Source organism: Micromonospora cremea (assembly GCF_900143515.1).
In the GTDB taxonomy this organism is placed as follows: domain Bacteria; phylum Actinomycetota; class Actinomycetes; order Mycobacteriales; family Micromonosporaceae; genus Micromonospora; species Micromonospora cremea.
The window spans coordinates 2844108-2901371 of record NZ_FSQT01000002.1; the positions used below are offsets into that span (position 1 = coordinate 2844108).

At 71.8% G+C, this 57264-nt stretch carries 53 protein-coding genes, 1 tRNA gene and 1 pseudogene (2 of these 55 running past the window's edge); 42 read left to right on the forward strand and 13 right to left on the reverse strand.

Annotated features, from left to right (window positions below; all coding sequences use genetic code 11):
• A protein-coding gene (gene metG, locus BUS84_RS26810; RefSeq protein WP_074319140.1) for a methionine--tRNA ligase crosses the window boundary here: on the forward strand, positions 1-1059 show its 3' portion. The gene continues 744 nt to the left of window position 1, outside the view; 1059 of the gene's 1803 nt are visible here — the last part of the coding sequence; the start codon falls outside the window, past its left edge; its stop codon occupies positions 1057-1059.
• Between the two features lie 79 nt (positions 1060-1138).
• Here the strand turns inward: metG and BUS84_RS26815 are convergent, their stop codons facing one another.
• Positions 1139-2386, reverse strand: coding sequence for a hypothetical protein (locus BUS84_RS26815; protein WP_074316618.1), 1248 nt, complete (start codon positions 2384-2386; stop codon positions 1139-1141).
• 75 nt (positions 2387-2461) lie between these two features.
• On the opposite strand from BUS84_RS26815, the gene BUS84_RS26820 reads away from it, so the two are divergent.
• From BUS84_RS26820 to BUS84_RS26845, 6 genes are all read left to right on the forward strand, one after another.
• The gene (locus BUS84_RS26820) at positions 2462-3361 is read left to right on the forward strand and encodes a TatD family hydrolase (RefSeq protein ID WP_074316620.1); all 900 of its coding nucleotides are present in this window, start codon (positions 2462-2464) and stop codon (positions 3359-3361) included.
• Positions 3362-3471: 110 nt separating this feature from the next.
• Positions 3472-4341, forward strand: coding sequence for a 16S rRNA (adenine(1518)-N(6)/adenine(1519)-N(6))-dimethyltransferase RsmA (gene rsmA / locus BUS84_RS26825; protein WP_074316622.1), 870 nt, complete (start codon positions 3472-3474; stop codon positions 4339-4341).
• Between the two features lie 110 nt (positions 4342-4451).
• A complete protein-coding gene (locus BUS84_RS26830) occupies positions 4452-5402 on the forward strand; it encodes a 4-(cytidine 5'-diphospho)-2-C-methyl-D-erythritol kinase (protein WP_074316624.1) in 951 nt (316 codons plus the stop codon).
• Positions 5403-5537: 135 nt separating this feature from the next.
• A complete protein-coding gene (locus BUS84_RS26835) occupies positions 5538-7343 on the forward strand; it encodes an ABC-F family ATP-binding cassette domain-containing protein (protein ID WP_074316626.1) in 1806 nt (601 codons plus the stop codon).
• Between the two features lie 102 nt (positions 7344-7445).
• Positions 7446-7901 (forward strand): DUF4383 domain-containing protein, encoded by a 456-nt coding sequence (locus BUS84_RS26840; RefSeq protein ID WP_074316627.1) that lies wholly within the window; start codon positions 7446-7448, stop codon positions 7899-7901.
• Between the two features lie 195 nt (positions 7902-8096).
• Entirely contained in the window at positions 8097-8573 is a 477-nt protein-coding gene (locus tag BUS84_RS26845; RefSeq protein ID WP_074316629.1) for a DUF4383 domain-containing protein, read from the forward strand.
• 6 nt (positions 8574-8579) lie between these two features.
• Here BUS84_RS26845 and BUS84_RS26850 read toward each other — a convergent pair whose 3' ends face one another.
• The 3 genes from BUS84_RS26850 to BUS84_RS26860 form a co-directional block, all read right to left on the reverse strand.
• Positions 8580-9260, reverse strand: a complete 681-nt coding sequence (locus tag BUS84_RS26850; protein ID WP_074319142.1) for a TetR/AcrR family transcriptional regulator — start codon at positions 9258-9260, stop codon at positions 8580-8582.
• A gap of 224 nt (positions 9261-9484) precedes the next feature.
• Entirely contained in the window at positions 9485-10450 is a 966-nt protein-coding gene (locus tag BUS84_RS26855; protein ID WP_074316630.1) for an acyl-CoA desaturase, read from the reverse strand.
• Between the two features lie 166 nt (positions 10451-10616).
• On the reverse strand, positions 10617-11516 hold the full coding sequence (locus BUS84_RS26860; protein WP_074316632.1) for an AraC family transcriptional regulator: 900 nt from the start codon (positions 11514-11516) through the stop codon (positions 10617-10619).
• Positions 11517-11676: 160 nt separating this feature from the next.
• On the opposite strand from BUS84_RS26860, the gene BUS84_RS26865 reads away from it, so the two are divergent.
• The 9 genes from BUS84_RS26865 to BUS84_RS26905 all read left to right on the forward strand — a co-directional run bounded on the left by BUS84_RS26865 (position 11677) and on the right by BUS84_RS26905 (position 20288).
• Entirely contained in the window at positions 11677-12435 is a 759-nt protein-coding gene (locus BUS84_RS26865; protein WP_074316634.1) for an SDR family NAD(P)-dependent oxidoreductase, read from the forward strand.
• 148 nt (positions 12436-12583) lie between these two features.
• Positions 12584-12655: transfer RNA gene (locus tag BUS84_RS26870), tRNA-Gln, on the forward strand.
• Positions 12656-12760: 105 nt separating this feature from the next.
• The gene (glmU, locus tag BUS84_RS26875) at positions 12761-14299 is read left to right on the forward strand and encodes a bifunctional UDP-N-acetylglucosamine diphosphorylase/glucosamine-1-phosphate N-acetyltransferase GlmU (RefSeq protein ID WP_143728524.1); all 1539 of its coding nucleotides are present in this window, start codon (positions 12761-12763) and stop codon (positions 14297-14299) included.
• Between the two features lie 57 nt (positions 14300-14356).
• Positions 14357-15337 (forward strand): ribose-phosphate diphosphokinase, encoded by a 981-nt coding sequence (locus tag BUS84_RS26880; RefSeq protein ID WP_074316637.1) that lies wholly within the window; start codon positions 14357-14359, stop codon positions 15335-15337.
• A gap of 319 nt (positions 15338-15656) precedes the next feature.
• Positions 15657-16355 (forward strand): 50S ribosomal protein L25/general stress protein Ctc, encoded by a 699-nt coding sequence (locus BUS84_RS26885; RefSeq protein ID WP_074316639.1) that lies wholly within the window; start codon positions 15657-15659, stop codon positions 16353-16355.
• A 94-nt stretch (positions 16356-16449) separates the two neighbouring features.
• Positions 16450-17040, forward strand: coding sequence for an aminoacyl-tRNA hydrolase (pth, locus tag BUS84_RS26890; protein ID WP_074316641.1), 591 nt, complete (start codon positions 16450-16452; stop codon positions 17038-17040).
• Positions 17041-17177: 137 nt separating this feature from the next.
• Positions 17178-18008: an inositol monophosphatase family protein gene (locus BUS84_RS26895; RefSeq protein WP_074316642.1), complete on the forward strand. Its 831-nt coding sequence runs from the start codon at positions 17178-17180 to the stop codon at positions 18006-18008.
• A 73-nt stretch (positions 18009-18081) separates the two neighbouring features.
• Positions 18082-18993, forward strand: a complete 912-nt coding sequence (gene cysD / locus BUS84_RS26900; protein WP_074316644.1) for a sulfate adenylyltransferase subunit CysD — start codon at positions 18082-18084, stop codon at positions 18991-18993.
• Entirely contained in the window at positions 18993-20288 is a 1296-nt protein-coding gene (locus BUS84_RS26905) for a sulfate adenylyltransferase subunit 1 (RefSeq protein ID WP_074316646.1), read from the forward strand. The genes cysD and BUS84_RS26905 overlap by 1 nt, the downstream gene beginning before the upstream one ends.
• Positions 20289-20409: 121 nt before the next feature.
• On the opposite strand, the gene galK is transcribed toward BUS84_RS26905, so the two are convergent.
• Positions 20410-21579: a galactokinase gene (gene galK / locus BUS84_RS26910; RefSeq protein ID WP_074316648.1), complete on the reverse strand. Its 1170-nt coding sequence runs from the start codon at positions 21577-21579 to the stop codon at positions 20410-20412.
• Entirely contained in the window at positions 21576-22505 is a 930-nt protein-coding gene (gene galE / locus BUS84_RS26915; protein WP_244298904.1) for a UDP-glucose 4-epimerase GalE, read from the reverse strand. Before galE ends, galK begins: the two co-directional genes overlap by 4 nt.
• 248 nt (positions 22506-22753) lie before the next feature.
• On the opposite strand from galE, the pseudogene BUS84_RS26920 reads away from it, so the two are divergent.
• From BUS84_RS26920 to BUS84_RS26945, 6 genes and pseudogenes are all read left to right on the forward strand, one after another.
• Positions 22754-23758 (forward strand): annotated as a pseudogene (locus BUS84_RS26920) (hemolysin family protein); the annotation flags it as partial.
• A gap of 175 nt (positions 23759-23933) precedes the next feature.
• Complete coding sequence (gene trpS / locus BUS84_RS26925; protein ID WP_074316652.1) at positions 23934-24959, forward strand: tryptophan--tRNA ligase; 1026 nt, start codon at positions 23934-23936, stop codon at positions 24957-24959.
• Positions 24960-24984: 25 nt separating this feature from the next.
• Complete coding sequence (locus tag BUS84_RS26930) at positions 24985-25554, forward strand: 2'-5' RNA ligase family protein (protein ID WP_244298745.1); 570 nt, start codon at positions 24985-24987, stop codon at positions 25552-25554.
• Positions 25555-25633: 79 nt separating this feature from the next.
• The gene (locus tag BUS84_RS26935) at positions 25634-26557 is read left to right on the forward strand and encodes a YhjD/YihY/BrkB family envelope integrity protein (RefSeq protein ID WP_074316656.1); all 924 of its coding nucleotides are present in this window, start codon (positions 25634-25636) and stop codon (positions 26555-26557) included.
• 17 nt (positions 26558-26574) lie between these two features.
• Positions 26575-26943 carry a GntR family transcriptional regulator gene (locus BUS84_RS26940; protein ID WP_074319144.1) on the forward strand — a complete coding sequence of 123 codons (369 nt, stop codon included), beginning with the start codon at positions 26575-26577 and terminating at the stop codon, positions 26941-26943.
• 81 nt (positions 26944-27024) lie between these two features.
• The gene (locus BUS84_RS26945) at positions 27025-27462 is read left to right on the forward strand and encodes a hypothetical protein (RefSeq protein WP_074316658.1); all 438 of its coding nucleotides are present in this window, start codon (positions 27025-27027) and stop codon (positions 27460-27462) included.
• Between the two features lie 46 nt (positions 27463-27508).
• Here the strand turns inward: BUS84_RS26945 and BUS84_RS26950 are convergent, their stop codons facing one another.
• The 3 genes from BUS84_RS26950 to BUS84_RS26960 form a co-directional block, all read right to left on the reverse strand.
• Positions 27509-27880 (reverse strand): VOC family protein, encoded by a 372-nt coding sequence (locus BUS84_RS26950; protein ID WP_074319145.1) that lies wholly within the window; start codon positions 27878-27880, stop codon positions 27509-27511.
• A gap of 206 nt (positions 27881-28086) precedes the next feature.
• Entirely contained in the window at positions 28087-29724 is a 1638-nt protein-coding gene (locus BUS84_RS26955) for a glycoside hydrolase family 13 protein (RefSeq protein WP_074316660.1), read from the reverse strand.
• A 182-nt stretch (positions 29725-29906) separates the two neighbouring features.
• The gene (locus tag BUS84_RS26960) at positions 29907-30986 is read right to left on the reverse strand and encodes a LacI family DNA-binding transcriptional regulator (protein WP_074316662.1); all 1080 of its coding nucleotides are present in this window, start codon (positions 30984-30986) and stop codon (positions 29907-29909) included.
• Positions 30987-31184: 198 nt separating this feature from the next.
• On the opposite strand from BUS84_RS26960, the gene BUS84_RS26965 reads away from it, so the two are divergent.
• The 14 genes from BUS84_RS26965 to BUS84_RS27030 all read left to right on the forward strand — a co-directional run bounded on the left by BUS84_RS26965 (position 31185) and on the right by BUS84_RS27030 (position 46906).
• Complete coding sequence (locus tag BUS84_RS26965; RefSeq protein WP_074316664.1) at positions 31185-32432, forward strand: sugar ABC transporter substrate-binding protein; 1248 nt, start codon at positions 31185-31187, stop codon at positions 32430-32432.
• Positions 32432-34069, forward strand: a complete 1638-nt coding sequence (locus BUS84_RS26970) for an ABC transporter permease subunit (protein ID WP_074316665.1) — start codon at positions 32432-32434, stop codon at positions 34067-34069. The genes BUS84_RS26965 and BUS84_RS26970 overlap by 1 nt, the downstream gene beginning before the upstream one ends.
• Before the next feature lie 116 nt (positions 34070-34185).
• Positions 34186-35001 carry a sugar ABC transporter permease gene (locus tag BUS84_RS26975; RefSeq protein ID WP_074319146.1) on the forward strand — a complete coding sequence of 272 codons (816 nt, stop codon included), beginning with the start codon at positions 34186-34188 and terminating at the stop codon, positions 34999-35001.
• A 183-nt stretch (positions 35002-35184) separates the two neighbouring features.
• Positions 35185-35892, forward strand: a complete 708-nt coding sequence (locus BUS84_RS26980; protein WP_074319147.1) for a glycosyltransferase family 2 protein — start codon at positions 35185-35187, stop codon at positions 35890-35892.
• Between the two features lie 177 nt (positions 35893-36069).
• Positions 36070-36312 (forward strand): hypothetical protein, encoded by a 243-nt coding sequence (locus BUS84_RS26985; protein ID WP_074316667.1) that lies wholly within the window; start codon positions 36070-36072, stop codon positions 36310-36312.
• Between the two features lie 713 nt (positions 36313-37025).
• A complete protein-coding gene (locus BUS84_RS26990) occupies positions 37026-37694 on the forward strand; it encodes a hypothetical protein (RefSeq protein ID WP_143728525.1) in 669 nt (222 codons plus the stop codon).
• Positions 37695-37749: 55 nt separating this feature from the next.
• On the forward strand, positions 37750-38091 hold the full coding sequence (locus BUS84_RS26995) for a hypothetical protein (RefSeq protein WP_074316671.1): 342 nt from the start codon (positions 37750-37752) through the stop codon (positions 38089-38091).
• Between the two features lie 277 nt (positions 38092-38368).
• The gene (locus BUS84_RS27000; RefSeq protein ID WP_074316673.1) at positions 38369-39436 is read left to right on the forward strand and encodes a BMP family lipoprotein; all 1068 of its coding nucleotides are present in this window, start codon (positions 38369-38371) and stop codon (positions 39434-39436) included.
• Between the two features lie 253 nt (positions 39437-39689).
• Positions 39690-41237, forward strand: a complete 1548-nt coding sequence (locus BUS84_RS27005; protein ID WP_342199589.1) for an ABC transporter ATP-binding protein — start codon at positions 39690-39692, stop codon at positions 41235-41237.
• Positions 41234-42592, forward strand: coding sequence for an ABC transporter permease (locus BUS84_RS27010; RefSeq protein WP_074316676.1), 1359 nt, complete (start codon positions 41234-41236; stop codon positions 42590-42592). Before BUS84_RS27005 ends, BUS84_RS27010 begins: the two co-directional genes overlap by 4 nt.
• A gap of 3 nt (positions 42593-42595) precedes the next feature.
• Complete coding sequence (locus BUS84_RS27015; RefSeq protein ID WP_074316677.1) at positions 42596-43876, forward strand: ABC transporter permease; 1281 nt, start codon at positions 42596-42598, stop codon at positions 43874-43876.
• A 73-nt stretch (positions 43877-43949) separates the two neighbouring features.
• The gene (locus tag BUS84_RS27020; protein ID WP_074319148.1) at positions 43950-44660 is read left to right on the forward strand and encodes a cytidine deaminase; all 711 of its coding nucleotides are present in this window, start codon (positions 43950-43952) and stop codon (positions 44658-44660) included.
• A 169-nt stretch (positions 44661-44829) separates the two neighbouring features.
• Positions 44830-46113 (forward strand): thymidine phosphorylase, encoded by a 1284-nt coding sequence (locus BUS84_RS27025; protein WP_074316679.1) that lies wholly within the window; start codon positions 44830-44832, stop codon positions 46111-46113.
• 112 nt (positions 46114-46225) lie between these two features.
• A complete protein-coding gene (locus BUS84_RS27030) occupies positions 46226-46906 on the forward strand; it encodes a DUF4272 domain-containing protein (protein ID WP_074316681.1) in 681 nt (226 codons plus the stop codon).
• A gap of 2 nt (positions 46907-46908) precedes the next feature.
• Here the strand turns inward: BUS84_RS27030 and BUS84_RS27035 are convergent, their stop codons facing one another.
• Together BUS84_RS27035 and BUS84_RS27040 are read right to left on the reverse strand one after the other, a co-directional pair.
• Positions 46909-47781 (reverse strand): putative RNA methyltransferase, encoded by an 873-nt coding sequence (locus BUS84_RS27035; RefSeq protein WP_074316682.1) that lies wholly within the window; start codon positions 47779-47781, stop codon positions 46909-46911.
• 1 nt (position 47782) lies between these two features.
• Positions 47783-48280, reverse strand: coding sequence for a MarR family winged helix-turn-helix transcriptional regulator (locus tag BUS84_RS27040; RefSeq protein ID WP_074316684.1), 498 nt, complete (start codon positions 48278-48280; stop codon positions 47783-47785).
• Between the two features lie 143 nt (positions 48281-48423).
• Between BUS84_RS27040 and BUS84_RS27045 the strand changes: the two genes are divergently transcribed.
• On the forward strand, positions 48424-48837 hold the full coding sequence (locus BUS84_RS27045; protein ID WP_074316686.1) for a PPOX class F420-dependent oxidoreductase: 414 nt from the start codon (positions 48424-48426) through the stop codon (positions 48835-48837).
• Positions 48838-48889: 52 nt separating this feature from the next.
• On the forward strand, positions 48890-49969 hold the full coding sequence (locus BUS84_RS27050; protein ID WP_074316688.1) for an adenosine deaminase: 1080 nt from the start codon (positions 48890-48892) through the stop codon (positions 49967-49969).
• Positions 49970-49974: 5 nt separating this feature from the next.
• Here BUS84_RS27050 and BUS84_RS40260 read toward each other — a convergent pair whose 3' ends face one another.
• Positions 49975-50268 carry a hypothetical protein gene (locus tag BUS84_RS40260; protein WP_244298746.1) on the reverse strand — a complete coding sequence of 98 codons (294 nt, stop codon included), beginning with the start codon at positions 50266-50268 and terminating at the stop codon, positions 49975-49977.
• Positions 50269-50770: 502 nt separating this feature from the next.
• Here BUS84_RS40260 and BUS84_RS27060 point away from each other — a divergent pair.
• The 4 genes from BUS84_RS27060 to BUS84_RS27075 all read left to right on the forward strand — a co-directional run bounded on the left by BUS84_RS27060 (position 50771) and on the right by BUS84_RS27075 (position 55884).
• Positions 50771-54418: a sensor histidine kinase gene (locus BUS84_RS27060; protein ID WP_074316692.1), complete on the forward strand. Its 3648-nt coding sequence runs from the start codon at positions 50771-50773 to the stop codon at positions 54416-54418.
• Entirely contained in the window at positions 54415-54819 is a 405-nt protein-coding gene (locus BUS84_RS27065) for a roadblock/LC7 domain-containing protein (protein WP_007455462.1), read from the forward strand. The genes BUS84_RS27060 and BUS84_RS27065 overlap by 4 nt, the downstream gene beginning before the upstream one ends.
• Before the next feature lie 98 nt (positions 54820-54917).
• The gene (locus tag BUS84_RS27070) at positions 54918-55289 is read left to right on the forward strand and encodes a DUF742 domain-containing protein (RefSeq protein ID WP_074319149.1); all 372 of its coding nucleotides are present in this window, start codon (positions 54918-54920) and stop codon (positions 55287-55289) included.
• A 1-nt stretch (position 55290) separates the two neighbouring features.
• Complete coding sequence (locus tag BUS84_RS27075) at positions 55291-55884, forward strand: GTP-binding protein (RefSeq protein WP_007455465.1); 594 nt, start codon at positions 55291-55293, stop codon at positions 55882-55884.
• Positions 55885-56293: 409 nt separating this feature from the next.
• Here the strand turns inward: BUS84_RS27075 and BUS84_RS27080 are convergent, their stop codons facing one another.
• A protein-coding gene (locus BUS84_RS27080; protein WP_074316694.1) for a transposase crosses the window boundary here: on the reverse strand, positions 56294-57264 show its end. It continues 1450 nt past the right edge of the window; the window shows 971 of its 2421 coding nt (coding positions 1451-2421); the start codon falls outside the window, past its right edge; its stop codon occupies positions 56294-56296.

Below are 57264 nucleotides of genomic sequence, written 5' to 3' on the forward strand. Positions count from 1 at the left end.
GACAAGCGGATCTACGTCTGGTTCGACGCGGTGATCGGCTACCTGTCCGCCTCGATCGAGTGGGCCCGCCGCACCGGCGACCCCGAGGCGTGGCGGAAGTGGTGGTCCGCCGACGGGGAGGGCAAGGACGCCCGGTCCTACTACTTCATGGGCAAGGACAACATCGTCTTCCACTCGGTGATCTGGCCGGCGCTGCTCTCCGGATACTCCGGCGAAGGCTCCCGCGACGGTGAGCCGGGCGAGCTGGGCCAGCTCAACCTGCCCACCGAGGTGGTCTCCAGCGAGTACCTGACCATGGAGGGGCGCAAGTTCTCCTCGTCCCGCAAGGTGGTCATCTACGTCCGGGACTTCCTGGAGCGCTACGACGCCGACGCGCTGCGCTACTTCATCGCCGCCGCCGGCCCGGAGAGCAACGACACCGACTTCACCTGGGCGGAGTTCCTCCGCCGCAACAACGACGAGCTGGTCGCCGGCTGGGGAAACCTGGTCAACCGGTCCGTCTCGATGGCGGCGAAGAACTTCGGCGCCATCCCGCCGGTCGACCCGGCCGGGCTCACCGAGGCCGACGAGGCACTGCTCGCGGTGGCCCGTGCCGGCTTCACCACGGTCGGCGACCTCATCGGCCGGCACCGGCAGAAGCAGGCGATCGGCGAGGCCATGAAGGTGGTCGCCGAGGCCAACCGGTACCTCTCCGAGCAGGCGCCGTGGAAGCTCAAGGACGAGGCCGACAAGCCCCGTCAGGGCACCATCCTGCACGTCGCCCTCCAGGTGGTCAGCGACGCCAACACGCTGCTCACCCCGTTCCTGCCGCACTCCGCGCAGCAGGTGCACGAGCTGCTCGGCGGCACCGGCGTGCACGCGCCGATGCCGGTCATCGAGCAGGTCGACGACCTGGACGGCGGGCCGGCCTACCCGGTGCTGACCGGGGACTACACGGTCGGCGCGCGCTGGGAGTCGGTGCCGCTGGAGGCCGGCCGGCCACTGGCCGCGCCGAAGCCGGTGTTCCGCAAGCTCGACCCGTCGATCGTCGACGAGGAGCTGGCCCGGCTGGCCGGCTGACCACGACACCGTCGCACGGCTGAGCGCGGCCCCGGGGAAATCCCCGGGGCCGCGCCTCATGTCCGCACCGCGGCCGGTGTCACATCGCGTACCGGGTGTCCATCACCTGATCGTCGGTCACCTCGGCACCCGGCGCCCAGGTCTCGTAGACGCCGCGATCGTGGCACTGCGCCCCGGTCTCGAGCACCGCTTCCGGATCCGGGTGGCGCAGCCGCAACCGCAGCCAACCGGCCTCCTCCCGCAGCACCAGGCAGGGCACGCCCCGCCACCGCACGAACCTGAGCCGGCGGGCCACCGCCTCCACCGGGTAGCGGGCCGCCCGGGTCATCGCCAGCACCCGGAACCCGCCGGGCAGGTCCGCCACCGCCTCGTACTCGCCGTCGCCATGCACGCCGACCAGCTGGGTGGAGCGCGGGGCGTCCCCGGTCGGCACGTACTCCTGGTCCGGGGAGAGACCCGGCACCGCGGCCAGCAGATGCCGCCACTGCGGGCCCACCATCCGCAGCCACCCGCGCTGCTCGGCCTGGTAGGTGTAGAGCACCACCTCCACCCCCTCCGCCGGGTAGGCGAGCAGGGCGGCGTTCGCGGGCATCGGCAGGTCGGCGAAGTCCCGGGTGATGAACTCCGGGATGAGCTGGGCGTTGCTCGGCACGAAACCCGTACCCAGCACCGGCGGACCGAGCCGGTCCCGGGGAGCCAGCGCGGTCAGGCCGCGGTGCGCCTCGCCGACCGGCACGTCGTAGTCGCCGGGGTCGGCGGCCCGCCAGCGCAGCGCGTACGCCACGTCCAGGCCGTCCCGGTCGACCTCGCCGTCGGTGCGCAGCACCGTGGTCGCCGCCGGCGTACGCAGGTGTGCCACGTCGTGCTCGCGGTAGCAGAAGCCGTGCGGCAACCAGCCCCGCACGTACCCGGCGAGCTGTCGGGGGGAGAGCACCTTCACCATCCGGGTGCCCCGTCGGACCACCGCCGACGCGCGCGCCGCCGCCAGCATCGGGTCACCCGCCGCGGCCGGCTGCTGGCTGAGCTGGTGCAACTGCGCCCACCCCCGCTCCCGGTGCGCCGGCAGCATCAGCGGCGTGTCCGGCTCCTCGGCCGGCTCCGCCGCCCCGTGCACCGCCGTCACCTCGGTGACGTGCACGAACCGGCGCCACGGCAGGGCGCTGCCCGATCGGGGAGCCCACTCGAAGCCGGGCACCTCGTCGGCGCTGAACAGCTCGTACGCGGCGCCACGGGCGATCTCCTCGGCCGGGTAGACGCCGCCGCCGAACGCCACCCGCAGCCCGGTACGTTCGCTGGCGGCGCCGCCGGCCTGGGGGGTTACGTTCACTCGGCGACGGTAGAGTCGCGCGGCGTAGTCGAGGTGAACGTCGGGTGGCGGGCGGATGGACAGCCCCGGTGTGTGATGCTGTCGCTGATGAGCGAGCCCACTGAAACCCGCCGAGAGCGTGCCGCACGGCGGGCCGGAGAGTTCCCGCCCGCCCCCGAGCCGCTGCCCCGGCCGGTCCTGGACAGCCACACTCACCTGGACATCACCGTCAGCGAGGCCGGTGTACCCGGCGGCGGGCCGGCCGACGACCCGGTCGCCGTGGCGATCTCGCTGGCCACGAAGGTCGGCGTGGACCGGCTGGTCCAGGTGGGGGTGGACGTGGCGTCCTCCCGGTGGGGTGCGGAGACCGCCGACCGGCATCCCGCGGTGCTGGCCACGGTGGCGCTGCACCCCAACGAGGCCCCCCGCCTCGCCGACCTCGACGAAGCGCTGCGGGAGATCGAGTCACTCGCCGCCCGCGACCGGGTCCGGGGGATCGGCGAGACCGGGATGGACTTCTTCCGCACCGGCGACGAGGGGCGCGCCGCGCAGGAGGAGAGCTTCCGGGCGCACATCGCCATTGCCAAGCGGTACGGCAAGGCGCTGGTGATCCACGACCGGGACGCGCACGCCGACGTGCTGCGGATCCTCGACGACGAGGGTGCGCCGGACACCGTGGTGCTGCACTGCTTCTCCGGTGACGCCGACTTCGCCCGCGAGTGCGTCCGCCGCGGCTACCTGCTCAGCTTCGCCGGCACCGTCACCTTCGCCAGTGCCACCGCGCTGCGCGAGGCCGCCGCGCTCACCCCGGTGGACCAGATCCTGGTGGAGACCGACGCCCCCTACCTCACCCCGACGCCCCACCGCGGCCGGCCGAACGCCTCGTACCTGATCCCGCTCACCGTCCGCTCGCTCGCCGCGACCACCGGCACCGACCTGGACGAGCTGTGTGTGGCCATCTCCGCCACCGGCGACCGCGTCTTCGGCCCCTGGTGACGCCCCGTCCCACGGCCCGCCGGGACGTCAGGAGGGGCAGCTCGCAATCGTCTGGTGTTGTACAAGGGGCCCTTCCTGACGGTGGGGTGGAGGCGCATACGCTGCCAACCATGACCGGTCTCCTCGGCCCGGCGGAGATCCGGGAACTCGCCGCCCGGTTGGGCGTCGCGCCCACCAAGAAGCTGGGCCAGAACTTCGTGCACGACCCCAACACCGTGCGCCGGATCGTCACCGCCGCCGGCCTGACCCCTGACGACGTGGCCCTGGAGGTCGGCCCGGGGCTCGGCTCGCTCACTCTCGGGCTGCTGCCGGTCGCCGGGCACGTGCACGCCGTGGAGATCGACCCGGTGCTCGCCGGCGCTCTGCCGGAGACCGCCGCCCGGCACGCCCCCACGGACGCCGGCCGGCTCACCGTGCACCGCGCCGACGCGCTGCGCATCGACGCCGCCGAGCTTGCCGACCCGCCGCCGACCGCGCTGGTGGCGAACCTGCCCTACAACGTGGCCGTGCCCGTGGTGCTGCACCTGCTCGCCGAGCTGCCCAGTCTGCGGAAGGGCCTGGTGATGGTGCAGAAGGAGGTCGCCGACCGGCTGGTCGCCGGTCCCGGCTCCAAGGTGTACGGCATCCCGTCGGTCAAGCTCGCCTGGTACGCCGAGGCCCGGGGCGCCGGCCGGGTGCCGCCGAACGTCTTCTGGCCGGTGCCCAACGTCGACTCCGGCCTGGTCGCCTTCACCCGCCGCGAACCACCCCGAGCCGACGTACCCCGGAAACGGGTTTTCGCCGTGGTGGACGCGGCGTTCGCGCAGCGCCGAAAGACCCTGCGCGCCGCGCTGGCGGGCTGGGCCGGCGGCGCGGACCGGGCGGCCGCCGCGCTCACCGCGGCCGGCGTCGACCCCGGCGCCCGGGGGGAGTCGCTCACCGTCGAGCAGTTCGCCGCCATCGCCGCGTCGGCTCCGACCCCGGCGCCGGCCGCCCAGTAGGCTGGCGCGGTGCCCGCTGAGGAGGCTGTACGGGCGAGTGCCGACCACGCCGAGGAGCTGATCGTGACCAAGCCGTTCGACATCCGTCTGCGCGTGCGGGACATCGCCCCGTGACCGAGGCCTGGCGACCGGACGGCGAGGACGAGCGGCGCGGGGCCAGCGGGCCGGTGAAGGTCCGCGTGCCCGCCAAGGTCAACCTTCACCTCGGGGTGGGCCCGCTGCGCCGCGACGGCTATCACGAGCTGAACACCGTCTATCACGCGATCTCCATCTACGACGAGCTGACCGCCCGCCGGGGCGACACGCTCGCCCTGACCATGGAGGGCGAGGGCACCGGCGAGCTGGCGTTGGACGAGACCAACCTGGTGATCCGCGCCGCGCACGCCCTGGCGGGGTACGCCGGGGTGCTGCCGCACGCCCGGCTGCACCTGCGCAAGCAGATCCCGCTCGCCGGTGGGCTGGCCGGCGGCAGCGCCGACGCGGCCGCCACGCTGGTGGCCTGCGACGCGCTGTGGGGCACCGGGCTGTCCCGCGACGAGCTGGCCGGGATCGCCGCCGACCTTGGCTCCGACGTGCCGTTCCTGATCTACGGTGGCACCGCGCTGGGCACCGGCCGGGGTGAGGCGGTCAGCCCCGTGCTGGCCCGCCCCACCTCCTGGCACTGGGTCGTGGCCATCGCCGACGGGGGCCTGTCCACGCCGGCCGCCTACCGGGAGTTGGACCGGCTCCGCGCCGCCGGCACCGCCGGCGCGCCGCTGGGCAGCACCGACGCGCTGCTGGGCGCGCTGCGCCAGCGCGACCCACGGGTGCTCGCCCGCACGCTCGGCAATGATCTCCAGGACGCCGCGCTGGCGATGCGCCCGGCGCTGGCCGACACCCTCAAGGCCGGCGAGGCGGCCGGGGCGCTCGCCGGCATCGTCTCCGGCTCCGGCCCGACCTGTGTCTTCCTCGCCACCGACGCGGCCCACGCCGGGCGGATCGCCGCCGAGCTGACCACCGGGGGTGTGTGCCGGGAGGCCCGGGTCGCGCACGGCCCGGTCGCCGGCGCCCGCGTCGGCTGACCCTGGCGTACCGGCGGGCCGCCGCAGGGACCCTGCGGGCGCGCGGCACGGGTGACCGTGGGGTCCGCGTACCCTTGGGTCAGGCGTCCAGGTGCCCGCCGGCACCGGGACGCCTTGATCATGAAGGGTGGGAGCGTGGCCAACATCGTCAACCTGGACCGGGTGTCCAAGGGGTACGGGGCCGCCGGGCCGCTGCTCACGGACGTCTCGCTCGGCTTGGACGACGCCGACCGGATCGGCGTGGTCGGCCTCAACGGCGCCGGCAAGTCCACCCTGCTGCGGCTGCTCACCAAGCAGGAGGATCCCGACGACGGCAGGGTCACCCACCGCCGCGACCTGCGGGTGCTCTGGTTGCCGCAGCAGCTCACCCTCGCCCCCGAGGCCACCGTGCGGGACGTCGTGCTCGGCACCGCCTGGCTCGGTCAGAGCATGGGCGCCGAGCACGAGTGGGCCGGCGACGCCGGGGTGCGGGCCATCCTCGACGGCCTCGGCATGCCGCACCTGGGCCTCGACCAGCCGGTCGGCCCGATGTCCGGTGGCGAACGCCGCCGGGTGGCGCTCGCCGCGCTGCTCGTGCGCGACTCCGACCTGCTCATCCTCGACGAGCCCACGAACCACCTCGACGTGGGCGGTGTCGACTGGCTGGCCCGGCACCTGGTGGGTCGCAAGGGCGCCCTGGTCGTGGTCACCCACGACCGGTGGTTCCTGGACGCGGTCTGCACCACCACCTGGGAGGTCGCCGACCAGACCGTCCGCGCCTACGAGGGTGGCTTCGCCGCCTGGACGCTGGCCCGCGCCGAGCGCGAGCGCGTCGCCGCCGCCACCGAGGCCCGCCGGCAGAACCTGCTCCGTAAGGAGATCGCCTGGCTGCGCCGCGGCCCGCCGGCGCGTACCTCCAAGCCCCAGTTCCGCATCGACGCCGCGAACGCCCTGATCGCCGACGTGCCGCCGGCGCGCGACACCATGTCGCTGCAACGGATGGCCACCTCCCGGCTCGGCAAGCAGGTGTACGACCTGGAGAACGTCGAGCTGCACGCCGGCCCCAAGGAGATCCTGCGGGGCGTCACCTGGCTGGTCGGGCCCGGCGACCGGATCGCCATCCTCGGCGCCAACGGCGCCGGCAAGACCACGCTGCTGCGGCTGCTCGCCGGCATCACCCGCCCCGACGGTGGCCGCCTCGGCACCGGTTCCACCGTGCGGCCGGCGTTCCTCTCCCAGGAGCTCGCCGAGCTGCCGGGGCACCTGCGCGTGCTCGAGGCCGTCGAGGAGGTCGCCCGCCGGGTCCAGCTCGGCGATCGGGAGGTTTCCGCCGCCCAGCTCGCCGAGGTCTTCGGCTTCGACGACCGACGGCTCTGGACCCCGGTCAGTGACCTCTCCGGCGGGGAACGCCGTCGGCTGCAGATGCTGCGGCTGCTCGCGGGCGAGCCCAATGTGCTGCTCTTCGACGAGCCCACGAACGACCTGGACACCGACACGCTGGCGGCGCTGGAGGACCTGCTCGACTCCTGGCCCGGCACGATCATCGTGGCCAGCCACGACCGCTACCTGATCGAACGGGTCACCGACACGGCGTACGCGCTGTTCGGTGACGGCCGGCTGGTGCACCTGCCCGGCGGTGTCGACGAGTACCTCGCCCGGACCGCCGAGCGGGCCGGCCCCTCCCGGGCTGGCGTCACCCCGTCCGCCGCGCCGAGCGGCACCAGCGCGACCGGCATGTCCGCCGCCGAGGTCCGACAGGCCCGCAAGGAGCTGACCCGGCTGGAACGCCAGCTCGGCAAGCTCGACCAGCGCGAGGTCACGCTGCTCGACCAGCTGGCGGCCGACGCCACCGACTACGCCCGGGTCGCCGAGTTGGACACCCAGCTCAAGGATCTGCGCGCCGAGCGGGAGCGGATCGAGGAGACCTGGATGACGCTCGCCGAGGACCTGCCCGAGAGCTGACCGGGCCGGGCGCGCCGGCCCGGGGGCCGTGTGCGGCGTCACACCGCCGCGTGCGGGACAATCGTCGGCGACACCTCACCCCACGGCGTTGGAGACTCAGACATGGCCCACACCCCCGTCAACCACCCCGCGCGGCCGATCTACCGGGCGATCGGCGGGCTGACCGGTCTGTACCTGGTGGTCTTCGGTGTGCTCGGCATCATCGCGAGCGCCGGCAACGAGGTCCTCGCGCAGGACGACACCAAGGTCCTCGGTCAGGGCACCAACCTCGGCTTCTCGCTGCTCTGCGTGCTGCTCGGGCTCCTGGTGCTGGCTGGCACCGCGCTCGGCCGCAACATCGACGTGGCGATCAACCAGTGGCTGGCGTACGCGCTGATGGTGATCAGCCTGGGCGGTCTCGCGTTCATCCGGACCGACGCCAACTTCTTCAACTTCAGCATCATCACCGTGATCGTGGTGATGAGCGCGGCCCTGGTGCTACTCATGGTCGGCATGTACGGCAAGGTCGGCACGGAAGAGGAGTCGGAGGCCTGGAAGAAGGCCCGCCTGGTCCTCTGATTCGCTTCTCGCTCTGGTGGGCTTTCGCCAGAGCCCGAGCTGCTCCGGGCGGTCAGGCTTGATCCCTGGGCAGCTCGGGCACCGGCGAAAACCTCTGCTGGTCCGGACCTGCCGAGCTTCGGGGTTCACCAGACATGTCCCGTTCGTCCGGGTGACAATCACCGCGAGGGTGACAGTCGGACGGGGGATCAGGGCATGGTGCATTTTCCGGTGAACCATCCGGCGCGGCCGCTCTACCGGGTCCTCGCCGGCCTGATCGGCGTCTACATCCTGGTCTTCGGCGTGTGGGGCGTCGCCCAGACGATCGGCGATCCGCTCTTCGGCCGGGACGGCAACTGGGTGCTCGGGCTGCGCACCAACCTGGCCTTCTCGCTCGCCTCGGTGGTCTTCGGAGTGGTGCTGATCATCGGGGCGTCCCGGCGCAGCAACCTCGGCCACTACATGAACCTCACCGCCGGCGTGGTGTTCCTGGTGACCAGCATCCTGATGATGTCCGTGCTGCAGACCGGAGCGAACTTCCTCAACTTCTCGATGTCGACCGTGATCGTGTCGATGCTGTTCGGCCTGATCCTGCTCGGCACCGGTCTGTACGACAAGGTCGGCCCCGAGGAGCACGCCGAGGCGGAACGGCAGAAACGCAGCCACCCGGTGGCCGAGGTGCACCGCCGCTGACCGTGGTCAGCGGCGGCGGGCGGTGATCAGTGTCGGCTTCGCCTCCAGATGGGACAACCCGTTCCACGCCAGGTTGACCAGGTGGGCCGCCACCGTCTCCTTGCGCGGCTTGCGCACCTCCAGCCACCAGCGGCCGGTCAGCGCCACCATGCCCACCAACGACTGCGAGTACAGCTCGGCCAGTTTCGGGTCGTACCCGCGGCTCTTGAACTCCGCGCCCAGGATGTGCTCGACCTGGTGCGCCACGTCGTTCATCACGCTGACGAAGTTGCCCGTCGCGGACATCACCGGCGACTCGCGGACCAGCACCCGGAACCCGCTGGTCTCCTCCTCGATGTAGCCCAGCAGGGCCAACGCCGCCTGCTCGAGCAACTCCCGCGGGTGCCCGGCGGTCAACGCCGTGGTGATCCGGTCCAGCAGCGCCCGGACCTCCCGGTCCACCACCACCGCGTAGAGCCCCTCCTTGCCGCCGAAGTGCTCGTACACCACCGGCTTGGAGACCTTGGCGCGGGCCGCCACCTCCTCGATGGAGGTGGCGTCGAAACCGCGCTCGGCGAAGAGCTGTCGGCCGATCGCGATCAACTGCTCCCGCCGCTGGGCCGCCGACATGCGGACCCGGGAGGTGGGTTTGGGCGGTGGAGCCGGCGCCGCACGCCGACCTCCCGCTCCATCGGTGAGCTCAGGCATGTCGCCGCCTCGCTGGCGCTCGGTGACGCCCTGCCGTGGGATGGTGCCTCCGCTGTGCCCGTTCACGTCGTCGCCTCACTGGCGGGCGGTCCGACCGCCCAGCCGCGCCGTCCGACCGTACCCGGATCGGGCCCGGCCCCCCGTCCGCCGAGCCGTCCGGTCCTCCCGCGTCGCTCGGTCACCCGGCCATCCTGCCAGGCGGCCTCCCGGGACACCGCCCGCTTTTAGCGGGGTGCGACCGGCTTCACGAGCTTGGCCGCGAGGCGCTCGGGCTTTGGCCAGCGCACCTGCGACGCCGCGCCGACCTTTTCGAACAGCCAGATCACCCGGGCGGAGATGTCCACCTGACCACGCAGCACGCCGTGTCGGGCGCTGGTCGGGTCGGCGTGGTGCAGGTTGTGCCAGCTCTCGCCGAACGACAGGATCGCCAGCGGCCAGAAGTTCGACGCCCGGTCGCCCTGGCGCATGGCGAACGGACGCTCGCCGTAGACGTGGCAGACCGAGTTGATCGCCCAGGTGACGTGGTGCAGCAGGCCGATCCGGACCAGCCCGGCCCAGAAGAACGCGGTCAGCGCGCCCTGCCAGGACCAGGTCACCAGGCCGCCGATCAGCGCCGGGCCGAGCAGTGAGATGGCCACCAGCATCGGGAAGAGCCGGTCCACCCGGCGGATGTCACGGTCGGCGAGCAGGTCGGGGGCGAACCGCTCGCGGTTGGACAGTTCGCGCCGGAACAACCAGCCAACGTGCGCGTGGAACAGGCCCCGGGTCAGTGCCCACAGGCTGGTGCCGAAGCGCCACGGGGAGTGCGGGTCGCCCTCCAGGTCGGAGAAGGCGTGGTGCCTCCGGTGGTCGGCCACCCACTGGATGATCTCGCCCTGCACGGCCAGCGAACCCGCGACCGCCAACGTCACCCGCAGCCACCGCTTGGCCTTGAACGAGCCGTGCGTGAAGTAGCGGTGGAAGCCGACCGTGATGCCGAGCCCGGAGACCACGTACCAGACCAGGCCGATGACGATGTCGGTCCAGCCCAGCCAGCCGCCCCAGGCCACCGGCACGGCGACCAGCAGGGCGACGAAGGGGATCACGACGAAGGCCCAGAGGGCGACCAGGATTCCGGGGGACTGGCTGCCGTCGGTGAGGGGTTTGGGGCCGGGCCCGGCGGTGTTGGGTTCGAGCAGAGCGGTGGACATGGCACCTCGCAGAGGGGGACGGAACGATCACGAAGCTACGCCTACGTCACCGTAACTTACGGCACCGTAGATCGCACGGGGAAGTTGCCGAAAGCCCTCGCGTCGTCCTGCTGAGACGCAGGTCAGAGCCTTGATCAGGGCTGCGCTCGGTGGCGCGGTCGACCCGTCAGGGCAGGGTCGGCGCGGCGCTGCGGGTCGCGCTGTGCAGCCGGGCGGCATCGAGGCTCGGCGGTGCGCCGAACTGGCGGCGGTACTCCCGGCTGAACTGCGAGGGGCTCTCATAGCCCACCCGCTGGCCGACACCCGTCACGTCGGTGGGGTGGGCGGCGAGCAGCAGTCGGGCCTCCTGGAGTCGGATCTGCTTCTGGAACTGGATCGGACTCATCGCGGTTACGGCCTGGAAGTGGCGGTAGAAGGCGGAGACGCTCATGCCCGACAACTGGGCCACGTCCTCCACCCGGAAGGCCTGCCGGTAGTGGCTGCGGATCCAGCGGACCGCCCGGGCGACGTGGGCGAGGCTGCTGTCGGCGAGGCCGAGTTGGCGGACGATGGCGCCCTGTTCGCCGGTGACCAGGCGCCAGAGGATCTCCCGGATGGTTAGGGGGGCGAGCACCGGCAGGTCGCGCGGCCGGTCGAGGAGGCGCAGCAGCCGCACCACGGCGTCGACCAACTCCTCGGGGGCGTCGCTGACGGCGATGCCGGGGAGCGCGCCGCCGCTGCGAGGGAGGTCGACGGCGGCCTGCAGCAGCAGCTCGGCGATGGCGGCCGGCTGGAGGGTGAGCCCGAACCCGAGCGCGGGGGTGTCGGGGCTGGCGTCGGTGAAGTGGCCGGTCACCGGGAGGTCGACCGATGCGACGAGGTACTGCCCGGCGCGGTACTCGTAGACGCGGTCGCCCAGCGCGAGCCGTTTCGCGCCCTGCGCGATGAGCGCCAGGACCGTGCCGGACATCGACGCTGACGGCACGTTCGGTCGCTCGACCTTCGAGATCAGCACGCCGTCGATGGCGGTGGTGCCGTCCGGCCGCGCGTGGCGGGCGAGCAGGGCGCGCAATTCGTCGAGGTGCACGGTTCGATTGAAGCACCCGGCATGAGTTGCAGCAAGGAGAGGATCAGGCAAGGGTTGGAGAGTATATGTCTATCGTCACCCCTGGTCAGGCTGTTTCTATGAGGTAGTCAGATTCCCCGGGGGCGAGTGGTCGCTCCACGAATGAACAGGTAGGCCAATCATGCGGGTCGCAATCGTCACCGGCGCCAGCTCGGGCATCGGGCAGAGCGCAGCCATTCAGCTCGCCAAGCGTGGATCCGGGGTGATCCTGACCTACGGCAACAATCAGCCCGGAGCGCTCGAGACCGTGGCGACCATCGAGAAGGAGGGCGGCACGGCCGTCGCGTTGCCGCTGGACGTCGGGCGGAGCGAGACCTTCCCGGCCTTCCGCGAGTCGGTCGTCGCGGCGCTGGGGGACACCTGGCACCGGGACACCTTCGACTCCCTGGTCAACAACGCCGGGCTCGCGCAGATGGCGATGTTCGAGGACACCTCCGAGGAACTGTTCGACACGCTCATGCGGGTGCTGCTCAAGGGGCCGTTCTTCCTGACTCAGGCCCTGCTGCCGCTGCTGGCCGACGGCGGCGCGATCGTCAACACCACGAGCAACGCGGCGATGGCCTCCGGGCTGGAGTCCGGTTACTCCGCGTACGCCTCCATGAAGGGCGGCCTCATCGTGCTGACCCGGTACATGGCCAAGGAGTTCAGCGACCGCGGCATCCGTGTGAACTCCGTCGCACCGGGCTCCACCCGGACCCGGCTCGCCGACAACGCCTTCGAGCGGTTCCCCGAGGTGATCCCGCTCCTTGCCGCGAAGACCGCCCTCGGTCGCGTGGGTGAGCCGGACGACATCGGCATGGTGATCGCCATGCTGCTCGGCGAGGAGGGTCGCTGGATCACCGCACAGAACATCGAGGTAGCCGGCGGGTACAACCTCTAGTCGTTCCGTCCCTGACCTTCGGACGGCCCGCGCGGGCGGGGGCCGTCCGTTCAGGCATGGCGGAATGAGCGCTGGCGTCCGGCGGCCGGGGCGCTAAGGTGTAGCGGCGGGATCCCCATCCCCGGATGTGACGCGCTTGCGTCGCTGATCGGCCGTGGTGTAATTGGCAACACCCGGGTCTTTGGTACCCGTATTTCAGGTTCGAACCCTGGCGGCCGAGCTGCCCCCTAAGTCTGGTTTAGGTTCCAGCGGGGTAAGGCGGAGACGTTCGGAGCGCCGCGGTTAGCATGACCGCGAGAGTGTCCGCCGTCCCGACGGGAGCCACATCGTGCCCCAGCCCCACCTTCGTACCGTCGTCGTGCTCGCCGCCGGTGAGGGCAAGCGGATGAAGTCGACACTGCCCAAGGTGCTGCACCCCCTGCTCGGCCGGACCCTGCTCGGTCACGTGCTGAGCGCTGCCGCGCCGCTGGCCGCGGACCGCACCGTGGTGGTGGTGGGGCACGGCGCCGACCAGGTCCGGGGGCACCTGACCGAGGTCGCCCCGGACGCCACGCCGGTGCTCCAGGCCGAGCAGCTCGGCACCGGGCACGCCGTCCGCATCGCGCTGGACGCCGTGCCGGAGGGCGCCGGCACCGTCGTGGTGATCAACGGGGACGTGCCGCTGCTGCGGCCGGAGACGGTCGGCGCGCTGGTGGCCGCGCACGAGGAGGCCGCCGCCGCGGCCACCGTGCTGGCCGCCGAGGTGCCCGACCCCACCGGGCTCGGGCGGATCGTCCGGGACGCCGACGGCCGGTTGGAGCAGATCGTCGAGGAGCGCGACGCCGACGCGACGCAGCGCGCGATCCGGGAGATCAACGCCGGCATCTACGCGTTCGACGCGGTGCGGCTGCGCGCCGCGCTGGGCAAGCTCTCCACCGACAACGACCAGGGTGAGGAGTACCTGACCGACGTCTTCGGCCTGCTCCGCTCGGCCGGCGAGCCGGTCGCGGTGCACGTGGCCGTCGACCACGTCGAGACGTTGGGCTGCAACGACCGGGTGGAGCTGGCGACGCTGCGCCGGCTGCTGCGCGACCGGGTCAACGAGGCGTGGATGCGCACCGGCGTGAGCCTGCTGGACCCGGCGACCACCTGGATCGACGTGACGGTGGCCCTGGACCGCGACGCGGTGATCGACCAGAACACCCAGCTGCGCGGCGGCACGGTGGTGGGCACCGGCGCCGTGGTCGGCCCGGACGTGACGTTGATCGACACGGTGGTCGGCGTGGGCGCGACCGTGCTGCGCAGCCACGCGGTGGGCGCCGAGGTCGGGCCGGGGGCCAGCGTCGGGCCGTACGCGTACCTGCGCCCGGACGCGCGGTTGGCGGAGAAGGCCAAGGTCGGCACGTTCGTCGAGGTGAAGAACTCCGAGGTGGGCCCGGGTGCGAAGGTGCCCCACCTGTCGTACGTGGGTGACGCGACGATCGGCGCGAAGGCGAACATCGGCGCCGCGACGATCTTCGTGAACTACGACGGGGTGAACAAGAACCGGACGATCGTCGGCGAGGGTGCGTTCATCGGCTGCGACACGAGCCTGATCGCGCCGGTCGAGGTGGGCGCCGGTGCGTACGTGGCGGCGGGCAGCGCGATCGGCCAGGACGTGCCGCCGGGCGCGCTCGGGGTGACCCGCGCGCCGCAACGCAACGTCGAGGGCTGGGTGGCACGCAAGCGCCCCGGGACGGTCTCCGCGGCGGCTGCCGAGCGTGCGCTGCGGGGTGCCGAGGATGCGTCGGGCGTGGCCGGCGCCGCAAGCGACAGTGAGGCAATGCACGAGCAGGCCGAGACGGTGGGCGGCACCTCCGGCACGGGAGATACTGCAAACGAATAGTCCCCGACCCACCACCACCGGGCCGGGTACCACCGACAAACGGGAGCAGACGGGCCCATGGGCAGCATCGTCGCCGAAAACCGCAAAAGCCTGATGCTCTTCTCCGGACGTGGTTTTCCGGAGCTGGCCAAGGAGATCGGCGAGGTGCTCGGCGTCGCGCCGACGCCGGCCGACGCGTACGAGTTCGCCAACGGCGAGATCTTCGTACGGTTCAAGGACTCGGTGCGTGGTTCGGACGCCTTCGTGGTGCAGTCCGTGACGCACGGGGTGAACACCTGGGTCATGGAGACCCTGATCATGGTGGACGCGCTGAAGCGGGGGTCGGCCAAGCGGATCACCGTGGTGCTGCCGTTCTACCCGTACGCGCGGCAGGACAAGAAGCACCGCGGCCGGGAGCCGATCTCGGCCCGACTGGTGGCGGACCTGCTGAAGACGGCCGGCGCGAACCGGATCCTCACCGTCGACCTGCACACCGCGCAGATCCAGGGCTTCTTCGACGGTCCGGTGGACCACCTCTTCGCGATGGACATCCTCGCCGAGTACGTGGAGCACAAGTACGCGGGCCGGCCGATGACCGTGGTGGCGCCGGATTCGGGCCGGGTGCGGGTGGCCGAGCGGTGGACCGACCGGCTGGGCGGCTGCCCGCTGGCGTTCATCCACAAGACCCGTGACCCGATGAAGCCGAACCAGGTCGTGGCGAACCGGGTGGTCGGCGACGTCGAGGGTCGGGTCTGCCTGATCGTCGACGACATGATCGACACCGGTGGCACGATCGCCAGGGCGGCGGACATCCTCAAGGAGTCGGGCGCGGCGGAGATCGTGGTGGCCTCGACCCACGCGTTGCTGTCCGACCCGGCGACCGAGCGGCTGAAGAACAGCCCGATCAGCGAGATCGTGGTGACCAACACGCTGCCGTTGCCGCCGGAGAAGCAGTTGGACAAGCTGACCGTGCTGTCGATCGCGCCGCTGCTGGCGCGGGCGATCCGCGAGGTCTTCGACGATGGTTCGGTGACCACCCTGTTCGGTGGGTTGAGCTGAGCGTCGCGCTGCGGTGAGGCCCGTTCCCGCCGGCTGTGACGCCGGCGGGAACGCGCCCGACCGGCGTCGGGCGCGCGGCCGGCGCGCCGGTGGGAGCGGGGACCTGGGGACTGCCGGAAACCTCGGAATCCGCTCGGGTAGACTGGTGCGGTTGCCACGGCGAGGGTGCCCGGCGGGCCGCTGAATAGCGCCGCACGGAGGCACCGTCATCGACGCGGTGCTCCGGGCAGTCGTTCATGACGCATGAGCCCCAGCGAGCCCCTCGCCCCAGCACCGCAAGACGACAAGCCGCCGTAGCGAAAGCATCAGGAGTTTCCCCGTGTCCGAGGTAAAGATCAGCGCCGAGCCCCGTACCGAGTTCGGCAAGGGTGGTGCCCGTCGTACCCGCCGGGCCGGCAAGGTGCCCGCCGTGCTGTACGGCCACGGCGAGAAGCCCAAGCACATCGCGCTGCCGTCCCGGGAGTTCGCCGCGGCGATCCGCAAGGGTGGCGCCAACCAGCTCTTCGCGATCGACATCACCGACGGCACCCAGGTGCTGGCGCTGCCGAAGGCGATCCAGCGTGACCCGATCCGCGACACCTTCGAGCACGTGGACCTCATCCTGGTCCGCCGGGGCGAGCAGGTGACCGTCGACGTCCCGATCCAGCTGACCGGCGAGGCCGCGCGGGACACCCTGATCGTGCACGACCACGACAGCCTCTCGGTGACCGCCGACGCCACCAAGGTGCCGGACCACCTCGAGGCGTCGATCGAGGGCCTGGAGGCGGGCTCCCAGGTGACTGCCGGTGACGTGCAGCTGCCGGCCGGTGTCGAGCTGGCCGTCGACCCGGAGCTGACGGTCGCCGCGGTGACCGCCGCGCCGACCGCCGAGCAGCTCGAGGCGACGCTGCCCGAGGTCGAGGCGGCCACCGAGGAGGCCGAGGCCGAGGTCGGCGAGGTCACCGAGGGCTCCGAGGGTGCGGACGCCGCCCCGACCGCCGAGGGCGGGGAGAACACCGAGGCGCGCACCGAGGCCTGATCGGTTCGTACTGTGCGGCAGGCGTCCCCGAGCGTTCGGGGGCGCCTGTCGTCGTATCGGGAGTCGGTGGGACGGACGTCGGGAGGGGCGGGTCGTGACGGACGAGGCGGGGCCGTGGCTGGTGGTCGGCCTGGGAAACCCGGGTCGGGAGTACGCCGGGAACCGGCACAACGTCGGGTTCATGGTGGCCGACCTGCTGGCCGGGCGGGTCGGCGCGCGGTTCGGTCGGCACAAGCGGGCGGTCGCCGAGGTGGCCGAGGGGCGACTGGGCTTCGGCGGGCCGAAGCTGGTGCTGGCGAAGCCGCTGACGTACATGAATCTGTCCGGCGGGCCGGTGGCGGCGCTGGCGCAGTTCTACAAGGTGCCGCCGGCGCAGGTGATCGCACTGCACGACGAGCTGGACATCGGGTACGGCCAGGTGCGGGTCAAGTGCGGTGGCGGCGAGGGTGGGCACAACGGCCTGCGCTCGATGTCGAAGTCGCTGGGCACCAAGGAGTACATCCGGGTGCGGTTCGGCGTGGGCCGGCCGCCGGGGCGGCAGGACCCGGCGGACTACGTGCTGTCGGATTTCGGCGCGGCGGAGCGCAAGGAGCTGGATTTCCTGGTGGACCGGGCTGCCGACGTGGTGGAGTCGGTGATCGCCAAGGGTGTGGAGCCGACCCAGAACCTCTACCACGGCGGTTGAGGGACTGGGCGGGGCGTACCGGATCGGGGTTGGCCGGCCGGTAGTCTGCGCCTTTCGGCGTGCCGCGACCGGCGACGCGGGTCGCGGCGTAGCGATCCGGGTGGGCAGGGATCGCGGCGAGGCGACGGGAGCGGGCAATGAGCAGTCCTCCGATGATCGATGGCGCGTTCGCCCGGTGGTTGGCGGCCCGGGCCGGTCAGGCGCTGCTCGACCTGCGGGCGGAGCTGGGTTTCGCGGACACCGGCGCGCTGAAGTCGGCCGGGGACAAGGTGTCGCACGACCTGATCCGCACGGAGCTGGCGAAGTGGCGGCCGGGCGACGCGGTGCTCTCCGAGGAGGACGAGGGGTCGCGGCTGGCCTGGGCGGCGGAGGTGAACGCCGAGGCGGTGTCCCGGTTGGCCGCGGACCGGGTGTGGATCATCGATCCGTTGGACGGCACCCGGGAGTACGCCGAGGAGGGCCGCTCGGACTGGGCGGTGCACGTGGCGCTCTGGGCCCGCAGCGCGCCGAGTCCGCACGGGCTCGTCGCCGGCGCGGTGGGACTGCCGGCGCAGCACCGGGTGCTGGGCACGGACTACCCGCCGGCGTACCCGCCGATGACGGTGGAGGCCGCGACGGCCGGCGCGCGGGTGATCCGGTTGGCGGCGAGCCGGAGCCGGCCGCCGGTGTTCCTCACCGATCTGGCCGAGGACGTGGGGGCGAAACTGGTGCCGATGGGTTCGGCCGGGGCGAAGATCGCCGCGGTGATCACCGGTGAGGTGGATGCCTACATTCACGCCGGCGGGCAGTACGAGTGGGATTCGGCGGCGCCGGTGGCTGTGGCGACGGCCACCGGACTGCACGCTTCCCGTATCGACGGTTCTGCGCTGAGATACAACGAGGCGGATCCGCGCCTGCCCGACCTGCTGGTCTGCCGCAGGGATCTCGCCAGCCGGTTGCTTGCAGCGCTGCAGAGGCATTCCGGGTAGCCTGAGGCACTTCTTGACATGCCCGACCGGAAAGGTCTGGAAATCGGATGAGCGAGCGAATCGAGCCGGTGTCATGACCACCCCCGCGGCTTACCGGGTCTCCCATCTGGACGCGCTGGAGGCGGAGAGCGTCTTCGTGATGCGCGAGGTGGTCGCCGAGATGGAGCGCCCGGTGCTGCTCTTCTCCGGCGGCAAGGACTCGATCGTCATGCTGCGGCTGGCGCAGAAGGCGTTCGCCCCGGCCAACATCCCCTTCCCGGTCATGCATGTGGACACCGGGCACAACTTCCCCGAGGTCCTGGAATACCGCGACCAGCGGGTCGCCGAGCTGGGGTTGCAACTCGTCGTGGCGAGCGTGCCGGAGGCGCTGGCCAGCGGACTGGTCCGGGAGTCCGGCGACGGGATGCGCAACCGGATCCAGACGCCGGTGCTGCTGGAAGCGGTGGAGAAGCACCGCTTCGACGCGCTGTTCGGTGGTGCCCGTCGGGACGAGGAGAAGGCCCGGGCCAAGGAGCGGGTGTTCAGCTTCCGCGACGAGTTCGGTCAGTGGGACCCGAAGAACCAGCGGCCCGAGCTGTGGTCGCTGTACAACGGCCGGCACCACCCGGGCGAGTCGATCCGGGTCTTCCCACTGTCCAACTGGACCGAGCTGGACGTGTGGCACTACATCGCCCGGGAGCGGATCCCGCTGCCGTCGATCTACTACGCGCACGAGCGTGAGGTGATCGAGCGGGACGGGATGTTCTACGCGGTCAACGAGTTCTTCCGTCCCCGGGCGGGTGAGGAGCGCTTCAAGGCGCAGGTGCGCTACCGCACCGTGGGCGACGCCTCGTGCACCGCGGCGGTCCGCTCGGACGCGGACACCGTGGAGAAGGTCATCGAGGAGGTGGCGGCCACCCGGATCACCGAGCGCGGCGCCACCCGTGGTGACGACCGGGTCAGCGAGGCCGCCATGGAGGACCGCAAGCGGGAGGGCTACTTCTGATGACCACCGAGATCGTGGCCCCGGTTCCCGAAGCCCGGCCGATGGACCTGCTGCGGTTCGCCACCGCCGGCAGCGTGGACGACGGCAAGTCGACCCTGATCGGCCGGTTGCTCTACGACACCAAGTCGCTCTTCACCGACCAGCTCGCCGCGGTGGAGGCGGTCAGCGCGGCCCGCGGGGACGAGTACACCAACCTGGCGCTGCTCACCGACGGCCTGCGCGCCGAGCGGGAGCAGGGCATCACCATCGACGTGGCGTACCGGTACTTCGCCACGCCGCGGCGCAAGTTCATCATCGCCGACACCCCCGGGCACATCCAGTACACCCGCAACATGGTCACCGGGGCGTCCACCGCCGACCTGGCGCTGATCCTGGTGGACGCGCGCAAGGGCCTGGTCGAGCAGTCCCGCCGGCACGCGTTCCTCTGCTCCCTGCTGCGGGTCCCGCACCTGGTCCTCTGCGTCAACAAGATGGACCTGGTGGACTGGTCGCAGGAGGTCTACGAGCGGATCGCCGACGAGTTCACCGCGTTCGCCGCGAAGCTCGACGTGCCGGACCTGACCGTGGTGCCCATCTCCGCGCTGCGTGGCGACAACATCGTCACCAGGTCGGAGAACATGTCGTGGTACGAGGGCCCGTCGTTGCTGCACCACCTGGAGCGGGTGCACATCGCCAGCGACCGCAACCTGGTCGACGTCCGGTTCCCGGTGCAGTACGTGATCCGGCCGCAGTCCACCACGGTCACCGACTATCGCGGCTACGCCGGCCAGGTCGCCTCCGGCGTGCTGAAGCCGGGCGACGAGGTGATGGTGCTGCCGTCCGGCTTCACCAGCCGGATCGCCGCGGTGGAGACCGCCGACGGGCCGGTCGCGGAGGCGTTCCCACCGATGTCGGTCACGGTACGGCTGGCCGACGAGATCGACATCTCCCGGGGTGACCTGATCTGCCGGCCGAACAACGCGCCGGCGGTGGCCCAGGACATCGAGGCGATGGTCTGCTGGATGGACGAGACCCGCCCGTTGCAGGTCGGCGGCCGGTACGCCATCAAGCACACCACCCGGTCGGCGCGGGCGATCGTGCGCGGGCTGCACTACCGGCTGGACGTCAACTCGCTGCACCGCGACGAGTCGGCCGACGCGCTGCGGCTCAACGAGATCGGCCGCGTGCGGCTGCGCACCACGGTCCCGTTGCTGGCGGACGAGTACCGGCGTAACCGGACCACCGGTGGTTTCGTCATCATCGACGAGGCCACCAACCGCACCGTCGGCGCCGGCATGATCGTCGAAGCCAGCTGACCAGGGCTCCGGTTCCCGGCAACATCACGCTCGATCCATGAAGTAGTGGCCTCGCCCCTCGGCGAGGCCACTACTTCCATGAACGAGCACGATCTCTACCCCTGGTAGGTGTGGGGTGGGGTCAGTCGAGGCGGGTGGCGCCGGGGGCGGGGAGGACCGTGAGGGTGCCCGGCGCGGTGAAGCCACGCTCGGCGTAGGCGGCGGTCACGGCGGCGGCGACCCCGTCGGCCCGATCCGTGTTCACGAGGGCGAGGACGCACCCGCCGAAGCCGCCGCCGGTCATCCGGGCGCCCAGCGCGCCGGCGGCCAGCGCCGCCTCGACCGCGGTGTCGATCTCGGGCACGGTGATCTCGAAGTCGTCGCGCATCGAGACGTGCGAGGCGGTGAGCAGCGGGCCGATGTCCCGGACCCGGCCGGCGCGTAGCAGCGCCACCGTGTCCAGCACCCGCTGGTCCTCGGTGACCACGTGCCGGACCCGCCGCCGGGTCTCCTCGTCGTCGAGCCGGGCGAGCGCGGCGTCGAGCTGGTCGACGGCCACGTCGCGCAGCGCGGGGACGCCGAGCGACTTGGCCGCCGCCTCGCAGGACCGGCGGCGGGCGGCGTACTCCCCGTCGGCGTGCCGGTGCGGAGCCCGGCTGTCGATGACCAGCACGGCCAGCCCGGCGGCGTCCAGGTCGAACGGGATGTGCTCGACGGACTCGTCACGGCAGTCGAGGAACAGGGCGTGCCCGGCGCGGCAGCGGATCACGGCGGACTGGTCCATGATCCCGGTCGGCGCGCCGACGTAGACGTTCTCCGCCCGCTGCGCCAGCCGGGGCTGCCGCTCGGCGGGCAGCGCCAGCACTCCGAGGTCGAGCAGCGCGGCGAGCACGGCCGACTCCAGCGCGGCCGAGGAGGAGAGACCGGAGCCCAGTGGCACGTCCGAGGTGATCGCCAGCCGGGCGCCGGGCACCGGGTGACCGGCCTCGCGCAGCGCCCAGACCACACCGGCCACGTACGCGCCCCAGCCGGTGACCCGGCCCGGCTCGGCGACGTCCTCCGCCCCGAAGGTGATCGTCTCGTCGGAGAGCTCGGACCAGACCGTCCACCGCTCGCCGTCCTGCCGGTCGGCGGCGACGACGGTCCGCAGTGGCAGCGCGAAGGGCAGCACGAACCCGTCGTTGTAGTCGGTGTGCTCGCCGATCAGATTGACTCGCCCGGGAGCCGCCCAGCGGCCGGCGGCCGGGTCGCCGTACTGCGCGATGAAGCCGGCGGCGGCCCGCTCGGCGACGTCACCGGTCGGCTGGATCATGACTGCTCCAGGACGTGCGTGCGGTAGAAGGCCCAGGCGTCCCCGACCATGTCGTGCAGGGTCGGCTTCTGCGGCACCCAACCGAGCTCGTCACGGGCCAGTGTGGAGGAGGCGACCAGCTCGGCCGGGTCGCCCTCGCGGCGCGGCGCCACCTCGACCGGCAGTGCGTGCCCGGTGACCTCGCGGACGACGTCGACCACCTGCCGGTTGGTGAAGCCGTTGCCGTTGCCCAGGTTGTAGATCCGGTGCTGGCCCGCGGTCGCCGCGTCCAGCGCCAGCAGGTGGGCCCGGGCCAGGTCGGCGACGTGGATGTAGTCGCGGACGCAGGTGCCGTCCACGGTGGGGTAGTCGTCGCCGAAGAGCTGGAGCTTCCCCCGCCGGCCGGCGGCGACCTCCAACGCGATCGGGATCAGGTGCGTCTCCGGGTCGTGCCGCTCGCCGAGCGCGACGTCACCGGCGAGGTGCGCGCCGGCCACGTTGAAGTAGCGCAGCGACACGGCGGCCAGCCCGTGGGCGATCGTCTCGGAGGTGAGCGCCATGTCGACGGCGAGCTTGGTGGCGCCGTACGTGTTGGTGGGCGCCTTGACCGCGGTCTCCGGGATGGGCAGCTCGGTGGGGTTGCCGTAGACGGCGGCGGTGGAGGAGAAGACCATCCGCGGCACCCCGGCGGCCCGGACCGCGTCGATCAGGGCTAACGTGCCGACCGTGTTGGTCTGCCAGTACAGCTCCGGCTTGACCATCGACTCGCCGGCGGCGATCAGCGCGGCGAAGTGCAGCACCCCGTCGAAGCCGGCGTCGGGGGTGACGATCCGCGCGGCGTCGTGGATGGACGCCCCGACGTGGGTCGCGTCCGGAGCGAGCGCCTCGCGGTGGCCGGTGCGCAGATCGTCCAGGACCACCACCTCGTGACCCGCGTCGAGCAGCATCCGGGTCACCACGCTGCCGATGAAGCCGGCGCCCCCGGTGACGAGCAGTTTCACGTCGTTGCCTCCTGCCTGGCCCGCCCGGGACGTGGCCTCGGTGAATCACCCTACGGCGGCGCGTGGTGTGCCTCGACCGATCACGCCGCCATCCCTATTCCATCATAATCTCTCACGATTAAACAGAGCCGAACATTCCGTCCGGTCCGAGCGAACCCCGGTGCGGCGGGCCGCCGATGTCTACCATCTCTGTCATGCGGGAAGCGGCCCGTACCGGGCTCCGGCGAGGCGCGCGAGGAAGGCCCCGTCGCGACCCTGGCCCGCTCGCCCGGGCCGTCGCCCGGGTGGTGGTCCGCGCCGCCGACGGCGCCACCCGTCTCGTCACCGACCTGCTGGGGACCGGCCCGGCGGCCGGCCGGGAGCGCATCTCCGAGGCCGAACTGCGGGACCTGGTCGCGGCGAACACGCTGCTCGACCCGGATGAGCGGCGGATCATCGACGAGGTACTGGTGGCCGGCGCCAGCCTGGTCCGCGAGGTGATGATGCCCCGCACCGAGGTGGTCTTCCTGCCCGCGCGGCTGACCATCGCCGAGGCCGCCCGGCTGGTCCGCGCCGAGACGCACACCCGCTACCCGGTCACCGACGGCACCCACGACGACGTCGTCGGCTTCGTGCACCTCCGCGACGTGCTGCTGCGTCCGGACACCGACGCGTGCGCCACCGTCGGCGAGCTCATCCGGGAGGTGAAGCGGCTGCCCGGCAGCAAGCGGGTGCTGCCCGCGCTGACCGAGATGCGCCGGGAGGGCCAGCACCTCGCGGTGGTGGTCGACGAGTACGGCGGCACCGCCGGGATCGTCACCCTGGAAGACCTGATCGAGGAGCTGATCGGCGAGATCCACGACGAGTACGACGTCGCGCCGGACCCGGTGCACGCCGGCCTGCCCGCCGTGGTGGACGGCCGGCTCAACCTCGCCGACTTCGCCGAGCGGACGGGGGTGGCGCTGCCCGCCGGGCCGTACGAGACGGTCGGCGGGTTCGTGATGGCCGCGCTGGGCCGACTGCCGGTCACCGGCGACGAGGTCCCCGTACCCGCTGAGCCGGCCGAAGCGGGCGGACCCGACCCGGCCGATCCACCGGGTGGTTGGCTGCTGCGGGTGCTGGCACTCGACGGACGCCGGGTGGCCCGGCTCGCCGTCTCCGCCCTGCGGGTGCCGGAGCAACGCCGTGAGTCCGGCACCGGGTCGACGCGGGACGCGGGGGCGGAGCAGGCGTGGGAGGTCGTGGCGGGGCAGCCGCGCGAGGCCGATGTCGCGCCCGCGCGCCGGGTCGGCGCGAGGGAAGCGCGCGAGGTCAACGGCCTCGACACCGGCGGGCCGGGGCCGACCCGCCGGCCCGTCATGACGGACCCCGTTGCTTGCTGACAGAATTATCGGCATGTCCGACGTTCCCGCCCGCCCCCGCGTCTTTTCCGGCATCCAGCCGACGGCCGACTCGTTCCACCTCGGCAACTACCTCGGCGCGGTGCGGCACTGGGTGGCTCTGCAGGAGACCCACGACGCGTTCTACTGCGTGGTGGACCTGCACGCCATCACCGCGGGGCACGACCCGGCACTGCTGCGCCAGCGGACCCGGGTGGCCGCCGCCCAGCTCTTCGCGGTCGGTCTGGACCCGGAGCGCAGCACCCTGTTCGTGCAGTCGCAGGTGCCCGAGCACCCGCAGCTGGCCTGGGTGCTCGGCTGCATCACCGGCTTCGGCGAGGCCAGCCGGATGACCCAGTTCAAGGACAAGTCGCAGAAGCAGGGCAACGAGCGGGCCAGCGTCGGCTTGTTCACCTACCCGATCCTGCAGGCCGCCGACATCCTGCTGTACCAGGCCAACGCGGTGCCGGTCGGCGAGGACCAGCGCCAGCACCTGGAACTCTCCCGGGACCTGGCCCAGCGGTTCAACTCGCTGTTCGGCCCGACGTTCACCGTGCCCGCGCCGCACATCGTCAAGGACACCGCGAAGATCACCGACCTGCAGGACCCGACCGCGAAGATGTCCAAGTCGTCGTCCTCGCCGGCCGGGATCATCGACCTGCTGGAGGACCCGGCCCGGTCGGCGAAGAAGATCCGGTCGGCGGTGACCGACACCGGCCGGGAGATCGTCTTCGACGCCGAGACCAAGCCGGGCGTGTCCAACCTGCTGACCATCCACTCGGCGCTCAGCGGCCGCGACATCGACGAGCTGGTGGCCGCGTACGCCGGTCGCGGCTACGGCGACCTGAAGAAGGACCTGGCCGAGGTGGTGGCGGAGTTCGTCCGCCCGATCCAGCAGCGCACCAGCACCTACCTCGACGACCCGGCGCAGCTGGACAAGCTGCTCGCCGCCGGCGCGGAGAAGGCCCGGGCGGTGGCCGGGGCGACCCTGCGGTCCGCGTACGAGCGGGTCGGGTTCTTCCCGCCGGTGCGCGGCGAATAGCGCCACGGGACAGGTGGGCGGGTCGGTGGCCGAAGGGGCGGCGCGGAGCGTGGATCGCAGTGGTGGGGTGCCGCCGACCGGTGACACCATCCAGATCGGCATCGCGGTGGACATCCCGGAGCCGTGGGGGGCCCAGCTCACCCGGCGGCGGGTCGAGGCCGGTGACCCGCTGGCCGTACCCGCGCACGTGACGCTGCTCGGGCCCACCGAGATCCCGACCGCCAACCTGCCGACCGTCGAGCGGCACCTCGCCAGCGTCGCCGCCGCGCACCTGCCGTTCACGCTGCACCTGCGGGGCACCGGCACGTTCCGCCCGGTGACCCAGGTGGTGTTCGTGGCGGTGGCCGCCGGGATCAGCGAGTGCGAACTGCTCGCCTCCGCCATCGCCGCGACGCCGGGCCTGCACCGCCAGACCCGGTTCCCGTACCATCCGCACGTCACCGTGGCGCAGGACGTGGCACCCGAGGCGCTGGACAAGGCGTACGAGGATCTGGCCGACTTCTCCGCGATGTTCGAGGTCGACGCGTTCACCCTGTTCTCGCACAGCGGGCAGGCCCGGTGGCAGCCGCGTCGGGACTTCCGCCTCGGCGGCTGACCGGACGGCGACGCGCCGCCCGGCGAGCACGGCGAGCCGGTTGCCACCACGGCGGCGGGAGATCGGCGAGGATGACCGCGTGAACGTGATCGGCCGGATCGAGGCGGGCATCGACCGCTGGGTGAGCGCCGCGCGCTGCCGGTCGGGCCTCTTCGACCACGTGTGGCGAGCCGGCGCGCTCTACGCCGAGGTGCTGGCCGGGCGGCTGGCGGCGGCGATCGCCTACTACGGCTTCTTCGCGGTGTTCGCCCTCGCGCTGGTCGCGTACTCCATCTTCGGTGCGATCCTCGAGGACAACGACGAGGTCAGCGCGGCGGCGGCCGGGTTCCTTAAGGAGAACCTGCCGTTCCTGGACGCGCAGCAGATCGCCAACTCCAGTGGAACGGTCGGTGTGGTCGGCCTCGTCATCCTGGTCTTCACTGGGATCGGCTGGGTGGAGGCGATCCGCTCCTCGCAGCGGTTGATGTACCGGCTCAACCAGCAGCCCGGCAACCTGGTGATCCGGCGGCTGGTCGACCTGGGGGTGATGGTCGGCGTCTTCGTGCTGCTCGGTGTCTCGGTGGCGGCGGTGGACGCGTTGGAATCCCTGCTGCGTTTCCTGCTGCGCAGCACCGGCTCGGTCGGCCTGACCACGATCAGCGCCGTGTTCAGCGTGCTGATCAACGCCGTGCTCGCCACCGCACTGCTGCTCGCGGTGCCCCGGCTGCGGGTGAGCCGGTCCCGGCTGCGCCCGGTGGTGGTGCTGGTCGCGATCGGCATCACGTTGCTGAACACGGTCGGGCGGTACTACGTGGTGCGTACCGAGCGGAACCCGGCGTACACGGTGGTGGCCGGCGCCGTCGGCCTGCTGCTCTACCTCTATCTGCTCAACCAGCTGGTGCTGTTCGGGGCGGCGCTCCTCGCGACCAGCACCCGCGGGCGGGTGGTCGACCTGGCCGAGGGCGCCCCGCCGGCGAATCTCGACGAGGACACCGATCCCGGTACGCCGGGCGGCGCGGGCTGATGGCGGAAGGTGCGCAGATGCTGATCTCGGTCGACCCGGACTCGTCGGTGGCGCCGTACGAGCAGGTGCGCGGGCAGCTCGCCGAGCTGATCGGCGACGGCCGGTTGCCGGTGGGCAGCCGTCTGCCCACCGTCCGACAGCTCGCCGCCGACCTGCGGCTGGCGGCGAACACGGTGGCCCGGGCGTACCGGGAGCTGGAGGCGGCCGGGCTGCTGGAGACCCGGGGGCGTAACGGCACCTTCGTCGCCCCCGGCCGGGACGACGCCGTCGACCGCCTGCACCGGGCGGCGGCCGCTTACGCGTCCGAGGCCGTCCGGCTCGGCGTGCCGCCGGCCACCGCGCTCGCCCTGGTCCGCGCCGCCCTGGACGCCGCCCGTCCCGGCTGACCGGAGCCGGATCGGGCGCCGGACGGGCGACAACTGAGGCGAACGGGGTCGCCGCTCGCGTTGGCGGACCATGATGGGCCGGTGGGCGCACTCATGACACTGGACCTGCCGGCCGACTCGCCGATGCTCGGCCTGCCGTGGATCATCACCTTCGGCCCGCTCGGTGAACTCGACGAGTGGGAGCCGGTGGTCTGCGGGCCGTACGAGCGGCCGCACGCGTTGGCACTGGCCGAGGCGGTGGTGGCTGAGGAGCAGCTGATCGCGGTTGTGGAACCGCTGCTGCCGGCGCTGTCCGCCGACGAGATCCGCAGCGAGATCGCCGCCGCGCAGGTCGCCGCCGAGGACGAGGCCCGGCAGGTCGAGGGGGCTGACCTGTACGGCGACTTCGAGGACGTGATCGACGAGGAGTTGGACGCCGCCGCCGACGAGGCGGGCCATGGCGAACCCGCCGAGCCGCCGGACGAGGCCGAGGTGCGCGCCGGCTTCACCCGGATCGCGGCGCTGCTCACCGCGAAGTGAGCGGCTTCGGGCCGGCGACGCCGTGCGCCCGCCGGTGACGGCGCGGTCAGCGGGTCGGCGGGGAGTCCAGCAGGCAGAACTCGTTGCCCTCGGGGTCGGCGAGCACCGTGAACTGCTCGGTCCCGGTCTGCCCGATGTCGACGTGCCGCGCGCCGAGCCCGATCAGCCGCCGTACCTCGGCCTGCGGGTCACCGTCGGTGGCGAGGTCGAGGTGCAGCCGGTTCTTGCCCCGCTTCGGCGTGCCGGAGCCCTGCAACCAGACGCTGGGCGCCCCGGCGGAGGGCTGCCCCGGCGGCCAGAGCTTGGCGCTGCCGTCGTCGCCCTGCTCGATCTCGTAGCCGAGCGCCGCCGACCAGAACGCGACCATCAGGTCCAGGTCGTCGACGTCGATGGTGCACTGCGCCATCCGTACCACCATGGGGGTCACCTCCACCGCGCGGGTGTCCCGTGCGGTACCCGGGGCGGCTACGGAATACACCTCGGCGCAGACGGACACTGGCGCCACACGGAGCGGACTCCGCGTGGCGCCAGCGCCACCTCACCCCCCACCACAAGGGGCCGGTAGCCCAGTCGCCCGTTGGCGCGGGGCACGACGGACGACCAGGTCGATGACGGGTTACCCGCTCAGCGCCGTTCCAACCAGGCGGCCGCGTCGACCGGCAGCAGGTGGCCGGAGCCCTGCCCGGTGAGCGCCTCGCTGGCGACGAGCGGTTCGCCGTACCCGTCGATGGGGACCGGTGCGCCGCTGAGGTTGACCACGCAGGTCAGCACGGTCGCGCCGGCGGTGCGGGAGAACGCCAGCACGCCCGGCCCGCCCTCCAGCCAGGTCACCCCGCCCGCGTCGACGGCCAGCGCCGGGTGCTCGTGCCGGATCCGCAGGGCGGCCCGGTACAGCTCCAGCGTGGAGCCGGGAACGCCGGTCTGCGCGGTGACCGAGAGGGCCGACCAGGTGGCCGGCGCCGGCAGCCAGCTCAGCTCGCTGCCGGCCGGCCCGAAGCCGTACGGGGCCAGCTCGCCGCTCCACGGGACGGGTACCCGGCAGCCGTCCCGGCTCTCGCCGGTGCGCAGGAACGCCGGGTCCTGGCGCAGCTCGTCGGGGAGGTCGAGCACCTCGGGCAGGCCCAGCTCCTCGCCCTGGTAGAGGTAGGCGCAGCCGGGCAGGGCGAGCATCAGCAGGCTGGCCGCGCGGGCACGGCGCAGCCCGTCGGCGCCGTCGCCGTAGCGGGTGACGTGTCGCTGCTTGTCGTGGTTGGACAGCACCCAGGTGGTGGGCGCGCCGACCACGGTCGACTCGGCCAGCGCGGTGTCGATCACCTTGCGGAACGAGTCGGCCGACCAGGTCGCGTCGAGGAAGTCGAAGCTGAACGCCTGGTGCAACTCGTCCGGGCCGATGTAGCGGGCCAGCCGCTGCGGGGTCTCGGCCCACGCCTCGGCGACGGCCATCCGGCCGCCGGGGTAGCTGTCCAGAATGGGCCGCCAGGCGCGGTAGATGTCGTGCACCTCGTCCTGGTCGAAGTAGGGCAGCCGCCCCTTGCCGAGCAGTTCGACCTGGCGCTGGCCGGTGGTCAGCGTGCTGAAGCCGACGTCCGGCAGCCCCTCGGCCTTGATCATGCCGTGTGCCACGTCGATCCGGAAGCCGTCCACGCCCCGGTCCAGCCAGAACCGCAGCACGTCCTCGAACTCGGCGCGGACCTCGGGGTGGCGCCAGTTCAGGTCCGGCTGGGCCGGGTCGAACAGGTGCAGGTACCACTCGCCGTCCTCGACGCGGGTCCAGGCCGGGCCGCCGAAGATGCTCTCCCAGTCGTTCGGCGGCAGCGCGCCGTGCGCGCCCCGGCCGTCTGCGAAGAGGTAGCGGGCCCGCTCCGGCGAGCCGGGGCCGGCGGCGAGGGCGGCGGTGAACCAGCGGTGTGCGCTGGAGGTGTGGTTGGGCACGAGGTCGACGATGATCCGCAGGCCGAGGGCGTGCGCGTCGGTGATCATCGCGTCGAAGTCGGCGAGGGTGCCGAACATCGGGTCGACGTCCCGGTAGTCGGCGACGTCGTACCCGCCGTCGACCATGGGGGAGGTGTAGAAGGGGGTCAGCCAGAGCGCGTCCACCCCGAGGTCGCGCAGGTACGGCAGGCGCTGCCGGATGCCCTGGAGGTCGCCGGTGCCGTCGCCGTCGCTGTCGGAGAAGCTGCGGACGTACACCTGGTAGACGACCGCGGAGCGCCACCAGTCGTCGTCGGCGGTGCGGGGTGGGGTGGCGGTGCTGGCGGTCATCGGTTGGCGTTCCCCGTCTGTCTCGGGCCGGGTGCGGTGGCACCCGGCGGGGTGTGGCCGATAACCCGCGCGGGTGTCTGAGCAATATGCCGGCCGAGCGCTGCAAGAGTCAAGCAGTTCTTGCGCAAGTCAACGCCGAAGTTGCTGCGACAGTTGGCAGCTGGGGGGCCGTGTGGCGCCGATCAGGCGGGGACGGCCAGCGCCGACGAGCCGGGCCGGCGCCGGTTGGACCCTTCCGCGCCGGGGCGGGCCGGGACGACCGCGGTGGAGCCACGCACCACCAGCTCCGGGCGGAACAGGTACTCCGAGTGCGGAGCGCCGTGCCCGTTGATCTCGTCCACCAGGGCGCGGACCGCGGCCACCGCCATCGCGATGACCGGCTGCCGCATGGTGGTCAGCGGAGGGTCGGTGAAGGCCATCAGCGGCGAGTCGTCGTAGCCGACCACGGAGAGATCGCCGGGGACGGTCAGGCCGCGCTGGCGGGCCGCCCGGATCGCGCCGAGCGCCATCAGATCGGAGCCGCACACCACACCGGTCACGCCGCGGTCCAGCAGCCGGCCGGCCGCGGCCTCGCCGCCCTCCACGCCGAACAGCGACAGCTCGGCCAGTGGGCCCAGCTCGGCCTCGGCGACGCCGGCCAGCCGGGTCATCGCCGAGCGCCAGCCGGCCACCTTGCGCTGCACCGGGACGAACCGGTCGGGGCCGGTGATCAGGCCGATCCGGCGGTGTCCGAGTGCGACCAGATGGGCCACCGCCAGCTCGGCGGCCTCCCCGTCGTCACAGGAGACGAAGGGGGCGCCGATGCCGGGCACGTACCCGTTGATCATCACGACCGGCAACGGCCGGGCGATCAGCGCCCGGTAGCGGTCGTGGTTGGCGGCGGTGTCGGCGTGCAGGCCGGAGACGAAGACGATCCCGGAGACCTGCCGGTCCAGCAGCATCTCGACGTACTCGTCCTCGGTGACGCCGCCGGCGGTCTGGGTGCAGAGCACCGGGGTGAATCCGCTCTGCGCCAGCGTCGACTCGATGACCTGGGCGAAAGCGGGAAAGATCGGGTTGTCCAGCTCCGGCACCACCAGGCCGACCAGCCCGGCGCTGCGCTTGCGCAGCCGGGCTGGTCGCTCGTAGCCGAGCACGTCGAGGGCGGTGAGGACGGCCTGCCGGGTCTCGGGGGCCACGCCGGGGCGGTCGTTGAGCACCCGCGACACCGTGGCCTCGCTGACTTCGGCCTGCTGGGCGATGTCGGACAGTCGAGCGCGCATGGCGGCACTTTAGCCCACCGGCAAGTTTTTGCGGGGCGCTCTGCAAGCCCTTCCATAAGCTGCAACCTCTTGCTAACGTCCCGGCAACATGCGAGAGCAGCGGCGCGGTATCGATGCGCCGGTTGGCAAGACTTCCAGAGGTTCCCACTGGCGGGCCGCTCTTCCCCCGACGGACCCGCCATGACGACAGGAGTACCGATGCGCATCCGTACCGCGGGTGTGGTCGCCCTCTTCGCCCTGGCGCTCGCCGCGTCAGGCTGTGGTAGCGACAGCGACGAGCCGGCCGCGAAGGAATCCCCCAAGGCCGCCGGCGGCAAACTGGTGATCTGGGCGGACGACAAGCGGACCGCCGCCCTCAAGCCGTTCGCCGAGAAGTTCGGTCAGGAGAACGGCGTCACCGTCGAGGTCCAGGCCGTCAGCAAGGACCTGCAGACCAACTTCGTCACCGCCTCCCAGCAGGGCAGCGGCCCCGACGTGGTGGTCGGCGCGCACGACTGGATCGGCAACCTGGTGCAGAACGGCGCCATCGACCCCGTGCAGCTCGCCGCCGAGCAGAAGAGCGCGTTCAACGAGACCGCGATCAAGGCGGTCACCTTCAACGGCCAGCTCTACGGCGTGCCGTACGCGCAGGAGAACCTGGCGCTGATCCGCAACACCGAACTGGCCCCCCAGGCACCCAGGACCATTGAGGACCTGGTCGCCGCGGGCAAGCGGCTCAAGTCGGCGAAGAAGGCCACCGAGACGCTCTGCCTCCAGGTCGGCCAGAACGGCGACGCGTACCACATCTACCCGCTGTACAGCTCGGCCGGCGGCTACCTCTTCGGCACCGGCGCCAACGGCGACTACGACCCGAAGGACCTGGGTGTGGGCAAGCCCGCGTCGATCGAGGCGTTCAAGAAGATCGGCGCGCTGGGCGAGAAGGGCGAGGGCGTGCTCAAGCGCTCCATCGCGGACACCAACTCGATCGCCACCTTCACCAGCAAGAAGTGCGCGTACCTGGTCTCCGGCCCGTGGGCGGTGGCCGACGTCAAGAAGGCCAACATCAAGTACGACATCTCCGCCATCCCCGGCTTCGCCGGTGGCAAGGAGGCCCAGCCGTTCGTGGGTGTGCAGGCGTTCTACGTCGCCACCAAGGGCAAGAACAAGGCGTTGGCCCAGGAGTTCGTGGTCAACTACACCACCACCCCCGAGCTGGCCGTCGCGCTGTACAACGCCGAGCCCCGCCCGCCGGCGCTGACCGCCGCCCTCGACCAGGTCAAGGGCAGCGACCCGGACCTGGCCAAGTTCCAGGAGGCCGGCAGGAACGGCCAGGTGCTCCCGGCCATCCCGGCGATGGCCGCGATCTGGGACCCGTTCGGCAAGGCCGAGGCCGCCGTCATCGGTGGCGCCGACCCGACCAGCACCATCACCGCGGCCGGCAAGACCATCTCCGGCCAGATCAAGTAATGAGCACGCCGCTGTCCGGCCCGGGGTCTGCCACGCAGGCCCCGGGCCGGGGGCCCGTCGGCTCCCGGCCCCCGCGCTCCCGCGTCACGCGTGACCAGGCGCCGATCACCCTGACCGGCCTGGCCGGCAAGGTGCTCCTGCTCGGCCTGACCGCCGGTATCGCGGTCTGGGCGGCCTTTCCGCTCATCGACGCCGGGAAGTGGGCCGGCCTGGCCCTGCTGGCGGCGACCACCGCCGGACTCTTCTACCTGTACCTCACCCGCCGGCACATCCCGGCCAAGTACCTGGTCCCGGGCACCCTGTTCCTGATCGCCTTCCAGGTCTTCCCCGTGCTCTACACGGCCAGCACCGCCTTCACCAACTTCGGCGACGGGCACCGGGGCAGCAAGGACGACGCGATCGTCGCGATCCAGACCTCCTCGGTCACCCAGGTGCCCGGCTCCGCCGAGTACGCCTTGTCGATCGCCACCAGGGGCGACCCGGCCACCGGAGCGCTGGTCTTCCTGGTCACCGACCCCGCCACCGGCGCGGTCTCCGCCGGCGACACCGGCGGGCTGCGCCAGCTCGACGCCGCCGACGTCACGGTCGCCGCGGGCGGCAAGGTCACCGCCGCCGACGGCTACACCGTGCTGAACTTCGGCCAGGCCAGCGCCCGCAGCAAGGAGATCACCGACCTGGTGGTGCCCACCGCCGGCGGAGCGCTGCGCTCCAGCGGCCTGTCCCGCGCGTACGAGGGCAAGGCGGTGCGGGCGTACGAGTCCGGCTGCGACTGCGTCCGGGACACCGAGACCGGGCAGACCTGGACCGCCGACGAGGAACTGGGCGCCTTCGTCGCCGCGGACGGCGAGCGGCTCGCCCAGGGCTGGAAGGTCAACGTCGGGCTGAGCAACTTCACCCGGGTGCTCACCGACAAGAACATCTCCGGTCCGTTCCTCGGCACCCTGATCTGGAACTTCGCCTTCGCCGTCGCTTCGACCGGCGGGACGTTCCTGCTCGGCATGCTGATCGCGCTCGTGCTGCACTCGCCCCGAATGCGCGGGACCAACCTCTACCGCGTGCTGCTGGTCCTGCCGTACGCCATGCCGTCGTTCGCGATGCTGCTGGCCTGGCGGGACATGTTCAACGCCGACTTCGGCCTGATCAACAACCTGTTCGGCCTGGAGGTGGACTGGTTCGGCCAGCCGTGGACGGCGCGCTTCGCGGTCATCCTGGTGCAGCTCTGGCTCGGCTATCCGTACATGTTCCTGGTGGCCACCGGTGCGTTGCAGGCCATCCCGCGGGAGTTGACCGAGGCGACCTCGGTCGACGGGGCATCGCCCTGGCAGTCCTTCCGCGCGGTCACCCTGCCCCTGCTGCTGGTCGCGCTCTCCCCGTTGCTGATCTCGTCGTTCGCGTACAACTTCAACAACTTCAACGCGGTCTACCTGACCACCGAGGGCGCGCCGTTCCCGGCCGGCAACCCTGCCAACGGCGCGACGGACCTGCTGATCACGTACACCTACCGGCTCGCCTTCGGCGGTCAGGGCGCGCAGTTCGGCTTCGCCGCCGCGATCTCGCTGTTCATCTTCGCCATCGTCGCGGTGGTCTCGGCGGTCAGCTTCCGGCGGACCCGTAAGCAGGAGGAGGTGTACTCGTGACCACCCTCACCGGGGCAGCGCGTACCGGCGACACGGCGGGCGGCCCGCCGACGGTCAATCGCAACGTCACCGGCCGGCGGCGCAACCGCTGGTTCGCCCAGGTCGGCTGGCGACACCTGGTCGCCGTGCTCGGCGTGCTGTTCAGCCTCTTCCCGATCGTGTTCGTGCTCTCCGCCGCGCTCAACCCGCTCGGCACGCTCTCCACCACCGAGCTGGTGCCGACCGACGGGGTGTCGCTCGGCAACTTCGGCGGGTTGTTCGAACGGACCGCCTTCGGGCGGTGGTTCCTCAACTCGCTGTTGATCGCCGGGGTGGCCTCGTTCGCGTCGGTGTTCCTCTCCGCGCTGGCCGCGTACGCCTTCTCCCGTATGCGGTTCCGCGGCCGCCGGGTGGGGCTGCTCGCCCTGCTGTTGATCCAGATGTTCCCGCAGTTCCTGGCGATCGTGGCGATCTACCTGATCTTCGGCACGATCACCGACCTGTGGCCGTCGATCGGCTTCAACACCCCCTGGGGGCTGTTGCTGCTCTACATGGGTGGCGCGCTCGGGGTGAACACCTGGCTGATGAAGGGCTTCTTCGACACCCTGCCCCGGGAGCTGGACGAGTCGGCGACCATGGACGGGGCGTCGCACGCCCAGGTCTACTTCCGGATCATGTTGCCGCTGGTGGCGCCGATCCTGGCGGTGACCGGGCTGCTGGCGTTCATCGGCACCATCAACGAGTTCCTGATGGCCAACGTGTTCCTCACCAGCACCGACTCGAAGACCCTGGCGGTCGGTATGTACGGCCTGCTGGAGGGCAACGAGCGCAACAACAACTTCGGCATCTTCGCGGCCGGCACCCTGCTCACCGCGATCCCCACCGTGCTGGTCTTCCAGCTTCTCCAGCGCTACATCGTCTCCGGCCTCACCTCGGGAGCCGTCAAGGGATGAGACGGGCCGGTGGCCGCTCCACGTGCGCCACGAGGTGGGTGGTGGTCCGGTCGTGTGCCTCGGCGCAGCCGCAGAACGGCTCCGCCCGCTGGACAGCGGACGGGTGCCGGGTCTGCTTCACTAGGCGCTGGTGGCCCGCCACCGTCCATCCGCCGTCCGGTGCAGTCCACCGTGGAGACCTTCGTGCAGTTGTCGATTCTGATGCCGGTTTACAACGAAGCGGAGCGCATCGCCGAGGCCCTGAAGCAGGCCCTGGCGGTGCATTACCCGTGTGAAATCGAAATCGTGGTCGTCGACGACGGCAGCACGGACGATTCCGCGGAGATCCTGGGCCGGATGGACGACGCGCGGGTGCGGGTGGTGACGCATCCACGCAACGCCGGTAAGGGTGCCGCGATCAGGACGGCGGTGGACAGCGCCCGGGGCGAGTACATGGTGATCCTGGACGCCGACCTGGAGTACGACCCGCAGGACATCCCGAAACTGTTGGCGCCGGTGCTGGACGGGCGCGCGACGGTCGTCTACGGCAACCGCACCTTCGGCAGTCACAGCGCCTACAGCTTCTGGTACGTGATCGGAAACAAGGGCGTCACCACGGCGGCGAATGTGCTGTTCAACTCGTACGTCAGTGATCTGGAGACGTGTTTCAAACTGATGCCGGTGGAGTTGTACCGATCGCTGAACATCCGGTCCCGCGGGTTCGGCATGGAGGCCGAGGTGACGGGCAAACTGCTGCGGCGGCGGATCCGCCCGTACGAGGTGCCGATCAGTTACCGGGCGCGGGGCCGTGAGGAAGGCAAGAAGATCACTTGGCGGGACGGGGTGGAGGCGTTGTGGATCCTGGGCCGGGAGCGGGCCCGACGTCGTCCCGGCGGCACGCCCGCCCACTGACTCCGATCGAGCGATGATCACGAAGCGTCATGACCCCGGCGCGGCCGTCCGTGTCGTCGTGGCACTCGTCGGAGTGGGCTGCCTGCTCCTGGCCGCTCATGGCGCGGTCCGGGCGACCGTCAACGGAGTCGCCTACCTGCGCGATCGGGGGCACAACGCGAGGCCCGGCAGTTCCAGGTGGACTTCGAGACGGTCCGGCGCGAATTCGCCGCGCAGGTGCCGGCGGGCAGCCGGATCCGGTTCATTCCGGCCCGGGCCGACAAGGTGCTCTGGCAGCAGCGGTTGGCCGAGTTCGCCGCGCTGGCCGGCAGCGTTGTCGTCACCGGTCCGACCCGGGACTACGAGGTGGGTGTCGTCGCGGTGAAGCGGATCTCGCCGACCGGCCCGAGCGTGCGGTTGGTCGTCCGGAAGGTCGGCTGATGACATGGACCTCACGCCGATGCTCGCCGTTCCCGCTCTCCTCGTCGCCGGTTTTCCGCTCGCCCTCGCGGTGCTGCGCAGCCCTTTCCTCGCCGTGCTCTTCGCGCCCCTGGTGGCGGCGCTGCTGAGCACGGTCGCGGTGATCCTGATGCTGGTCGTCGGTGGTCCGCTGCAACTCTGGCTCGCCCTGATGCTGGCCGCCGGAGCCACGTCCGCCTGGTGGCTGCTGCGCCGCCCGGGCGAGCCGGTGCCGTACGGCGGCTGGCCACACGCGCTGCTGATCGCGCTGCCGTTGCTTCCGCCGCTCCTCTTCGTCCTCGAGCCGCCCTTCCGGTGGGATGCGCACTCCATCTGGTGGCTGCACGCCGGCTACTTCTCGCACAGCAGCGAGTACGCGCGCAGGGCGATCGGCAGCCCCGGCTTCTTCTTCTCGCACACCGACTATCCGCCGCTCGCCTCCGCTCCGGTCGCGGCCGTGTGGAGCGTTTCCGAGCCGGACTTCCGGACCGCCCAACTCATCGGCGCGCTGGTCACCTTCTCCGCGATCGCGATGCTGGTCCACGTGGTCCGGCGGGCGCTGGCCAGGGTGTCCGCGCGGGTGGCCTGGGCGCTCGCCGTCGGGGTGGGCCTGGCCTCCTGGTCGACCGCTCCGCACGGGGTGGCGAGCGGGGCTCGCCGACGCGCTCTGGTCCACAGCCCTGGCCGGGGCGGTGGTGGCTCTGCTGTTCGGTGCCGATCCGCTGCGTCGCCCCCTGCTGCCGCTTCTGCTGCTGACCGTTGCGGCGCTCACCAAGAACGAGGGCCTGGTGGCTACCGCGGGCGTCGCCGTGCTGGTCAGCCTGCGGGCGCGCACCGACCTGCGGCGGGCCGGGCTGGTCTGGCTGCCGGTGCTGGCCGGGGGCGGCTGGGCGGTGCTGGTCCGCCTCCTGGGTGCCCGATCGGACATCGCCGACGGCAGTTCGAGCGGCGTGGCGCCCTGGGAGCCGGAGGCGGTGCAGCGGTTCCACGTCGTTCTGGCGGCGTTGTGGGACACGGTCGGCCCGGTGCTGGCGGGCGCGGCGGTGGTGGCGCTACTCGGCGCGCTGTTCCTGCGGGAGCGGCGCCGTGCGGTCGGGCTGGCGTCGGACGGCTGGGTGTGGGCGGCCACCGCCTGTTACCTGATCGTTCTGGTCTGGACCTACCTGTCCGGTCCGAACGACATCGAGTGGTGGCTGCGGACCTCCGTGGACCGGCTCTCGGTGCTGGTGGTGCTCCTGGCGGTGGTGAGCTGTGCGGGGTGGGTCGCCGCCGCGTTCGGCGGCGACCGGCGGGCGGAGCCTGACCCGGCGATCGACGGGCCGCGCGATTCGGTCATGGCCGGTGCCACCCGGGGTGGCGGCTGATCATGCCCACGGCTCCCGCGATGACGGTCTGTCGTAGATAGGGAAGTATGGCGACGTGGAAGCTCTCAGACTCGTACTCCTCTATGTTCATCTGATCGGTTTCGCCCTGCTGCTCGGCGGCTCGATCGCGCAGTACATCAGCGGCCGGCTGCGGATCAACCCGGCCATGCTCTGGGGGTCGGTGATCCAGTTGCTGACCGGGCTCGGCCTCTCCGCCCCGCTGCGCGACGGTGACGAGCCGGCACCGGCGAAAATCGTGACGAAGTTGGTGATCGCGCTGCTGATCTTCGTCATGGTCTTCTTCTCGCGGAAGCGGGACGTGGTCAATCGCGGTCACTTCCTCGCCATCGTCGGTCTGACGCTGGCCAACGCGGCGGTCGCGGTCTTTTGGCGGTAACGTCCGAGGAGGGGGCCGCCCCCGGAAAACGGACGTTCGTGATGCCTCGGCTGCTCGCCTACCAGCACGAAGAGTGACTTGCCCCACGCAAGGGTTACACCCGGGTAACAGGCGCTCAACAGTCGGGCACGATTGTCGGCCGGTGGGTGGGCGCGGGCGTACGCTCCCGTCCGTAACGTGGGACAGCCGGCGGCACACCGCAGGCCGGCTGATGGGCTGCCACCGCACTAGGCGCGGTGTGCAATGGGAAGGAGACGTCTTGCGCTCGGTGCGTGGGATGCGGATCGCCTCGATCTTCGCGGTGGGTGGGCTCGCGCTCACCGTCGCCGCGTGTGGCGAGGCCCCCAAGGATGACAACAACGCCGGCAGTGGCGCCAAGAAGTTCAGCGCCTGCATGGTGACCGACGTCGGCGGCATCGACGACAAGTCGTTCAACGCTTCGGCCTGGAAGGGCCTGCAGGAGGCCAAGGCCGCCAACGACAACATCGACATCAAGTACGTCGCGTCCAAGGCTGAGGCCGACTACGAGCCGAACCTGACGCAGTACGTCAACCAGAAGTGCAACTTCATCCTCGCGGTCGGTGGCCTGATGGCCAACGCCACCTCGAAGATCGCCAAGGCGAACCCGAACCAGGAGTTCGGCATCGTCGACGCCAACCCGGGTGACGCCAACGTCTACCCGATGCAGTTCGACACCGCCCAGGCCGCGTTCCAGGCGGGCTACCTGGCCGCCGGGCTGAGCAAGAGCGGCAAGGTGGCCACCTACGGCGCCCTGCCGATCCCGCCGGTGACCATCTTCATGGACGGCTTCGTCGACGGCGTGGCGTACTACAACACCACCAAGAAGAAGAACGTCCAGGCGCTCGGCTGGAACAAGGAGACCCAGAAGGGCTCCTTCACCAACGACTTCGCCAAGCAGGACGAGGGCAAGAAGGTCTCCGACGCGCTGGTCGCCCAGGGCGCGGACATCATCATGCCGGTCGCCGGCGGCTCCGGCCTCGGCACGACCGCCGCGGCCAAGGCCTCGGGCGGCAAGTACAACACCATCTGGGTGGACGTCGACGGCTGCGAGAGCACCCCGGACTGCTCCGCGATCGTGACCACCGTGGTCAAGAACATCCCGGAGGCTGTCAAGGAGGCCGTGGTCAAGGCCGCCGCTGGCGACAAGCTGCCGGCCAAGCCGGGCTTCGTCGGCACCCTGGCCAACAACGGTGTCTCGCTCGCCCCGTACCACGACTTCGACAGCAAGGTTCCGGCCGAGCTGAAGGCCGAGGTCGACAAGATCAAGGCGGACATCGCCGCCGGCACCATCACCGTCACCTCGAAGGCTCAGCCGACCAAGTGACGACCGGCCGGCCCCTCCGGTGAGATCATCGGGGGGTCTGCGGGGGACAGGTACGACCGATCCGGCCGCTCCGGCGCCGCGGGTGACCACCCGTGGGGCCGGAGCGGCCGATCGCGCGCCACGGTGACCGGGCCGGTCCGGCCGGGTCAACGGCAGCTACGCTGCACCATCGCTCGCACTCCAGGAGGTTGCGCTGAGACTCGAACTGCGCGGCATCACCAAGCGGTTCGGTGATCTGGTCGCCAACGACCACATCGATCTGACGGTGGAGCCTGGAGAGATTCACGCCCTGCTCGGCGAGAACGGCGCGGGCAAGTCGACCCTGATGAACGTGCTCTACGGGCTCTACCAGCCCGACGAGGGCGAGATCCTGGTCGACGGCAAGCCGCTGAAGCTGAAGGGCCCGTCCGACGCGATCGCGGCCGGGATCGGCATGGTGCACCAGCACTTCATGCTGGTGCCGGTCTTCACCGTCACCGAGAACATCATGCTCGGCGCCGAGCAGGTCCGGGGCGGCATCGCCGGTTTCCTGGACCGGCGGCGGGCCCGGCGCGAGGTCGCCGAGGTGTCTGAGCGCTACAACCTGCGGGTCGACCCGGACGCGGTGATCGAGGACCTGCCGGTCGGCATCCAGCAGCGCGTCGAGATCGTCAAGGCGCTCACCCGCGACGTCGACCTGCTCATCCTGGACGAGCCGACCGCGGTGCTCACCCCGCAGGAGACCGAGGAACTGCTGACGGTCATGCGGTCGCTGAAGGCCGCTGGCAAGTCGATCGTCTTCATCACCCACAAGCTCGGCGAGGTCAAGGCGATCGCCGACCGCATCACCGTGATCCGGCGGGGGAAGACCGTCGGCACCGCCTCGCCGGAGGCCAGCCGCGATGAGCTGGCGGCGCTGATGGTGGGGCGCAGCGTCCGGCTCACCGTGGACAAGGGCACTGCCACGCCGGGCGAGCCGATGCTGGAGGTGGCCGGCCTGGTCGTGGACGACGACCGGCAGGTCCGGGCGGTCGACGGCGTGGACCTGACCGTGCGCGCGGGCGAGGTGCTCGGCGTGGCGGGCGTGCAGGGCAACGGCCAGACCGAGCTGATCGAGGCGATCATGGGCCTGCGCCCGGTGCTCGCCGGAACGGTCAGCCTGGGCGGCGACCGGATCGACGGCTGGACGACCAAGAAGGTGCTCCGCGCCGGTGTCGGCTACGTGCCCGAGGACCGCAGCGTGGACGGCCTGGTCAAGGAGTTCAGCGTCGCGGAGAACCTGGTGCTGGACATCTACGACCGGCCGCCGTTCGGCGCCGGGCTCGCGCTCAAGCCGGACGCAATCGCGACGTCGGCGAAGGAGCGGATCGAGCAGTTCGACGTACGCACCTCGTCGGCCGACGCGCCGGTGGGTACCCTCTCCGGCGGCAACCAGCAGAAGGTGATCGTGGCCCGGGAGCTGTCCCGGCCGCTGAAGCTCTTCATCGCCGCCCAGCCGACCCGCGGCGTCGACGTCGGGTCGATCGAGTTCATCCACAGCCGGATCATCCGCGAGCGGGACATCGGCACCGCCGTCATGGTGGTCTCCAGCGAACTGGACGAGGTGATCGGGCTCGCCGACCGGATCGCGGTGATGTACCGCGGCCGGATCATCGGCATCGTCGGCCCGGACACCCCGCGCGAGGAGATCGGCCTGCTGATGGCCGGCATCAGCCCGGACGCGGTCTCCGAGGGTGGCGCGGACACCGCGCCGACCGGCGGCGCGGCTACCGACGGGGGCCCGGCGAGCGACGCAGGCTCCGCGAACGAGGACGAGGCATGAGCGACCCCAACCCGCAGTCCGGCTCGCCGGACAAGGAACCGGCGAGCGAGGCGCAGGCCGCGCAGACGGCTCTCGGCAACACCGAACAGGCCGAGCCGGCGACGCCGGGCCGGTCGGCGCCCGAGTCGGAGCCGAGGCCCAGCCTGGGCCGCCTGTTCCTGAACAACCTCTGGGCGGCCAACACCTTCACGGTGACCCTGCTGTCGCTCGTGCTGGCGATCGTGGTCGGCGCGGTGCTGATGGTCATTTCTGATCCGGCCGTGCTCTCCACCTACTCGTACATCACGGCCCGCCCGTCGGACGCGTTCAGCGCCAGTTGGACGCTGGTGAGCGAGGCGTACGCGAACCTGTTCAAGGGCTCGATCTTCGATCCGGAGGCGTTCTCCGGCTGGCTGAACGGCGACAACGGCTGGCAGGCCGTGCTCGCGCCGATCTCCGAGACGCTCACCTACGCGGCCCCGCTGGTCTTCACCGGCCTGGCGGTGGCGCTGGCCTTCCGCGGTGGCCTGTTCAACATCGGCGCCCAGGGTCAGGCCACCATCGGCGTGATCCTGGCCGCGCTGGCCGGCTTCCTGCTGCCGCTGCCGCCCGGCCTGCACCTGCTGGTGGCGGTGCTGGCCGGCGCCCTGGGCGGGGCGGTCTGGGGCTTCATCCCGGGCATCCTCAAGGCCCGCACCGGCGCGCACGAGGTGATCAACACGATCATGCTCAACTACGTCGCCACGTACTTCCTCACCTGGCTCATCGTGCAGAACGGGGTGCAGGACCCGACCCGTACCGACGCGATCAGCAAGGCGGTGGACACGTCCGCCCAGCTGCCCCGACTGCTCGGTGACAACCTGCGGGTGCACGCCGGCATCCTGCTCGCCGTGCTGGCCACCTGGGGGGTCGCCTGGCTGCTCAACCGCTCCACGCTCGGCTTCGAGCTGCGCGCGGTCGGCGCCAACCCGGACGCCGCCCGCACCGCGGGCATCAGTGTCACCCGGACGTACACCCTGATCATGGTCTTCTCCGGGATCCTGGCCGGTCTCGGCGGCTCGAACATGGTCCTCGGCTCCACCGCCAGCGCGTTGACCCCGCTGGTGGTCGCGCAGATCGGCTTCGACGGCATCCTGGTGGCGCTGCTCGGGCGGGTGAAGCCCTGGGGGGTGCTGCTGGCCGCGCTGCTGTTCGGGGCGCTCCAGGCCGGCGGCAACCGGATGCAGTCGTACTCGGGGATCTCGCTGGAGCTGGTGACCGTGCTCCAGGCGCTGATCGTCATCTTCATCGCCGCACCCGCCCTGGTGAAAGCGATCTTCCAGCTCCGGGCCGCACGGGCCGCCCGGTTGCAGACGAGCCTGGCGAAGGGCTGGTAACTCATGTCCACCATGGCTGTCCCCGACGTCGCGGTCGCCCCGGTCGACGAGGGCTTCTGGACCCGGAACCGCAAGGTCGGCCTCGTGCTGCTGGCGCTCGGCCTGCTCGCGGCGGTGCTCTTCGGTGCGCTCGCCACCGACCAGCAGGCCCGGTTCACGCTCAGCGATGACGCGGCCGGTGCCGCGCTGGAGATCAACGGCACGATCGGGGCGATCCTGTTCGGGATCATCGCGATCGCCGCCGGGGCGGCGCTGCTCGCCGGGGTGCCGAAGCGGTGGTTCCTCACCGTGCTCGGCGTCGGGCTGGTCGGCTTCGTGCTCTCCTTCCTCTGCTGGCAGGTCTCCGCCGCGCCGACCGGGCAGAACTTCATGCCGCTGGTCAACATCATCCGGGGCACCTTCATCCTGGCCCTGCCGCTGATCTTCGGTGCGCTCGCCGGGGTGCTCTGCGAGCGGTCCGGCGTGGTCAACGTGGCCATCGAGGGGCAGTTGCTGATGGGCGCGTTCAGCGGCGCGCTGTTCGGCAGCCTCTCCGGCAACGTCTGGGTGGGCCTGGTCGCCGCCGCCATCGGCGGCGCGTTCATCTCGCTGCTGCTGGCCGTCTTCGCCATCCGCTACCTGGTCGACCAGGTGGTCATCGGTATCGTGCTGAACCTGCTGGCGGTCGGCGTCACCGGCTTCCTCTACGAGCGGCTGATGCAGACCGACGCGACGAAGTACAACAGCGCGCCCCGCTTCGGCAACTGGAACATTCCGCTGCTCGAGGACATCCCGGTGCTCGGCCCGGCGTTGTTCCGCGGCAACATCTTCCTCTACCTCGGCCTGCTCCTGGTGCTGGTGATCCACATCGGGTTGTTCCGTACCCGGTGGGGGCTGCGGACCCGCTCGGTCGGTGAGCACCCGACCGCCGCCGACACGCTCGGCGTCAAGGTGCTGCGGGTGCGCTACCGCAACGTGCTGCTCGCCGGTGTGGTCGCCGGCATCGGCGGCGCGTCCTACACGCTGGCGCTCTACTCGTTCACCAAGAACATGATCGGCGGTAAGGGCTTCATCGCGCTGGCCGCGCTGATCTTCGGCCGGTGGAACCCGACCGGGGCGCTGCTCGCCGCGCTCTTCTTCGGCTTCGCCGACCAGCTCGCCACCTACCTGGGTGCGATCAACAGCGTGATCCCGAGCCAGTTCCTGGCCATGCTGCCCTACCTGGCGACGATCCTGGCGGTGGCCGGGCTGGTCGGCCGGGTCCGGGCGCCAGCCGCCGACGGCAAGCCGTACATCAAGGGCTGACGCCCGGTGTCGACGCGGCGGGGCTGAGGTGGTCCCGCCGCAGGCCACGATGACGGTGCGGCAGAATGATGGGATGACTGAGATCGACTGGGCGCGGTTGCGCGCCGCCGCCGCGGAGGCGATGCGGCACGCGTACGCGCCGTACTCGACGTTCCCGGTCGGTGCGGCCGCGCTGGTCGACGACGGCCGGGTGGTGGTCGGCTGCAACGTGGAGAACGCCGCGTACGGGGTGACGCTCTGCGCCGAGTGCGGTGTGGTCTCCAGCCTGCACGCCACCGGGGGCGGCCGCCTCGTCGCGCTCTCCTGCGTCGACGCCACGGGTGAGCCGTTGATGCCGTGTGGCCGGTGCCGGCAGCTGCTCTGGGAGCACGGCGGGCCGGAGTGCCTGATCGAGACCAAGGGCCGCCCGCTGCGGATGGCCGAGCTGCTGCCGCACGCCTTCGGTGTGGAGGACCTGGAGGCGGTGACCGGCGAGACGCCGGTGCCGGTGGTCCCGGAGCGGCTGGCCGCCTGGCGCGGGCGCGGCACGGTCTTCGTGCACCCGGACATGTCCGCCGGGCAGCAGGTCTGGACGGCGTACTGGGAGCGGTCGGCCGGGGATGACGCGGGCGCCGAGACCGGCGTGCTGGAGGAGGCCCCGAGCTGGGACGACCCGGCCGAGGCGATCATCTGGGGGATGGCCCGGACGCCCCGCGTGGTGGTGGTGGACGCGACCGGCACCATTTTCTGGGCCGGTGAGGGTGAGCCGCCTCTGGAGATTCCGGTTCGCTGGTCTGCTCCCTGAGGTTGCTCTGTGGTTGCGCTTGAGGGCCGGGGCCGACCGTGCCCGGCTCCGGGCGGTCAGGCTTGATCCCTCCGCCGGGCACGCGCGGCCCCGGCCCCGTCCTGGGCACGGCCGTACATCGGTCACGGTTGCGAGCCGGTATCTGCTTTACGACTAGGAAGAACTTCTGATGAGTGGTGCTTTTGCTGCCGTTGACGTCATTCGGGTGAAGCGGGACGGGGGTGTGCTGTCGGACGCGCAGATCGACTGGGTGATGGACGCGTACACCCGGGGGGTGGTCGCCGACGAGCAGATGTCCGCGTTGGCCATGGCGATCCTGCTCAACGGCATGACCGGCCCGGAGATCGCCCGGTGGACCGCCGCGATGATCGCCAGCGGTGAGCGGCTGGACCTCTCGGCGGTGCGCCGCCCGACGGTCGACAAGCACTCCACCGGCGGCGTCGGCGACAAGATCACTCTGCCGCTCACCCCGCTGGTGGCGGCCTGCGGCGCGGCCGTGCCGCAGCTGAGCGGGCGCGGCCTCGGGCACACCGGCGGCACGCTCGACAAGCTGGAGTCCATCCCGGGCTGGCGGGCCGCGCTGAGCAACGACGAGTTCATCACCCAGCTCGGCGACGTCGGCGCGGTGATCTGCGCGGCCGGCGCGGGGCTCGCCCCCGCCGACCGCAAGCTGTACGCGCTGCGCGACGTGACCGGCACCGTGGAGGCGATCCCGCTGATCGCCAGCTCGATCATGAGCAAGAAGATCGCCGAGGGCACCGGTGCGCTGGTCCTCGACGTCAAGGTCGGCTCGGGCGCCTTCATGAAGTCCGTCGACCAGGCCCGTGAGCTGGCCCGCACCATGGTCGAGCTGGGCGGTGCGCACGGCGTGCGGACGGTCGCCCTGCTCACCGACATGTCCACCCCGCTCGGCCTGGCGATCGGCAACGCGGTCGAGGTGACCGAGTCGCTCGAGGTGCTGGCCGGAGGCGGGCCGGCCGACGTGGTGGAGCTGACGCTGGCCCTGGCCCGGGAGATGCTCGACGCCGCCGGCCTGCCGGACGCCGATCCGGCGGCGGCGCTGCGGGACGGCCGGGCGATGGACTGCTGGCGGGCGATGATCCGGGCGCAGGGCGGCGACCCGGACGCGCCGATGCCGGCCGCCCCGGAGATCGAGGTGGTGCGCGCCGAGCAGGACGGGCACGTGGGGGCCGTCGACGCGTACGCCATGGGGGTGGCGGCCTGGCGGCTCGGCGCGGGCCGGGCCCGCAAGGAGGACCCGGTCAGCGTGCCGGCCGGGGTGGTGCTGCACAAGCGGCCCGGCGATCCGGTGCGAGCCGGTGACGCCCTGTACGAGCTGCGCGCCGAGGACCCGGCGCGGATTCCGGCGGCGCTCGCGGAGGCCGCTCGCGCGGTGCGGATCGCGCCGACCGCGCCGGTGCCGACGCCGCTGGTCATCGAGCGGATCGGCTGACTCGGCCCGGGGTCGGGGCGGCGTGGTGCCGGTCACCAGGGACCGCTATTCTCGCAGGCCAAGGGGGGATAGCCGGCCTTGAGCCGTCGCGAGCAGACAGGAAATTTTTGCCGTGACCGTACCTGCCCCCAACCCACGCGAGGTGCGCGAGGCGAGCCTGGACGAGCTGTCCCGGCTCGGCCTGCCGTTGCCGCCGGCCCAGTTCCCGCTCGTCTGGGAGCCGGGTGACGAGATCGAGCTGCGCCCCACGGCGGAGATCGAGGCGCGGATCGCCGTGCTGCACCTGATCCTGGCCCGCTGCTTCGGGATGCCCCCGCAGGCGGCGATGAGCTGGCTGCTCGGCTCGCACCTGATGGAGATGGTGACCCCGCCGGAGTGGCAGTTCGTGATCGGCGGCAAGGGCGACCACCGCTCGTTCGTGCTGCACCACGACGCGCTCTTCGCGCTGGCCTGGGTGCTCGGGCTGAGCAAGCAGCTCGACCCGACCCTCGCCGTGGACGAGCGGCTGGTCGAGCGGCTGCCGCAGATCGCCGAGGGGGAGACGTTTCCGCGCTGGCGGTCCCGGATCCTCGCCGCGCCGCAGCATCCCGCCGACGCGGCCGCCCTGCTCGACCTGCACTACTGCCTGGACTGGGCCTACCTGGAGACCGAGCGGGTCGGGCGGTCACTGCCCGGGCTGGTCGACGCGAACGCGATCGGGCAGCGGCGCTGGGCGCTGGAGTGGGCGGTGATCCTGCGCGGGCCGTACCACGATGAGCCCCCCGGCTGGGAAGAGGTCGACCTCTCCACCTGAGCTCAGCGGGGTCGCTGGACGTCGAGCCGGACCGCCACGGTGACCCGGACCGGTTCGGGCAGCGCGGCCAGCCGGGTGGCGAGAGCGGCTGGGTCGGTGTGCCAGGCGCTGGGGCCCATCCCGACCAGGGTGGCGACCTCCGGCCGGGTCAGCGCCAGCTCGGCCCGGTGTACGGCCGAGCCGACCGCGGTGAAGTGCCCGCCCAGGCTGCCGGCCACCCGGTCGGCCTTGTCCGGGTCCACCCGCAGCAGGTCGAGGGCGTCCACCAGTTCGGCGAGGTGGTCGGCGGCGGGGGTGACCACCAGCAACGTCCCGGCCGGGTCGAGCACGCGGTGGAACTCCGCGCCGTTGCGCGGGGCGAAGACGTTCAGCAGCACGGAGGTCGAGGCGTCGGCGAGCGGCAGCCGCTGCCAGGTGTCGGCGAGCGCCGCGGCCGCTCGGGGGTGCGCCCGTGCCGCGCGGCGCAGCGCCGGCTTGGACACGTCCAGGGCCAGACCCACCGCGTCCGGCAGCGCCGCCAGCACCGCGCCGAGGTACCGGCCGGTGCCGGCGCCGGCGTCCACCACCAGGGGGTACGCGTCGACGGGGGGAGTTGTGCCGAGCTGATGCACGGCCAGAGCCGCCGCGTCGGCGAGCGCGGCCGAGATCAGGTCGTAGTGCCCGGCGGCGAGGAAGTCCGCCCGGGCAGCCACCATCTCGGCGCTGTCGCCGGCGTGCGGGGCGCGCCCGGCGAGCAGGTTGACGTACCCCTGTCGGGCGATGTCGAAGCTGTGCCGGCGCGGGCAGCGCAGAGCCCCGGCGGTGCCGGCGGTCGCCTCGGCCAGCGGCTCGCCGCAGACCGGGCAGCGCAGCCGGTCGAGGATGCGCGGGTCCACGTCAGGCCGCCGGTTCGGGCTGCGGGCGGGTGGCCCGGGAGCCGGGGCCGGCGAGGTGGTCGACCACCCGGTGGGTGAGCGCGCCGAGCGCGTCCACCTCCGCCGGGGTGAGCAGGTCGATCAGGTGCCGCCGGACGGCGGCCACGTGGCCGGGGGCGGCGGACTCGATGGCCTGCCGGCCCGCCGGGGTTAGCACGACGATGGAGCCCCGGGCATCGTCGGCGCACTCCTCGCGGGTCACCAGGCCGCGCTGCTGCATCCGGCTCAGGTGGTGCGAGAGCCGGCTGCGCGACCACAGCATCCTGTCCGCCAGCTCGCTGAGGCGCAGCCGCCCCTGCGGAGTCTCGGAGAGGTCGGAGAGCACGTCGTAGTCCGGCTCGGAGAGGCCGGCGTCCTGGGCCAGCTCCCGGGCCAGCTCCAGGTCGAGCAGCCGACGCATCCGGCGGTAGCCGCGCCAGGCGTGGTCCTCCCGTTCGTCCAGCCACCGTGGTGCGTCCATGCGTCGAGTCTAGCGGTTTCGTTGACATGTCATCTATTCGCCCCTAGGCTAGGTGACATGTCAACGAACTTTCTCCAGGGGGATCCGATGCTCCACCGGCTCGGCCGGCTGGCCGCCGCGCTCGCGCCGCCGCGGGTGCCGGCGTGAGCGACCGGCTGTGGGAGCTGTTCGGCACGCGGGGGCGTGGTGTTCTGGTCACCCTGCGCCGGGACGGCCGTCCCCAACTGTCCAACCTCGACTACCTGGCCGAGCCGGGGCTGATCCGCTGCTCCACCACCGGGAGCCGGGCGAAGGTGCGCAACCTGCGCCGCGATCCCCGGGCCAGCTTTCACGTGACCACGCCGGACGGCGGCGCGTACGCGGTCGCCGAGGGGGCCGTGACCCTCACCGAACCGGCCGTGGCCATCACCGACGCGACGGTCGACGAGCTGGTCGAGGTCTACCGGCGGATTCGCGGCGAGCACCCGGACTGGGCGGACTACCGTGCCGCCATGGTCGCCGACGGACGGCTCGTGATCCGCCTCGACGTGCACCGGGTGTACGGCTGGCGGCCGTGACACCCGGCCGGTCCCGTCCCGGTTCGCCGGGGCCGCTGACTAGGGTCTGAGCATGGTCGCAACTATCCGGTACGAGGACATTGTCAAGGTCCCGAAGGCGCTGCTGCACGACCACCTCGACGGCGGGCTGCGGCCGGCGACGATCGTCGAGCTGGCCGCGGCGGTGGGCCACGAGCTGCCCACCACCGACCCGGAGGCGTTGGGGCGCTGGTTCGTCGCCGCGGCCGACTCCGGCTCGTTGGAGCGCTACCTGGAGACGTTCGCGCACACCGTGGCGGTCATGCAGACCGCGCCGGCGCTGCGCCGGGTGGCCCGCGAGTGCGCGCTAGACCTGGCCGCCGACGGGGTCGTCTACGCCGAGGTGCGGTTCGCCCCGGAGCAGCACCTGGAACACGACCTCAGCCTGGACGAGGTGGTCGAGGCGGTGCTGGCCGGGTTCGCCGAGGGCACCGCCCAGGCCGTCGAGGCCGGTCTGAGCATCCGGGTGGGCACCCTGCTCACCGCGATGCGGCACGCGGCCCGCTCGCAGGAGATCGCCGAGTTGGCCGTGCGGCACCGGGACGCCGGGGTGGTCGGCTTCGACATCGCCGGCGCCGAGGCGGGCTTCCCGCCCACCCGGCACCTGGACGCCTTCGAGTACCTCCAGCGGGAGAACTTCCACTTCACCATCCACGCCGGCGAGGCGTTCGGCCTGCCCTCGATCTGGCAGGCGATCCAGTGGTGCGGCGCCGACCGGCTCGGCCACGGTGTGCGGATCGTGGACGACATCACCCCCGGCGGGGCGCCGGAGCTCGGCCGGCTGGCCGCGTACGTCCGGGACAAGCGGATCCCGCTGGAGCTGTGTCCGTCGTCGAACGTGCAGACCGGAGCGGTGGACTCGATCGCGGACCACCCGATCGGCCTGCTGCGGGACCTGCGGTTCCGGGTCACCGTCAACACCGACAACCGGCTGATGAGCGGCACCTCGATGTCGCGGGAAATGGCTCTGCTGGTGGAGACGTTCGGCTACGGCTGGCGCGAGTTGCAGTGGTTCACCATCAACGCGATGAAGAGCGCCTTCATCCCGTTCGACGAGCGGTTGCGGATCATCGATGAGGTGATCAAGCCGGCGTACGCGAAGCTGCTGGCCTGAATTGGTCAACTGTGCGGGTGGCCGGCGAGCAGGCCGGCCACCCGGCGCAGCACCTCCCGGGCCCGGGCCGCCTCCGCGCCCAGCCCGGTCTGCCGGCGCAGCACCGCGGGCTCGGCACGCAGCAGCGCCACCCCGCGCCGGACCAGCACCCGTGGCGCCTTGCGCTGCTCGGACAGGTCGCGGGCCAGCCGGCGGACGAAGGTCGCCCCGCGCGGCCGGCGCAGCGCGTACGCGCCGGCGAGCAGCCCTCGGCGGCGACACTCCTCGACGATCTCGGCGGCGAAAATCCCTTCGGCCACGAAAAGTGGCGATCCGGCGACGTCAAATGGCCGGGTGGCCACCCTTCGATCCGCGCCGATCGCATAAACCGGCACATCGGCCCGACCCTCGCGCGCCAGTTGGGCAATCGTTTCCACCGCGGTGCGGGCATCCCACGACTCGGGTGATTCCCAATCCACCTGGCCGTTTCGTATCGGCAACGTTGGGTCATCGCCGTCTTTGTAGAAGTCGTCCAGGCAGAGCACTGGCAACCCGGTTTGCTGCGCTATGTACGACTTTCCGGAGCCAGAAGGGCCGGCGAGCAGGACAACGCGGTGCGGATGTTTCATTACCTTCAGTTACTCCGACCAGACGGACTGCTATCAAATCGCATCAACATCTCATCACACCTTCGGCGGGTGACAACCTGGGCTTTCTTCTTGCCGGGCGGCGTGATGGAATCTCGGGGGTCCGACCCGCCGGGTCGGACGCTGGGCGTTGCCCGGGGCAACACGTTCAAGCTGTAATCGCGAGGGCGGTGACGTGAGCAAACGGCCAAAGACGGCGGGCTCCTTCCTGTCGCGGCTGCGCCGGCCGGCCAGCCGGCTCCGGGACATGCCGATCTGGTCCAAGCTCGGTCTCATCATGATCGTGCCGACCATCGCCACGGTCGTGGTGGGCACCAGTGGTCTCGTCGACCACCTGGAGACGCTCAACAATGCCAACCGTGCCGGCGACCTGGCCAACCTGTCGAGCTACTCAGGTGACCTGGTCGACACGCTGCAGGATGAGCGGACCACCGCCGTGCTGCTGCTGGGGGCCAAGGGGACGCAGCCGACGGCGCAGTACCAGGAGGCATACAACCGGGTGAACTCCCGGGTCGACCAGGCGAAGGGCCCCTACCTGCAGCAGCGGGCCGAGATCGAGGACCTGCCGAGCAGCCTGGATGGTCTGCTCGACGGGATCGACCAGACCCTGAAGGACCTGCCGGGCGTCCGCAGCCAGGTGTTCAACGGCAAGCTCAAGCTCACCGAGACCATTCAGGCGTACGAGGGTCTGATCAACGATCTGCTCGCCATCCGTGACTCCGCCACCCAGCTCGCCGGTGACAACGACCTGAGCGACCGGATGCGCGCCGCCGCGGCGGTCGCCCGGGAGAAGGAGTTCCTCTCCGTCCGCCGGGTCGTCGTGCACCGCGCGCTCGGCTCCGAGCAGCGGCGGATGACGCCGGTGCTGCGCACCGACTACATCGCCAGCGGCACCGGCCAGCAGCAGGCGTTGCAGAGCTTCAAGGCCGTCGCCAGCCCCGACGAGGCGAAGTTCCACGACCAGACGGTCGCCGGCGGTGACCGCCGGCAGGCGCAGAACTACACCGGCTGGATCGACGGCAACACCACCGGCGACATGCGCGGTGCGCCGTTCGGCCCGGACCAGTGGGACTCGGCCATGACGGCCAACGCCAAGCTGATCCGCACCGTCGAGACGAAGCTCGACGGCGACGTGGTCGCCGAGGCCGACAACCTGCGCTCGGACGTCCAGCGTCAGGTGTTCCTGGAGACCGGCCTGCTGCTCAGCATGCTGCTGCTGGCCATCCTCTTCGCCTACCTGGTCGCCCGCTCGATGGCCCGCTCACTGCGGGACCTGCGGCAGGGCGCTCTCTCCGTCGCCCAGTACGGCCTTCCGCAGGCGGTGGCCCGACTGCGTGACCCGCAGGTCGTCGGGCAGCTCTCCCCGGTGCAGTTGGCCAACCAGATCGCCGAGCCGCTCCCGGTCCGCAGCAAGGACGAGTTCGGCCAGGTGACCGAGGCGTTCAACGCCGTCCACCTGGAAGCCGTCCGGACGGCCGCCGAGCAGGCGGCGCTGCGCGCCTCCGTCGCGACCATGTTCGTCAACCTGGCCCGCCGTTCGCAGATCCTGGTCGACCGCCTCATCGGGCACCTCGACCGGCTGGAGCGCGGCGAGGAGGACCCGGACCGGCTGGCCGAGCTGTTCCAGCTCGACCACCTGGCCACCCGGATGCGCCGCAACGACGAGAACCTGCTCGTGCTCGCCGGCGCGGACTCCACCCGCGTGCAGCGCGAGCCGGCGGCGCTCATCGACGTGCTGCGCGCCGCGCAGTCCGAGGTCGAGCACTACACCCGGATCGAGTTCGGGGTCATCGACCGGGACATCGAGGTCGCCGCGCACGCGGTCAACGACCTGGTGCACCTCGTCGCCGAGCTGTTCGACAACGCGACCGCGTTCTCGCCGCCGGACTCGCAGGTGATGGTCGAGGCCCGCCGGGTCGGCGACCGCGCCTCGCTTTACGTCGAGGACCGCGGCATCGGCATCAGCAACGATCAGTTGCACGAGCTCAACGAGCGCCTCGCGACGCCACCGCAGGTGGACGTGGCCGTGTCCCGGATGATGGGCCTGGTCGTGGTCGCCCGGCTGGCTTCCCGGCACGGGGTCCGGGTCGAGCTGCGCCCCGGCGGTGACCGTGGCACGGTCGCCGACGTGACCCTGCCGACCTCGGTGCTGGTGCCCCGGGCGCTCTCCGGCCGGGTGCAGCAGCCGCCGGCGCTGCCCGCGGCTGGTGGCCCGCAACTCGGCGGCCCGGCGCCGGCCTTCGGCGCGCTCCCCGCGCTGGGCAACGTGCCCCGCCCGAGCGAGTCCGGCAACCAGGTCACGCTGGGCGGCCGCCCGTTCGACCCGGCGTCGCGCAACGGTGCCGGCACCCCCGCCAACACCGGTGCGTACCGCTCGATGCCGGCCTGGTCGGACCTGACCGGTGCGGCCGGAACGAACGGCGGTGACGGGTTCACCCCGCGGACCGCCAACGGCCAGCCCATCGACCCACTGCCGCAGCGCCGCTCCGGCGACGACTCTCCGGACGCGGGCCAGCAGCCGGCCATCCCGCGACAGCTGCCCAGCAGCCCCGAGGCGCACCCGTACTCGCCGCCGCCGGTCTCCGCGCAGCCCTACTCCGGCGCGCCGGTCTCCGCCTCGCCGGCCTCCGGCCAGCCGTACTCCGCGCAGCCCTACTCGGGTGCGCCGTACGCCGGTCCTCCGGTGTCCGCGTCGCCGGTCTCGGCCGCCCCGGCCTCCGGTCAGCCGTACTCGGCGCCGCCCGCCGGGCGTCCGTACTCGGCGCCGCCCGCCGGGCGTCCGTACTCGGCGCCGCCGGCCGGTCAGCCCTATTCCGCTCCGCCGGCATCGAGTCAGCCGTACTCGGCGCCGCCGGCCTCCGGCCAGTCGTTCAGCGGCTTCGCGCCCCGATCGGCCCCGCCCGCCCAGACGCCCAACGCCCCCGCACCGCCGGCCTGGCCGCCGGTGCCCGGTGGCGACCGGGACGCCGCTACTCCGCCGGTGCCCGAGCGGCTCGCAGCCGCCCTGGACATGACGACGGAGCTGCCACGGGTGCAGCGACCCGCCGAACAGCCTGCCGCCTCGGCTCAGCCGACGGCACCGACCTCGGCGGCACCGGTGCAGAACCGGCCGGCGCCACAGCAGCCGCAGGCCCAGAACCGGCAGCGGTACGCGGACGAGACCATGGAGCTGCCGATCTTCCGGGAGCTCGAGTCGGCCTGGTTCCGTACCCGTCGGCCGGGTCCGGAGGAGGCGTCGGCTCAGGCGGCCGCACCGGCCGCCCAGCCGGCGGTGAATGGCGGAACCGCGACCCAGCAGTTCGCGACGGTCGAGGCCAGCGGTCGGGCAGTCCACAAGACACCACCCGGGACGACAGGTAACACACCGATGGCAGACACTCCGACGGCCGGAGGAGCGCCGCGGGACAACGGGTCGACAGCGAACGGGGGCGCCCGCCCCAGCCTCGCCGAGAGCCTGCCGACCCGCCGGCCCCAACAGCAGCAGACCAACGGCTGGCAGACTGCCGCCGACGACGGCTGGCGCGCCGCCTCGGCAGCGGCCAGCGCGGTCCCGGTGAGCGAGACCACGACGACCGGTCTGCCGAAGCGCAAGCCAATGGCGCAGCTGGTCCCCGGCGCGGTGGAGAAGCCCACCACCTCGGTCCAGCGGCGTTCCCCGGAGGCGGTCCGTGGCCTGCTCTCCGCCTACCACCGGGGCGTGCAGCGAGGGCGTAGCACCTCGGACAACCCGACCAGCCCGGAGGCGACTCCGGGAGGGCAGCAATCCTCGCAGTCTGGCTCAGGCCCAGCGGCCGGGAGCGGGCAGAAGGAGCAAGAAGGATGACAACTACGCAGGATCTTGGTTGGCTGCTGGCCAACTTCGCCGACCGGGTGCCCGGTGTCGCGCATGCGGTCGCCGTCTCGGCGGATGGCCTGCTTCTCGCGTCGTCACGGGATCTCCCGCGGGACCGGGCCGATCAGCTCGCCGCGATCGCGTCCGGTCTGGTCAGCCTCACCCAGGGGGCGGCCCGCTGCTTCGAGGGAGGCGCGGTGCTCCAGACCGTCGTGGAGATGGACAATGGCTTCCTGTTCCTGATGTCCATCTCGGACGGCTCGTCCTTCGCCGTGTTGGCCGCCCGCAGCTCGGACGTCGGGCAGGTCGGCTACGAAATGGCGTTGCTGGTCGACCGGGTGGGCGACGCGCTGACCCCGCAGCCGCGTGCGGCCGCGGGCATGCTGGGCTGACGCCCCGCCGATCGTGAGGTCGGCGCTACCGCAACAACGACAACGACGGGTTTCACCGGTGGGAGCCGGTGCGGGGTACGAAGGAGGTGAGCGGCGACATGGCCGATCGTGACGAACCGACCGGAGCGTTGGTCCGTCCATACGCCGTGACCCGCGGTCGTACCCGTCCCCGGCTCGACATCGCGCTGGAGGCGCTCGTCGAGACGACGGTGCGCGGCCGGGCCGCTGCCAATGGCAACGGTGGCCGCGAACACCAGTACATCGCCGCGCTGTGTGACGGACGCGTGCAATCGCTTGCTGAGATCGCGGCGCGGCTGCAGCTCCCGCTCGGTGTGGCCCGGGTGCTCATCGCCGACATGGCGACGGACGGCCTGGTCGCAGTCCACGAGCCGACCATTTTGGACGACTCCGACGACGCGGTGGGCACTGAACTGCTGGAGAGGGTGCTGAGTGGACTTCGCAGGCTCTGACATGTCGCACCGCCCGCCGAACCCGAGTGGGCGCGTGACGTCGGCGAAGATCGTTATCGCCGGTGGATTCGGCGTCGGTAAGACGACGCTGGTCGGCTCGGTCTCGGAGATCACGCCGCTGACCACCGAGGCCATCATGACCTCCGCTGGCGTGGGCGTCGACGACACCCGGCAGGTGCCGGGCAAGACGACGACCACGGTGGCCATGGACTTCGGCCGGATCTCGATCGACCGTGACCTGATCCTGTACCTGTTCGGTACGCCGGGTCAGACCCGATTCTGGTTCATGTGGGACGAACTGGTTCGGGGCGCGATCGGTGCGGTCGTGCTGGTGGACACTCGCCGGCTGGCCGACTGCTTCGCGGCGATCGACTTCTTCGAGCACCGGCGGCTGCCGTACCTGGTAGCCATCAACTGCTTCGACGGGATGCAGTACCACGACCCGCAGGACGTTCGGGACGCGCTGGCGATCTCGAGTGACGTGCCGGTGGTGGCCTGCGACGCCCGCAACCGGGAGTCGACGAAGCACGTGCTGATCTCGCTGGTCGAGTACGTGCTCACCATGCGGCGTACGCGCGCCGTCGCCCCGGCCTGACCGGGCGATCCGCGCCCGGTGGTGGCTCCGGCCGCCACCGGGCGCTGAGTGCTGTCCGGGGCCGCCACTGCGGGCACGCGGGACGGCAGGGGCCCGGCGTTCACCTCGACGGTGCTCAGCGCGCCATCAACGGCCCCGTACGCCGGCGTCACCGTGCAGCCCTGGCCCGCGCACCCGCACCGCCCGGCGAGCCGCTGTGCGGCGATCAGGCGGGCGCACGCCGACGGCTCCCGGGTGAGCCTGCAGACGAGGGTGCGGTCGGTGAGTCGGGCACGATGCCGTCACCGGAGCACAGCGGGCCCAACGGCAGCCACAACCCGGCGCCACCGGGACGAGCACCATCGCCGTCCCGGCCCGGGTGCCGCCGATCAGGGCGTGCACCCGGGGTAGGAGGCCGGTGGACCGTTGGTCAGGACTGGTAGCCGGCGGAGCGGTACTCGTATTCCCGGTCGTCGTCGCGGTCGCCGTGGTCACGGCTGAAGTCCCAGCCGCCGGCGGCCTCGCGACCCGGCCGGCCGCCCACCGCGAACCCGCCGATCTCCTGCCCCCGACGCCAGCCACGGAAGTAGCCGGTCGTGTTTTCCGCGAGGCTCGCCGCGTCACGCACTATCCGCAGTGGACGCTCCTCGCGCAGCGGGGACCCCGGCACCAGGTTGGCCTGCGGCACGCGCTTCGGCAGCCCGGCCGTCGTCTCGGCACCCACCGCGGGACGGGCCGCCTGCTCGGCTGCCTGCCACCCGGTGTCGGCCGTGGTAGACCAGTCCAGGTCGGACTCCTCGGGCTGCCCGACGAACCAGGCCGACTTGGCCTGCGCGAAGATCAGCAGGTCCCCGTCGCCCTCGTCCGCCACCGGCGGCGGCCGGTGCTCGACCGGAGGCGACGGCCGGTGCTCGACGGGACGCTCCACGCGGGGCGCGGGGCGGCCGTTGCGGGCGGCCTGCTCCCGGTCGACCAGCCGCAGCGGCGGCGTCTCGAGACGCGGGTCCGTGGGCGGGTTGAGACGCGGGTCGGTCGGCGGGTTGAGACTTCCCTCGCGCAGCGCCCGGTCGGCCAGCGGTGGCGGCTCCACCAGCCGCAGCATGGGTGGCTCCTGCGGCAGGTCGTCCGCCAGCCAGGGCGGGGTGACCCGGCCGTCGGCCCGGCCCGGGTCGGTCGGGGCGTCGATGCCCCGGCCACCGCCGTACGAGTAGGCCGCCGGGTTGTTCGGCGAGCTGTCGGCCGGGTCCTCCGGGTTGTTGACCAGCGGCCAGTTGGCCCGGGAGCCCGGCGGTGCTGACTCCTGGCCCGGCCGGGGCGTGGGCACCGGGATGCTGAGGTCGGTGACGCTGAACCCGCCGGTGGGGGGCTCGTCGACCGGGCGCTGAAGGTGGCTCGGCCGGG

What these genes read in the sequence shown, in the direction of transcription:
- BUS84_RS26970 (WP_074316665.1), top strand. Translation starts at nt 32,432, where the DNA reads ATGAGCACGCCGCTGTCCGGCCCGGGGTCTGCCACGCAGGCCCCGGGC.
- BUS84_RS27075 (WP_007455465.1), top strand. Translation starts at nt 55,291, where the DNA reads ATGTCGCACCGCCCGCCGAACCCGAGTGGGCGCGTGACGTCGGCGAAG.
- BUS84_RS26950 (WP_074319145.1), bottom strand. Translation starts at nt 27,880, where the DNA reads ATGGTGGTACGGATGGCGCAGTGCACCATCGACGTCGACGACCTGGAC.
- BUS84_RS26880 (WP_074316637.1), top strand. Translation starts at nt 14,357, where the DNA reads ATGGGCAGCATCGTCGCCGAAAACCGCAAAAGCCTGATGCTCTTCTCC.
- BUS84_RS27020 (WP_074319148.1), top strand. Translation starts at nt 43,950, where the DNA reads ATGACTGAGATCGACTGGGCGCGGTTGCGCGCCGCCGCCGCGGAGGCG.
- BUS84_RS27000 (WP_074316673.1), top strand. Translation starts at nt 38,369, where the DNA reads ATGCGGATCGCCTCGATCTTCGCGGTGGGTGGGCTCGCGCTCACCGTC.
- BUS84_RS26965 (WP_074316664.1), top strand. Translation starts at nt 31,185, where the DNA reads ATGCGCATCCGTACCGCGGGTGTGGTCGCCCTCTTCGCCCTGGCGCTC.
- cysD (WP_074316644.1), top strand. Translation starts at nt 18,082, where the DNA reads ATGACCACCCCCGCGGCTTACCGGGTCTCCCATCTGGACGCGCTGGAG.
- galK (WP_074316648.1), bottom strand. Translation starts at nt 21,579, where the DNA reads ATGATCCAGCCGACCGGTGACGTCGCCGAGCGGGCCGCCGCCGGCTTC.
- BUS84_RS27065 (WP_007455462.1), top strand. Translation starts at nt 54,415, where the DNA reads ATGACAACTACGCAGGATCTTGGTTGGCTGCTGGCCAACTTCGCCGAC.
- BUS84_RS26905 (WP_074316646.1), top strand. Translation starts at nt 18,993, where the DNA reads ATGACCACCGAGATCGTGGCCCCGGTTCCCGAAGCCCGGCCGATGGAC.
- BUS84_RS27070 (WP_074319149.1), top strand. Translation starts at nt 54,918, where the DNA reads ATGGCCGATCGTGACGAACCGACCGGAGCGTTGGTCCGTCCATACGCC.
- BUS84_RS26960 (WP_074316662.1), bottom strand. Translation starts at nt 30,986, where the DNA reads ATGCGCGCTCGACTGTCCGACATCGCCCAGCAGGCCGAAGTCAGCGAG.
- BUS84_RS26955 (WP_074316660.1), bottom strand. Translation starts at nt 29,724, where the DNA reads ATGACCGCCAGCACCGCCACCCCACCCCGCACCGCCGACGACGACTGG.
- BUS84_RS27040 (WP_074316684.1), bottom strand. Translation starts at nt 48,280, where the DNA reads ATGGACGCACCACGGTGGCTGGACGAACGGGAGGACCACGCCTGGCGC.
- BUS84_RS27025 (WP_074316679.1), top strand. Translation starts at nt 44,830, where the DNA reads ATGAGTGGTGCTTTTGCTGCCGTTGACGTCATTCGGGTGAAGCGGGAC.
- rsmA (WP_074316622.1), top strand. Translation starts at nt 3,472, where the DNA reads ATGACCGGTCTCCTCGGCCCGGCGGAGATCCGGGAACTCGCCGCCCGG.
- BUS84_RS26855 (WP_074316630.1), bottom strand. Translation starts at nt 10,450, where the DNA reads ATGTCCACCGCTCTGCTCGAACCCAACACCGCCGGGCCCGGCCCCAAA.
- BUS84_RS26845 (WP_074316629.1), top strand. Translation starts at nt 8,097, where the DNA reads ATGGTGCATTTTCCGGTGAACCATCCGGCGCGGCCGCTCTACCGGGTC.
- BUS84_RS26850 (WP_074319142.1), bottom strand. Translation starts at nt 9,260, where the DNA reads ATGCCTGAGCTCACCGATGGAGCGGGAGGTCGGCGTGCGGCGCCGGCT.
- BUS84_RS27050 (WP_074316688.1), top strand. Translation starts at nt 48,890, where the DNA reads ATGGTCGCAACTATCCGGTACGAGGACATTGTCAAGGTCCCGAAGGCG.
- BUS84_RS26865 (WP_074316634.1), top strand. Translation starts at nt 11,677, where the DNA reads ATGCGGGTCGCAATCGTCACCGGCGCCAGCTCGGGCATCGGGCAGAGC.
- BUS84_RS27010 (WP_074316676.1), top strand. Translation starts at nt 41,234, where the DNA reads ATGAGCGACCCCAACCCGCAGTCCGGCTCGCCGGACAAGGAACCGGCG.
- BUS84_RS26840 (WP_074316627.1), top strand. Translation starts at nt 7,446, where the DNA reads ATGGCCCACACCCCCGTCAACCACCCCGCGCGGCCGATCTACCGGGCG.
- galE (WP_244298904.1), bottom strand. Translation starts at nt 22,505, where the DNA reads ATGCTGCTCGACGCGGGTCACGAGGTGGTGGTCCTGGACGATCTGCGC.
- BUS84_RS26940 (WP_074319144.1), top strand. Translation starts at nt 26,575, where the DNA reads ATGCTGATCTCGGTCGACCCGGACTCGTCGGTGGCGCCGTACGAGCAG.
- BUS84_RS26820 (WP_074316620.1), top strand. Translation starts at nt 2,462, where the DNA reads ATGCTGTCGCTGATGAGCGAGCCCACTGAAACCCGCCGAGAGCGTGCC.
- trpS (WP_074316652.1), top strand. Translation starts at nt 23,934, where the DNA reads ATGTCCGACGTTCCCGCCCGCCCCCGCGTCTTTTCCGGCATCCAGCCG.
- BUS84_RS26895 (WP_074316642.1), top strand. Translation starts at nt 17,178, where the DNA reads ATGAGCAGTCCTCCGATGATCGATGGCGCGTTCGCCCGGTGGTTGGCG.
- BUS84_RS27015 (WP_074316677.1), top strand. Translation starts at nt 42,596, where the DNA reads ATGTCCACCATGGCTGTCCCCGACGTCGCGGTCGCCCCGGTCGACGAG.